39 protein-coding genes are annotated in these 42,592 nt (G+C 57.9%); 16 read left to right on the forward strand and 23 right to left on the reverse strand.

Annotated elements, in window-relative coordinates; all coding sequences use genetic code 11:
* The coding region (locus VNZ60_RS10190; protein ID WP_325658724.1) for a hypothetical protein at nucleotides 1-221 on the forward strand (221 nt) is incomplete at its 5' end.
* Between the two features lie 2 nt (nucleotides 222-223).
* Here the strand turns inward: VNZ60_RS10190 and VNZ60_RS10195 are convergent.
* Both VNZ60_RS10195 and VNZ60_RS10200 read right to left on the reverse strand, forming a co-directional pair.
* The gene (locus VNZ60_RS10195; RefSeq protein WP_325658726.1) at nucleotides 224-1,180 is read right to left on the reverse strand and encodes a Tim44 domain-containing protein; all 957 of its coding nucleotides are present in this window, start codon (nucleotides 1,178-1,180) and stop codon (nucleotides 224-226) included.
* 233 nt (nucleotides 1,181-1,413) lie between these two features.
* Nucleotides 1,414-1,674, reverse strand: coding sequence for a hypothetical protein (locus VNZ60_RS10200; protein ID WP_325658727.1), 261 nt, complete (start codon nucleotides 1,672-1,674; stop codon nucleotides 1,414-1,416).
* 267 nt (nucleotides 1,675-1,941) lie between these two features.
* Here VNZ60_RS10200 and VNZ60_RS10205 point away from each other — a divergent pair, with 267 nt between their 5' ends.
* The 4 genes from VNZ60_RS10205 to VNZ60_RS10220 are packed head-to-tail and all read left to right on the forward strand — an operon-like array spanning nucleotide 1,942 to nucleotide 6,639.
* Nucleotides 1,942-2,676: a response regulator transcription factor gene (locus VNZ60_RS10205; RefSeq protein WP_325658728.1), complete on the forward strand. Its 735-nt coding sequence runs from the start codon at nucleotides 1,942-1,944 to the stop codon at nucleotides 2,674-2,676.
* Nucleotides 2,677-2,684: 8 nt separating this feature from the next.
* Nucleotides 2,685-4,292: a sensor histidine kinase gene (locus VNZ60_RS10210; protein WP_325658730.1), complete on the forward strand. Its 1,608-nt coding sequence runs from the start codon at nucleotides 2,685-2,687 to the stop codon at nucleotides 4,290-4,292.
* 47 nt (nucleotides 4,293-4,339) lie between these two features.
* A complete protein-coding gene (locus VNZ60_RS10215) occupies nucleotides 4,340-4,606 on the forward strand; it encodes a DUF4212 domain-containing protein (protein WP_325658732.1) in 267 nt (88 codons plus the stop codon).
* On the forward strand, nucleotides 4,603-6,639 hold the full coding sequence (locus tag VNZ60_RS10220) for a sodium:solute symporter family protein (protein ID WP_325658734.1): 2,037 nt from the start codon (nucleotides 4,603-4,605) through the stop codon (nucleotides 6,637-6,639). Before VNZ60_RS10215 ends, VNZ60_RS10220 begins: the two co-directional genes overlap by 4 nt.
* Here the strand turns inward: VNZ60_RS10220 and VNZ60_RS10225 are convergent.
* Nucleotides 6,636-7,412, reverse strand: a complete 777-nt coding sequence (locus VNZ60_RS10225) for an SDR family NAD(P)-dependent oxidoreductase (RefSeq protein WP_325658736.1) — start codon at nucleotides 7,410-7,412, stop codon at nucleotides 6,636-6,638. The two genes, VNZ60_RS10220 and VNZ60_RS10225, sit on opposite strands and share 4 nt — an antisense overlap.
* A gap of 155 nt (nucleotides 7,413-7,567) precedes the next feature.
* Here VNZ60_RS10225 and VNZ60_RS10230 point away from each other — a divergent pair, with 155 nt between their 5' ends.
* Nucleotides 7,568-7,969 carry a hypothetical protein gene (locus tag VNZ60_RS10230; protein ID WP_325658738.1) on the forward strand — a complete coding sequence of 134 codons (402 nt, stop codon included), beginning with the start codon at nucleotides 7,568-7,570 and terminating at the stop codon, nucleotides 7,967-7,969.
* Nucleotides 7,970-8,290: 321 nt separating this feature from the next.
* On the opposite strand, the gene VNZ60_RS10235 is transcribed toward VNZ60_RS10230, so the two are convergent.
* The 4 genes from VNZ60_RS10235 to VNZ60_RS10250 form a co-directional block, all read right to left on the reverse strand.
* Nucleotides 8,291-9,226 (reverse strand): transglutaminase family protein, encoded by a 936-nt coding sequence (locus VNZ60_RS10235; protein ID WP_325658740.1) that lies wholly within the window; start codon nucleotides 9,224-9,226, stop codon nucleotides 8,291-8,293.
* Nucleotides 9,223-11,781 (reverse strand): circularly permuted type 2 ATP-grasp protein, encoded by a 2,559-nt coding sequence (locus VNZ60_RS10240; RefSeq protein WP_325658742.1) that lies wholly within the window; start codon nucleotides 11,779-11,781, stop codon nucleotides 9,223-9,225. The genes VNZ60_RS10235 and VNZ60_RS10240 overlap by 4 nt, the downstream gene beginning before the upstream one ends.
* 122 nt (nucleotides 11,782-11,903) lie before the next feature.
* Entirely contained in the window at nucleotides 11,904-15,266 is a 3,363-nt protein-coding gene (locus VNZ60_RS10245) for a transglutaminase family protein (protein ID WP_325658744.1), read from the reverse strand.
* Nucleotides 15,267-15,333: 67 nt separating this feature from the next.
* On the reverse strand, nucleotides 15,334-16,566 hold the full coding sequence (locus tag VNZ60_RS10250; protein ID WP_325658746.1) for a polyhydroxyalkanoate depolymerase: 1,233 nt from the start codon (nucleotides 16,564-16,566) through the stop codon (nucleotides 15,334-15,336).
* A gap of 142 nt (nucleotides 16,567-16,708) precedes the next feature.
* Between VNZ60_RS10250 and VNZ60_RS10255 the strand changes: the two genes are divergently transcribed.
* The 6 genes from VNZ60_RS10255 (at nucleotide 16,709) to VNZ60_RS10280 (ending at nucleotide 22,367) form a co-directional block, all read left to right on the forward strand.
* Nucleotides 16,709-17,362 carry a glutathione S-transferase gene (locus VNZ60_RS10255; RefSeq protein ID WP_325658747.1) on the forward strand — a complete coding sequence of 218 codons (654 nt, stop codon included), beginning with the start codon at nucleotides 16,709-16,711 and terminating at the stop codon, nucleotides 17,360-17,362.
* Nucleotides 17,363-17,396: 34 nt separating this feature from the next.
* Nucleotides 17,397-17,834 (forward strand): cupin domain-containing protein, encoded by a 438-nt coding sequence (locus VNZ60_RS10260; protein ID WP_325658748.1) that lies wholly within the window; start codon nucleotides 17,397-17,399, stop codon nucleotides 17,832-17,834.
* A gap of 293 nt (nucleotides 17,835-18,127) precedes the next feature.
* The gene (locus VNZ60_RS10265; RefSeq protein WP_325658750.1) at nucleotides 18,128-19,543 is read left to right on the forward strand and encodes a circularly permuted type 2 ATP-grasp protein; all 1,416 of its coding nucleotides are present in this window, start codon (nucleotides 18,128-18,130) and stop codon (nucleotides 19,541-19,543) included.
* Between the two features lies 1 nt (nucleotide 19,544).
* Nucleotides 19,545-20,555: an alpha-E domain-containing protein gene (locus VNZ60_RS10270; protein WP_325658752.1), complete on the forward strand. Its 1,011-nt coding sequence runs from the start codon at nucleotides 19,545-19,547 to the stop codon at nucleotides 20,553-20,555.
* An 8-nt stretch (nucleotides 20,556-20,563) separates the two neighbouring features.
* A complete protein-coding gene (locus tag VNZ60_RS10275) occupies nucleotides 20,564-21,376 on the forward strand; it encodes a transglutaminase family protein (RefSeq protein WP_325658754.1) in 813 nt (270 codons plus the stop codon).
* Nucleotides 21,377-21,491: 115 nt separating this feature from the next.
* The gene (locus VNZ60_RS10280; RefSeq protein ID WP_325658756.1) at nucleotides 21,492-22,367 is read left to right on the forward strand and encodes a proteasome-type protease; all 876 of its coding nucleotides are present in this window, start codon (nucleotides 21,492-21,494) and stop codon (nucleotides 22,365-22,367) included.
* 96 nt (nucleotides 22,368-22,463) lie between these two features.
* On the opposite strand, the gene panB is transcribed toward VNZ60_RS10280, so the two are convergent.
* The 7 genes from panB to VNZ60_RS10315 form a co-directional block, all read right to left on the reverse strand.
* Entirely contained in the window at nucleotides 22,464-23,330 is an 867-nt protein-coding gene (panB, locus tag VNZ60_RS10285; RefSeq protein ID WP_414648810.1) for a 3-methyl-2-oxobutanoate hydroxymethyltransferase, read from the reverse strand.
* A 2-nt stretch (nucleotides 23,331-23,332) separates the two neighbouring features.
* Nucleotides 23,333-23,980: a deoxynucleoside kinase gene (locus tag VNZ60_RS10290; RefSeq protein ID WP_325658760.1), complete on the reverse strand. Its 648-nt coding sequence runs from the start codon at nucleotides 23,978-23,980 to the stop codon at nucleotides 23,333-23,335.
* Between the two features lie 142 nt (nucleotides 23,981-24,122).
* A complete protein-coding gene (gene folK / locus VNZ60_RS10295; protein ID WP_325658762.1) occupies nucleotides 24,123-24,623 on the reverse strand; it encodes a 2-amino-4-hydroxy-6-hydroxymethyldihydropteridine diphosphokinase in 501 nt (166 codons plus the stop codon).
* Nucleotides 24,620-25,999: a polynucleotide adenylyltransferase PcnB gene (gene pcnB / locus VNZ60_RS10300; protein WP_325658764.1), complete on the reverse strand. Its 1,380-nt coding sequence runs from the start codon at nucleotides 25,997-25,999 to the stop codon at nucleotides 24,620-24,622. Before pcnB ends, folK begins: the two co-directional genes overlap by 4 nt.
* Nucleotides 25,996-26,670, reverse strand: a complete 675-nt coding sequence (locus VNZ60_RS10305; protein ID WP_325658766.1) for a histidinol-phosphatase — start codon at nucleotides 26,668-26,670, stop codon at nucleotides 25,996-25,998. Before VNZ60_RS10305 ends, pcnB begins: the two co-directional genes overlap by 4 nt.
* On the reverse strand, nucleotides 26,667-27,368 hold the full coding sequence (gene hda, locus VNZ60_RS10310; protein ID WP_325658768.1) for a DnaA regulatory inactivator Hda: 702 nt from the start codon (nucleotides 27,366-27,368) through the stop codon (nucleotides 26,667-26,669). The genes VNZ60_RS10305 and hda overlap by 4 nt, the downstream gene beginning before the upstream one ends.
* A gap of 55 nt (nucleotides 27,369-27,423) precedes the next feature.
* Nucleotides 27,424-28,506 carry an AI-2E family transporter gene (locus VNZ60_RS10315; RefSeq protein WP_325658770.1) on the reverse strand — a complete coding sequence of 361 codons (1,083 nt, stop codon included), beginning with the start codon at nucleotides 28,504-28,506 and terminating at the stop codon, nucleotides 27,424-27,426.
* 252 nt (nucleotides 28,507-28,758) lie between these two features.
* On the opposite strand from VNZ60_RS10315, the gene purM reads away from it, so the two are divergent.
* Complete coding sequence (purM, locus tag VNZ60_RS10320) at nucleotides 28,759-29,811, forward strand: phosphoribosylformylglycinamidine cyclo-ligase (protein WP_325658772.1); 1,053 nt, start codon at nucleotides 28,759-28,761, stop codon at nucleotides 29,809-29,811.
* A gap of 107 nt (nucleotides 29,812-29,918) precedes the next feature.
* On the opposite strand, the gene can is transcribed toward purM, so the two are convergent.
* The 8 genes from can to VNZ60_RS10360 form a co-directional block, all read right to left on the reverse strand.
* Nucleotides 29,919-30,587 carry a carbonate dehydratase gene (can, locus tag VNZ60_RS10325; protein ID WP_325658774.1) on the reverse strand — a complete coding sequence of 223 codons (669 nt, stop codon included), beginning with the start codon at nucleotides 30,585-30,587 and terminating at the stop codon, nucleotides 29,919-29,921.
* A gap of 134 nt (nucleotides 30,588-30,721) precedes the next feature.
* The gene (locus VNZ60_RS10330; RefSeq protein ID WP_325658776.1) at nucleotides 30,722-31,321 is read right to left on the reverse strand and encodes a chalcone isomerase family protein; all 600 of its coding nucleotides are present in this window, start codon (nucleotides 31,319-31,321) and stop codon (nucleotides 30,722-30,724) included.
* A gap of 220 nt (nucleotides 31,322-31,541) precedes the next feature.
* The gene (gene dnaJ, locus VNZ60_RS10335; RefSeq protein ID WP_325658778.1) at nucleotides 31,542-32,666 is read right to left on the reverse strand and encodes a molecular chaperone DnaJ; all 1,125 of its coding nucleotides are present in this window, start codon (nucleotides 32,664-32,666) and stop codon (nucleotides 31,542-31,544) included.
* A 116-nt stretch (nucleotides 32,667-32,782) separates the two neighbouring features.
* On the reverse strand, nucleotides 32,783-34,717 hold the full coding sequence (dnaK, locus tag VNZ60_RS10340) for a molecular chaperone DnaK (RefSeq protein WP_325658780.1): 1,935 nt from the start codon (nucleotides 34,715-34,717) through the stop codon (nucleotides 32,783-32,785).
* A 106-nt stretch (nucleotides 34,718-34,823) separates the two neighbouring features.
* Complete coding sequence (gene grpE / locus VNZ60_RS10345; RefSeq protein ID WP_325658782.1) at nucleotides 34,824-35,363, reverse strand: nucleotide exchange factor GrpE; 540 nt, start codon at nucleotides 35,361-35,363, stop codon at nucleotides 34,824-34,826.
* 526 nt (nucleotides 35,364-35,889) lie between these two features.
* Nucleotides 35,890-36,996, reverse strand: a complete 1,107-nt coding sequence (gene hemH, locus VNZ60_RS10350; RefSeq protein WP_325658784.1) for a ferrochelatase — start codon at nucleotides 36,994-36,996, stop codon at nucleotides 35,890-35,892.
* Nucleotides 36,997-37,021: 25 nt separating this feature from the next.
* Nucleotides 37,022-38,692: a DNA repair protein RecN gene (gene recN, locus VNZ60_RS10355; RefSeq protein ID WP_325658786.1), complete on the reverse strand. Its 1,671-nt coding sequence runs from the start codon at nucleotides 38,690-38,692 to the stop codon at nucleotides 37,022-37,024.
* A 137-nt stretch (nucleotides 38,693-38,829) separates the two neighbouring features.
* The gene (locus VNZ60_RS10360; protein ID WP_325658787.1) at nucleotides 38,830-39,759 is read right to left on the reverse strand and encodes an NAD kinase; all 930 of its coding nucleotides are present in this window, start codon (nucleotides 39,757-39,759) and stop codon (nucleotides 38,830-38,832) included.
* A 46-nt stretch (nucleotides 39,760-39,805) separates the two neighbouring features.
* Here VNZ60_RS10360 and VNZ60_RS10365 point away from each other — a divergent pair, with 46 nt between their 5' ends.
* From VNZ60_RS10365 to VNZ60_RS10375, 3 genes are all read left to right on the forward strand, one after another.
* Nucleotides 39,806-40,552 (forward strand): HAD family hydrolase, encoded by a 747-nt coding sequence (locus tag VNZ60_RS10365; protein ID WP_325658789.1) that lies wholly within the window; start codon nucleotides 39,806-39,808, stop codon nucleotides 40,550-40,552.
* 69 nt (nucleotides 40,553-40,621) lie between these two features.
* Nucleotides 40,622-41,644: a heat-inducible transcriptional repressor HrcA gene (gene hrcA, locus VNZ60_RS10370; protein ID WP_325658791.1), complete on the forward strand. Its 1,023-nt coding sequence runs from the start codon at nucleotides 40,622-40,624 to the stop codon at nucleotides 41,642-41,644.
* A gap of 16 nt (nucleotides 41,645-41,660) precedes the next feature.
* The gene (locus VNZ60_RS10375) at nucleotides 41,661-42,023 is read left to right on the forward strand and encodes a TfoX/Sxy family protein (RefSeq protein ID WP_325658793.1); all 363 of its coding nucleotides are present in this window, start codon (nucleotides 41,661-41,663) and stop codon (nucleotides 42,021-42,023) included.
* Nucleotides 42,024-42,063: 40 nt separating this feature from the next.
* Here VNZ60_RS10375 and fur read toward each other — a convergent pair whose 3' ends face one another.
* Nucleotides 42,064-42,489: a ferric iron uptake transcriptional regulator gene (gene fur, locus VNZ60_RS10380; protein ID WP_325658794.1), complete on the reverse strand. Its 426-nt coding sequence runs from the start codon at nucleotides 42,487-42,489 to the stop codon at nucleotides 42,064-42,066.
* Nucleotides 42,490-42,592: the final 103 nt, after the last annotated feature.

Raw genomic sequence — 42,592 nt, forward strand, 5'->3', positions numbered from 1 at the left:
ACAAGATCGGGACGGCGTCTTCGATTTATTCTTCTCGCACCAGCGCATCGGTCAGATTGACTTGCATAACCACGAAAGTAAGGCTTAAATATGTTACCCATGTCCCGGCACAGGTGTTACCCATGTGTCCGGTCTATACAGTATCTAAAGGAAAAGCCGCCGGCGATTTCTCACCGGCGGCTTTTGCGTTACAACTTAAGCGGCAACTACCCGAAAGCTAGTTTCAGCCGTTTTGCTCGACTTGTTCTATCCCTGCCAGTATCCAGCCGCCCTGCCCTGCGGTCGGCTTGGACAAATTCCAGACCTCGGCGAACGGTGCTGCAACAGCAGCGCCGTCTTCCTTGATCATGCCGGTGAACTTGACGCTGGCCAGGTATTCGGTATCGACGGTGTCGATTCCGAGCAATTCGGCGTCGAGCGTGACGACGTCGGTATGGTTCTCCGAGGCGCCGCGCTCCTGCAATTGCATGCGCAACTCGGCAAACATTTCCGGCGTGGTGAATTCACGGATATCGTTGCTGTCGGCCTTGTCCCATGCGGCTTGCAGACGCAGGAAATAGGTCTTGGAATGACGCAGGAAACCGACGCTATCGAAATCCGCAGGGACGCCCCAGGCAGCAACGCCAGCGGCTCCGGCACCCATCGCTGCGGCTGCAGGTGCGCTATCAAACGCTGCACGTTGCATAGGCTGCATAGGCTGTTCAATGCGAGAAGCAATTTCCGGCGTAAAGCTGGAAGGCGCCGCAGCAGCATACGCCGGCCGCATGCCATTATTGCCGGCCGCGCCATTACCCATTTTACGGCGCACCAGCTTGTAGATGAACATGGCGGCAATCGCGAACAAGGCGATCATCAATATATTGCTGATCATGCCCGCCATTGCACCGCCCAAGCCCATGCTCGACAGCAATGCGCCCAGCCCCAATCCTAACAAGGCGCCGCCCAGCATGCCTTTCCACATGCTAGGTTTGGCGGCTGCGGCAGCGGCCGGTGCTGCTGCGGCGGCAGCCGGCTTAGCTGCATTACTGGCTTGATTCTGCGCCGGCGCCGCCTGGCGGTTCATGCTTTGCGATTTCTTGCCGAAGGAACCGCCGCCGCCCATACGCTTGGCTTCAACGGTCGACATGCCGGCTGACAAGGTCATTGCGACGACGATCAGCGCCACGAATAATTTCTTCATACTTTCTCCTGAGATTTGATGCCATCACGGCCATAGGTACCGCTAGTTTTGAAACTGATATTTATAACTTCGCAGCCATGCCATGAGGTTGAACCGGCCCGGAATTAAAGCCAGGCGCCAGACGCGCATCAGCCTGCCGGTCAACATAATGGATGGTTGGAATCGCCGGACGTTTGCCCGGCAGATAGGGAGGCGCCCGCCGCCTGCTGCAATAGCAAGCGACGCAGAGGCGCTTAGGCTCGGGGTGGAGGCCCGACCGGAGGTAAAAACGGCGGTTGGCGCGCTTTATCGTTGCTCAGCGCAGGTGTGGAAGCGATTGCCGCAGCGGCAAAGACGAAGGGAAAGGCAGGTACCGTCTCGTCGCCGAGATCGACATGCATCTCGACATCGTCGACCGCGCTGTCTTGTGAAGTACAGTCGGCGTCAGCCTTGCAGGCCGGTGCATTTTGCTGAATCTCTGGCTGGACCTCGTTCTGAGCCAGGCATGTCAGCATCGCCACCTCATTTGCTTGAGAATCTGCTAGAGATGCGGCCATCCCTGCAAAGACTTGCATAGGCAGCAAAAACATCAGCAAAAGAATCAGTAAGCGTCGCATCAAAGTGGGAGAGCGGATCCAGGCCGGAATAGGTGGCGATGATTATACCAAACAGAAAGAAGCTGCAATTTAACTATCAACCTTGCTGCGAGGAATGAAACGCCATAGACTACAAGGAGTAGCTTCCATCCACCGTATACGGAAACATCAGGAAACACCCCCATCATGCGCATTCTGCTTGCCGAAGACGACAGTGTTCTAGCCGACGGACTGACGCGTTCGCTGCGCCAGTCGGGTTATGCCACCGACTGCGTAATGAACGGGATGGAAGCCGATTCAGCCTTGTCGACCCAGGATTTCGATTTGCTGATCCTCGATCTGGGCCTGCCTAAAATGACCGGACTGGAAGTGCTGCGTCGTCTGCGCGCCCGTAATTCACGGCTGCCGGTGCTGATCCTGACCGCCGCCGATTCGCTTGAACAGCGAGTGAAAGGGCTTGACCTGGGCGCTGACGATTACATGGCCAAACCGTTCGAGTTGTCCGAACTGGAAGCGCGGGTACGGGCACTGACCCGGCGCGGCGCCGGCGGCGGCCCGACCGTCATCAAGCACGGCCCGCTGAGTTACGACCAGGTTGGACGGATCGCCTATATCAATGAACAGATGCTCGATCTGTCGGCGCGCGAACTCGGTTTGCTGGAAGTATTGCTGCAACGCACCGGGCGCCTGGTTTCCAAGGAACAACTGGTCGATCATCTGTGCGAATGGGGCGAAGAAGTCAGCAATAACGCCATCGAAGTGTATGTACATCGCCTGCGCAAGAAGATAGAAATCGGCGGCGTACGGATTGCGACGGTGCGCGGCCTCGGTTATTGCCTGGAAAAAATCAACGAACCGCAAACCGGTTCCGCAATCTCCGCTGCGCCGCTGCCCCCTGTCGATTCTTCCAACCAGCGTTAACGCTTGCCATGCGCGACGTTCAATCCCTGGCTGCGCAGCCAAGCTCGTCGGCCTCGGTTGCTCACCCAACTGTTCACCCCGCCACGCCCCCGGCCGCAGCACAAGCCGAAGAACGGGTGCAGCGTTCGCTGTTCGGCGAGATCCTGGACTGGATGCTGGTGCCGCTGTTGCTGCTGTGGCCGATCAGTATCGCGATTACCTATGTGGTGGCGAAATCGATCGCCAACCAGCCTTTCGACCAGGCGCTGGACGATAGCGTTACGGTCTTGTCGCAACAGGTCAGCGAAGTCAATGGCAAGGTGGTGACGCGCCTGACCGACCCGTCGCGCGATTTCCTGCGCGCCGACGATGTCGACAATGTCTATTACCTGATCACCGGGCCGCATGGCGAATATATCGACGGCGACCATGACATGCATCTGCCACCGGTGGAAGATGAAACTTCGCATCCCGGCAAGGTCATGTTTTGGGACAGTTCCGTGCACGGCAGCGATGTGCGGATTGCTTACACCTATGTCGATCTGCGCAGCGCGGCCGAGGCCAATCTGACCGGAGCCGAACAACTGAGGCAGCCGCGGCCGCCGGCCAGGCTGGCGCTGGTGCAGGTCGGCGAAACGCTGGAAAAACGCGCCCGGCTGGCCAACGAAATCATCAAGGGCGTGATCCTGCCACAGTTCCTGATCCTGCCGATCGCGCTGGCGCTGATCTGGTTTGCGCTATCGCGCGGCCTCTCGCCGTTATCTGAATTGCAGCAACGGATCCGGGCCCGCCGCCCGGATGACCTGAGCCCTATCGATTCGGGCCAGGTGCCGGAAGAAATCTCGCCGCTGGTGCGCTCGCTCAACGATATGCTGTCGCGCCTTTCGTTATCGATCCAGACCCAGAAGCGTTTCATTGCCGACGCCGCCCACCAGATGAAAACGCCGCTGGCCGGCATGCGCATGCAATCCGAACTGGCGTTGCGGCAAACCAGCCAGCAGGATATTCACCGTTCGCTGGAACAACTGGCAAAGAGCTCGGAATCGGCAACCCGGCTGGTGAATCAATTGCTGTCGCTGGCGCGGGCGGAAAACCAATCGCAGGAAAGCGCGCCGTTTGTCGAGGTCGATTTATCGGAATTTGCCCGTACCGTGGTGCAGGACTGGGTCCAGGCCTCATTCAGCCAGCGCATCGATTTCGGTTTCGAACAAGCCGAGCAGGCCTTGCCGGTGCTGTGCAATCCGCTCATGCTGCGCGAGCTGTTGGGCAACCTGATCGACAATGCCTTGCACTACACCCCGGTCGAGGGCCGGGTCACGGTGCGGGTACGCGCTGAACCGGCGGCAGGCCTGGCGCCAGAATTAGCGATACTTGAGGTCGAAGACACCGGCCCTGGCATTCCGCCGGCGGAGCGCGACCATGTGTTCCAGCGCTTCTACCGCATCCTCGACAGCGGCCGCGGCGGCAGCGGCCTGGGGCTGGCGATCGTGCGCGAGATCGCCCAGCAGCATGATGCCGAAGTGACGATTTCCTACAACCCGCGCAGCAGCGATCCGGAACTGCCGGGCAGCTTGTTGCGCGTCTGTTTTCGTTTGCAGAGAAAGCCGGATATAGATTCCAGTCCGGATTCCCATTAAACAGATTTCCATTAACAGCCACAGCCCACCACCGGACCAGCATGCCCATGTTCAAAACCCGCCCACGCCATCCCGCCAGTCATTGGCAAAGCAGCAGACGACTGACGCTGGGCTTGTTGCTGATCTGGTTTGCGCTGACCTTCGGCGTGATCTTCTTTGCGCGTGAGTTATCCAGCATCAGCTGGTTCGGTTGGCCGCTATCGTTTTATATGGCGGCGCAAGGACTGGCGCTGCTGTATCTGCTGATCGTCGCGGTATATACCTGGCAAATGAAAAAAATAGATCAACGCCAGTCAGACCGCGAGCAGCAATGAACGACAAATCTTTCTTCTGGCGCCTGGTCCGTTATTACAGCTGGTACACCGGCGGTTTCATCCTGCTGCTGCTGGTGCTGGCGATCCTCGAAAAAGAAGGTTTGCCGCGTACCTGGATCGGCTATCTGTTCATGTTTGCCACTATCGTCCTGTATGCCGGCATCGGCATCGTGAGCCGCACTTCCGATGTCTCCGAATACTATGTCGCCGGACGCCGAGTCCCAGGCCTGTTCAACGGCATGGCAACCGCCGCCGACTGGATTTCCGCCGCCACTTTCATCAGCCTGGCCGGCGGCCTCTTCCTGCAAGGTTTCGATGGCCTGGCCTACGTCATCGGCTGGACCGGCGGCTACTGCCTGGTGGCTTTGCTGATCGCACCGTATCTGCGCAAGTTCGGCCAATACACGATCCCGGATTTCCTGGCGGCGCGTTACCGCGGCCACACCACCAGCAATCCGATACGGATACTGGCGGTGGCGGCTACGGTGGTGATTTCCTTCATTTATGTGGTGGCGCAAATCTACGGCGTCGGCCTGATTACCTCGCGCTTTACCGGCGTCGATTTTTCAGTCGGCATTTTTCTCGGTCTGGCCAGCATCCTGGTCTGCTCTTTCCTGGGCGGCATGCGGGCGATTACCTGGACTCAGGTGGCCCAATACATCATTATCCTGTTCGCCTACCTGATTCCGGCGGTCTGGCTGTCGGCGCAACATACGCACAATCCGGTGGCGCCGATGTCCTACGGATCGGTGCTGTCGCAAATCACCGAGATCGAAAAGAAACTCAATGCCGACCCGAAAGAAATTCAGGTGCGGGCGATCTTCAAGGCCAATGCAGATGATTACGACGCACGCCTGCGCAATTTGCCGAAATCGTGGGAACAGGGGCGGGTTGAAGCGCAACAGCATCTGGAGCAGCTGAAGCGCAACAACAGCTCGCTGATCGAAATCCGCGCCGCCAATCGGGCCTTGAACAGCTATCCCAAAACACCGGAAGAAGCCGAGCGCAAATGGCAGCAGGACAAAGCCAGCAACCTGGCGCGCGCCGAGCCGCCGGTACCGCAGGCGACGCCGTTTCCCGGCGCCACCGCAGAGGCATCCGATATCAAACGAAATAATTTCCTGGCCCTGGTGTTTTGCCTGATGCTGGGCACCGCTTCCCTGCCGCATATCCTGCTGCGTTACTACACCACGCCGTCGGTGCAGGAAACCCGCAAATCGGTATTCTGGACACTGTTTTTCATTCTACTGATTTACCTCACCGTGCCGGCGCTGGCGGCTCTGGTGAAATACACCATCTACACCTCGCTGGTCGGCTCCGACTACGCGCATCTGCCGGAATGGGTTTCGTACTGGGCCAATATCGACAAGAGCCATCCGCTGGTCAGCATTGTCGATCTCAACCATGACGGCATTGTGCAACTCTCGGAAATCAACCTGGACGGCGACATGATCATGCTGGCGACGCCGGAGATTGCCGGCCTGCCCTATTACATTTCCGGGCTGGTGGCGGCAGGCGGGCTGGCGGCGGCGCTATCGACCGCGGATGGTTTGCTGCTGACGATTTCCAACGCCCTGTCGCACGATGTGTATTACAAGATGATCGACCCGCACGCCTCCACCGCCAAGCGCGTCACGGTGTCCAAATTGCTGTTGCTGGTGGTGGCGCTGCTGGCGGCGTACACCGCCTCCTTGAAACCGGGCGATATCCTGTCGATGGTGGGCGCAGCGTTTTCGCTGGCGGCCTCGACCTTGTTTCCGGTGCTGGCGCTGGGCGTGTTCTGGAAACGCGGCAACCAGCAGGGCGCGATCGCGGCGATCGTGGTCGGCTTCGGCACCTGCATCTATTACATGCTTCATACGTATCCGGCGCTGGGTGGTTCGGTTGGCGGAGAATGGTTTCATATCGCACCGATGGCTGCCGGCATCTTTGGCGTGCCGGCCGGTTTGCTAGCGCTGATCGTGGTCAGCCTGCTGACGCCGGCGCCGGATCCGCGCGCGGTGGCGTTGATGCATCAGATTCGGGAGCCTTAACGGAATCCAGCGTCAATCACTAACTCGCTGCCACTGACAAAGCGGCTCGCGTCCGACACCAGATACAAGATCGCCGCTGCGACATCGGTGGCCGAGCCGCGCCCCACCCGCAGCTCCACTTCGGCTCGATCGGCTAAGGCCTGACTCAGATCGCCCTGTTTACGCAGCATCGCCGCCAGTGCCGGCGGCCGGATCACGCTGGGCTGGATGCAATGCACCCGAATATTCTGCGAGGCATAGCGGCTGGCGTTGATCTGCGCCATGCGTAACGCCGCTTTCGAGGCGTGGTCGGCCGCTTCCTGGCACTCGCCCGGCATGCCGCACAACGACAGCACATTGACGATAGCACCGCCGCCACGGCGCGCCATCGCCGGCAGCACATGCTTGCTGCATACAATGCTGCCGTTGACGTTGAGCTGCATCGCCCTGCCCCATTGCCGCAACGCTGCGCCCTCGGCGTAGGGGTTATCGGCATCGACGCCGGCGCTGTTTACCAGGATATCGATGCGGCCGAAATGGGTCTCGACTGCAGTCATCGCCTTGCGCACTGCGTTGCTATCGCTGACATCGAGTTTCCAGAATTTCGCCTTGCCCTGCCCGCCGCCGAGCAGCCCGGTGATGGCCCGGCCCTCGCCCTCGCGCTCATCCAGAATCGCCAGACGCGCCCCGGCGGCGGACAGCGCGCAGGCAATGTGCAAAGCCATGCCGCGTGCTGCGCCGGTGATGAGAGCTACCTTGTTTTTGAGGGGGAAGTATGTCGAAAGTTGATTCATTGTGCTTTCCTTGTGATCTACGGTTGCAATCAATGCGTATGATTTGTCGCCACCTTTGACGGTGGCCGCAATGTTTCAATATTTGCATCATTAGTATATTCAAATATACATATATGTAAAGTTTAATACCCATGTGCTCGTATAGATTGCTATCCATGGAAAACATAGGCGACCGGATCAAAGTGATCCTTATCGAATTAGATGGCCCGGAACGAGGCAAGCAAACCAAGCTGGCGAAAATTGCTGGTTGTACGAAAGCCTTGATCGGTCAATTGATGAGGAATCCAGGTCAGGAGCTGGGATACCCATATGCCAAGAACATAGAGAAGCATCTCGGCTATCGGGTTGACTGGATACTAAATGGGACGTTACCAAAATTTGTCAGGGAACAAGAACTTGCTCCGCAAGAGACGAACGACTTGGACGAGTTGGTAGAACTGACGCTCCTATACAGACAGGCCACTGGCGCAGCGAGAATTCGATTGATGGAATTCGCCCGTAGCCTAGAAAAAGTACCGCCAGATTTAAGAAAGAATATTACGATTGACAAGTCGTAAGCGCTCCCGTGCCCAGCGGGATGTTTGATAAAGGTCTGAGTCATCTGGGGTCGGAGTCAACTTTCGCAGTGCTTTATCGCGAAACTTGACTCTGACCCCACATGACGGATTCGGAGAACGATAGAACGCACCACGCGGTTTTGTTCTTTTTTAACGGTGAGACATGTACTCCGTGGCCCGCTAAGTGGGGTCAGAGTGAAGTTTCTGCAAAAGGCGCGCAGAAAGTTCACTCTGACCCCAGTTAGCTCTGACCCCAGTTAGCTGCGTCTGTTAAGCGCTACCGGGCAAGGGCATTGTCATGTTTTGTGAAACTCTTACGCCTCAAACCGCAAACCCAAACCCCGGTGCTTCATGCGCCGGCAATACCGTCACCGCGACATCCATGGTTTGCTCGCCGCCGCCGATCAGTACGCCGCGCAAGGGTGAGACGTCGAGAAAATCGCGGCCCCAGCCGAGCGTGATGTGGCTGGTGTCGGGGAAGATGCCGTTGGTCGGATCGGCGTCGATCCAGCTGCTGGCTTGGCCATTGAATCCCGGGCAATACACCGATACCCAGGCGTGCGAAGCGTCGGCGCCGATCAGGCGCGGTTGTCCGGGCGGCGGTTCGGTCAGCAGATAACCGCTGACATAGCGCGCTGCCAAACCCAATGAGCGCAGACAGGACAGCATGAAGTGCGCAAAATCCTGGCATACGCCGCGGCGGGTAGCGAACACCTCGGTGACCGGGGTGGAGACGGTGGTGGCCAGCGGGTCGAAGGTGAACTCTTGAAAGATCCGCGTCATCAAGGCTTCTATCCCGGCCAGCAAAGGCAGGCCGGGCGTAAACGATTCTGCGGCGTAGGTCAGCAGCTCGCGCTTGATCCGCACATGGGCCGATTCAAATAGATAACGCGTGGCTTCCAGGTCGTCCGGCAGCAGGAACTGACCGGCCTGATACGAGAGCGCGGTGCGTGCCTGTTCCCAGGACGGCGTGACTGACGGCAATTGACGCGGCGTCAGCGTCACCCAGGATTCCGCCAGGGCGCGCAGATCGGTATGGTCGCTTTCCAGCGAAAACGATTGCATCGGATTGCCGAAACTATCCAGCAGCATGCGCAGATTTTGCGGTTCGGGCGTGATGCTGATGCCGTGCGATGTGCAGGTTTGCCATGGCAGCGAACGCGGCGTCAGGCGCAGCATCTGATGCGACAGGCGCACCGCTTGTGAATACGCGTAATGGGTGTCGTGGCGGATGTGATAGGTATATTCGCTCATCATGACACTCCCTGGCTGACCGGCGCGTTCAGGGGCGTAAAGAAATGCCGCGCCAGTTCATCGGACAAGGAGAAAGCGCCGGCGATGGCGTCGCGCATCAGTTGCACCAGGCGCGCGTGGGCGTCGGCGACAAACAAGGAGTCATGGCTCAGGTCCTGCAATTCGAATTCGCGCAACACGGCCGACAGATGCGCCGGCGTATCCATGCTGAGGGTGCCGAGCTGTTCTGCAATATCGCTTAAATAGCGCTCCAGCATATGGAACTGGAAGGCGATGCCGTGCGGATTGCTGACATCGAACACCAGCAGATGCAATACCGGCAGCCATTCCGGCGCACGCCGATAGCGCACGCGGTAGGTGACCACGCTGTTGGCCGATTCCAGCAACCACGGCAACGTCCGGTTCTGACGCTCCGGCGGCAGCCGCAGGAACTGGCCGAACAAGGCCGCCAGATGGGTCATGCGTTCTATGTGCCGACCCAGCATCAGGAAATGCCAGCCTTCGTCGCGCGTCATATCGTCCAGCGCGTGGCCGGCCAGGCCGACGCAAGCCTGGATCACGTTGTTAAGCATATGCAGCGCGGCGGCTGGCGTCAGGCCGGCATGGCCGCTAACGTCGGCCACCAGGCCGGGCATGCGGTTGAGCGCTTGCCAGTTGTCCAGCGAAAGATGTTCGCGCACCTGGTAACCGCAATGATGCAAATGCCGCAGATTGCCGGCGATGCCGACGCTGGCGGCAGGATCGGCGATGGCGGCAATCAATCCCTGCTGCATGGCGCTGACGGTTGGCCGCCCTGCCGCCGACGCGCTCGGCAAAGCAATCCCGAGGCCGCGGCAGATTTCGCAGAGCTGGTAGAAAGTCTCGCGCGCTTCGCCCTGCAGATCGGTGCTGCGTTGCAGGGTGGCCCGCAGCAGATGCGCCAGATTGTCGCAACGCTCGGCGTAACGGCCCATCCAGAACAGGTTTTCGCCGGCGTGCGAGGAAATGTCGACCGTGCTGCGGATCATGTTGAGCGCACCATCCAAAGCGCTCTGGCGGCCGTCGATCTCCTCCAGCGGCGCGCTCATCGGTGTCGCCACATCGCACACGTCTGGGCGCACCGGGCTCAAGACCCAGACATCCTTGCTGGCGCCACCTTGCTGCATCGATACCACATCCTTGCGCTGGCGCGGTGCGACCCGCGTCAGGCCGCCCGGCATCACGTGATAGCTGCCGTCGGCGGCGGCGACCACGAATACCCGCAAGCTGACCGCGCGGCTCATCAGACGATACTCACCGCTGCGCGACAATACCGGCGCCTGCGACAAGCGCACCCATTCCTGCGCCACATAGGCATGCGGCTGTGCCAGCAGGCTTTCGACCAGGCGCTGGCGCGATTGCGCATTCAGGCTGTGGCCGTAGACCGGCTGCATCCGCATCGATGGGAACGCCGGCATGATCACCAGTTGCTCCAGATTGGCCAAGGTGTAATCGAGCGCCGGTTTTTCGCCGCACCACCACGAGGCTACCGCCGGCAGCGCCAGCGGCTGGCCGAGCAAACGCTGGCAGATGGCCGGCAGGAAACCGTGCAAGGCGCCCGATTCCAGCACGCCGCTGCCGAGCGAATTGGCGATCAGCACATTGCCGAGGCGCGCCGCCTGCACCAGGCCGGGAATGCCGAGGGCGGAATCGGAGCGCAATTCGAGCGGATCGCAATAATCGTCATCCAGCCGCCGCAGGATCGCATGGACGCGCCGCAAACCGCTCAGCGTTTTCAGGTACACCATGTCGCCGCGCACCATCAGGTCAGCCCCTTCGACCAGCGGGAAACCCAGGGTATGCGCCAGGAAAGCGTGCTCGGAATAGGTTTCGTTATATGGGCCCGGCGTCAGCAGCACCACTAGCGGCGTTTCGCCGCCGGCCGGCGCCAGCGCGCTCAGGCTGTCATGCAGCGTGTGGAAAAATTTCAGCAGCGACTGGACATGCATGTCGCGCACCGTATCCGGCATCGCACGCGACATGATCTGCCGGTTCTGCAAGGCGTAGCCCGCGCCTGACGGTCCTTGGGTACGATCCGACATGACCCACCAATGACCGTCCGGCGAACGCGCCAGATCAATCGCATACAAATGCAGATGTATCCCGGCCGGCGGCTCAATGCCGCGGCAAGGCCACAGGTAGCCGTGCTGGCCGAATACCAGCGCCGGCGGCAGCAAGCCTTCGGACAGCAGCGTTTGCGGGCCGTACAGATCGGCCAGCACCGCATTGAGCAGGCGCGCACGTTGGATGACTGCGGCGGATAAAGTTTGCCATTCATCGGCGGAGATGATCTGTGGCAACAGATCCAGTTCCCAGGGCCGGTTGGCGCCTTGCGGATCGGCGTAGACATTGTAGGTAACGCCGTCGGCGGCAATCGCCTCGCGCACTTCGCGCGCACGGCGCCGCAGAATCTCTGGTGACAAGCCTTCGAGTTGATCGATCAGGGTGCGCCAATGCGGCCGCAGACGGCCGCCGGGTTCCAGCATTTCGTCGTAACGATCCGCCTCTGCGGGGTAACTCTCGAGTAAGCGCTGGTACATAGTAACTGGCTTGCGTCACTTGAAATGGGTGAATGCGGGCTCGGCCGTCAGGGCGAGGAAAACCGCAGCGCAAACTAAAAAGTTGCGCTGCGGCTCTTCCAGGCCGTGACTGCCGAGCGTGCTTAGAAGTGACGTAAGTCTAACGTAAATGGGAACTCGATGGACGCTATCGGCGTAGTTACCTGCATCGGCCCCGGGGTGTGATTGAGACGGAAATAGCGCGCCAGACGCCGGCTTTCCGCTTCGAATGCATTGACCGGGAAGGTCTCGTAGCTGCGCCCGCCCGGATGCACCACATGGTATTGGCAACCGCCCAGGCTGCGGCCGTTCCAGGTGTCGACCAGATCGAAGGTGAGGGGCGAATCGATGCCGATGGTTGGATGCAGGGCCGACGGCGGCTGCCAGGCCCGGTAGCGCACGCCGCTGACAAATTCGCCGACGCGGCCGGTCGGCTGCAAGGGCACCGGCACGCCGTTGCAGGTCAGCACATAACGGTCTGGCGCCATGCCGCTGACTTTCACCTGCAAACGTTCGAGCGAGGAATCGACGTAACGGGCGTTGCCGCCGGAACGGCTTTCCTCGCCCAGCACATGCCAGGGTTCCAGCGCGGTGCGCAGTTCGAGCGCGATGCCATTCACGGCAAAGTCGCCGATTTTCGGGAAGCGGAACTCGAAATGCGGCGCGAACCATTCCGGCTTGAGGCCGTAGCCGGCTTGCTGCATATCGTCCATCACATCGCAAAAATCCTGCCAGATGAAATGCGGCAGCAGGAAACGGTCATGCAGCTCGGTGCCCCAGCGTACCAGGCGCGGCGGCTTGTACGGCGTCTTCCAGAAACGCGCCACCAGCGCCCGCAGCAGCAACTGCTGGGTCAGGCTCATGCGCGCATGCGGCGGCATTTCGAAGGCGCGCAATTCCAGCAGGCCGAGGCGGCCGGTGCTGCTATCGGGCGAATACAGCTTGTCGATACAGAACTCGGCGCGATGCGTGTTGCCGGTAACGTCGATCAGCAGATTGCGCAGCAGCCGGTCGACCAGCCACGGTGCGCAGCCGTCGGCGGCGAGTTGCTTGTCCATCTCGGTAAACGCCAGTTCCAGTTCGACCACGGCGTCGTTGCGCGCTTCGTCGACCCGCGGCGCTTGCGAAGTGGGGCCGATGAACATGCCGGAAAACAGATAGGACAAGGCCGGATGGTTGTGCCAATAACTGATCAGGCTGCGCAACAGGTCGGGCCGCCGCAGGAACGGAGAATCGCTGGTGGTGGCGCCGCCAAGCACCAGATGGTTGCCGCCGCCGGTGCCGGAATGATGGCCGTCGAGCATGAATTTCTCGGTGGTCAGACGGGTCTCGCGGGCGACATCGTATAAGAAGGTGGTGTTGGCCACCAGCTCGCTCCAGCTATGCATGGGCTGGATATTTACTTCGATCACGCCGGGATCGGGGGTGACGCTGAACTTGCCCAGGCGCGGATCGCTGGGCGGCTCATAGCCTTCCATCAGCAGCGGCTGCTTCAGACTCTGGGCCGTGGCTTCGATCGCCGTCACCAATTCCAGATAATCCTCCAGCCGCGCCAGCGGCGGCATGAACAGGTACAGCACGCCCTGCCGCACTTCTGCGCACAAGGCGGTGCGGGCAATCTGATCGGCCGATTCGAGTGGCACCGGCGCTGTCTGTGCTTCGCTGTTGAAGGCCGAACTGTATGAGGTCGAGTTGTACTTCACGGCATCCGCCGCGGTTGCCTTGCCGACGGCAGAAGCGGCAGCCGGGGTTGCCAGTTTCTGACGGATTTGCTGCGTTACCGGCAGCGGCTGGAATTGCTGGGTTGGATCCTGCTGATGCACGTACGGGTAATCGGTCTTCTTGACCCACGGCTGCGAATCCAGCGGCAAACGGTAACCTAAAGGCGAATCGCCGGGCAGCAGATAACAGTATTCGCCGCGCAAATACCAGCTGCCGCTTTGCCAGCCGCGTTCATCTGCGGTGCGCGCCAGCGGCAATACGTAGCCGGCAACTTTGCGCAGGCCTTGCGAAAACACCCTGGCCAATCTGGCCCGCTCCTGCTTGTCATCCAGCCGCGCATCGGATGGATCGACGTTGATCGCCAGGCGCCGTTCGCGCCACAGGTAATAGTAGATGTCTTCATAGGCGGCGAACACGTGCTGGCGATCCAGCGTCAGGCGCGCGGCGACTCCTTGCAGAAAACGTTCGGCGATAGTGTCATCGCTGGCTTGTTTCTGGGTTTCGTCGGCGATCAATGCCGGCGTGCTCCAGATCGGTTCGCCATCGCGGCGCCAATAGCAGTTCAGCGACCAGCGCGGCAATTGTTCGCCCGGATACCATTTGCCCTGGCCGAAATGCGGTAAGCCTTGTGCCGCATATTGCTGGCGCAGCCGGTGGTAGAGCTCGGCCGCCAGCGGTTTCTTGGTGGGGCCCATGGCGGCGGTGTTCCATTCCTCGCCGTCGGGATGGTCGAGCGCCACGAAAGTCGGTTCGCCGCCCATCGTCAAGCGGACGTCGAGCGTATCCAGGTCGTCGTCGATGGCGTGGCCCAGCTCTTCAATTTCTTCCCATTGCTGCTCGCTATACGGCTTGGTGACGCGCGGCGATTCCCAGATCCGGCTCACGCTCATGGCGTGTTCGAAACTGACTTCGCATGGCTCGACCATGCCGCTGACCGGCGCTGCCGAGGACGGCTCCGGCGTGCATGACAACGGGATATGCCCTTCCCCGGCAAACAAGCCGGAGGTGGGATCGAGGCCGATCCAGCCGGCGCCGGGCAGATACACCTCGCACCAGGCGTGCAGGTCGGTAAAATCGGCTTGTGGACCGGAGGGGCCGTCCAGCGATTTCTGATCGGCCGTGAGCTGGATCAGGTAGCCCGACACAAAACGCGCCGCCAGCCCCAGATAGCGCAGTATCTGCACCAGCAGCCAGGAGGAATCGCGGCAGGAACCGGAGCCCAGGCTTAAAGTCTGCTCCGGCGTCTGCACGCCCGGCTCCATGCGGATGGTATAGCTGATCATCTGCGCCAGTTGCTGATTCAGGCTGACCAGGAAATCCTCGCTGCGGATCCGTTCACGCGGCACCTGATCCAGGAATTTTTGCAGCAGGGGCGTCAGCGGCAGTTTCTTGCGATACGGCTCAAGTTCGTTCTGCAATTCCGGCGCGTAGGAAAACGGTACCTTCTCGGCATACGGCTCAAGAAAAAAATCGAAGGGATTGAGCACCGACATTTCAGCCACCAGATCGACCTCGATCCGGAATTCGCTGGTCTTTTCCGGAAACACCAGCCGCGCCAGGTAGTTGGCCTGCGGGTCTTGCTGCCAGTTGATGAAATGCGGTTCCGGCAGTATCCGCAGCGAATAACTCAGGATGCGGGTGCGGCAATGCGGCGCCGGCCGCAGGCGGATGATTTGAGGCCCCAGGCTGATCGGACGCTCGTAACGATAGGTGGTGAGATGATTGAGTGCTACGTGAATTGACATAAATATCCTCTGCGACAATCAATAATCGTTCAGCTTATGAACTTCTGCAGCTGCCACAAACAAAAAGCTACTGATACTGATGATGGCTATGGATGAAATCGCGCAAACGCGGATAAATTTCATTGTCCCAGCGACGGCCGTTGAACACGCCGTAATGACCAACCCCGGTTTGCACATGATGCGTCTTCATATACGGCCGTATGCCGCTGCACATGTCCTGGGCGGCCACGGTCTGGCCTACCGCGCAGATGTCATCCTTCTCCCCCTCTACGGTAAACAATGCGGTACGGCGGATCGCCGCCGGTTCTATGGTACGCCCTAAGGCCTGCAATTCCCCTAGCGGCAGCGCATGATCCTGAAACACGCTCTGTACGGTTTCCAGATAAAACTCCGCAGCCAGATCCGACATGGCGAAATACTCGGCGTAAAAAGTCTTGATGACATTGGCTTTTTCGTCGTCGCCGTCGACCAGATAGTTGTACAGGTTTTGAAAGGCTTTGAGGTGGCGTTCCAGGTTCATGCTCATGAAGGCATTCAGTTGCAGAAAGCCGGGGTAGACCAGGCGTTGACTGCCGACGAAACGACCGGGAACGGTGCTCACCAGATTGCTTTCGAACCATTCTATCGGTTTGCTTTTCGCTAACTGATTGACTGCAGTCGGATTGATGCGGGTATCGATCGGGCCGGCCATCAGGGTCATGCTGGAGGGTTGCGCCGGATGCCGTTCGGCAGCCATCACCGAGACTGCCGCCAGCGCCGCCACGGTCGGCTGGCAGACAGCTAGCAGATGCGTGCCGGGGCCGATCTTTTCGATGAAGCGGATCAGGTGGGCGACATATTCGTCAAAGCCGAAACGGCCATCGCCGAGGGCCACGTCGCGGGCGTTGTGCCAGTCGGTGATATAGACGTCGTGATCGCGCAAGAGCGTGCTGACAGTGCCGCGCAGCAAGGTGGCAAAGTGCCCCGACATCGGCGCTATCACCAACACGCGCGGTTGCTCCGCCTTGGTTTCCTTGCGGAAACGCAGCAAAGTACAAAACGGCGTCTGGTCGGCCACCTCTTCATGCACCGAAACCGTGCAGCCATTTTCCGCCGCGCTGCTTATCCCGAATGCAGGGCGTTGGTGCGTCAACCGGGTGCACGAAAACACTTCGCAGGCCGCAGCCATTTTGCGCAGCATCAGGCTATCGGGCCAGCCCGGCCAGCGATAGTTCAACAACGGTGCAGCAGTGCCCGCAAATAGGCGCATCGGATCGCTGAGATCCGCATAGCCCTGATATGCCTGGTAAATTTTCGTCATGGTACTACCCTGTTATTGGAGTGCAGGCAAACATCGCAGGTGCAATATCCATGCCCATATCTCTGGCACGACCCTTGCTCAGTAGTCATCAAACGGTTTGCCAATCAAAAACACTTTCGATCCAATACGGAAGAATATTGCCATGCCTAAGACCACTTTGAGCATTACCAGTAAAAACTATTCGTCATGGTCGTTGCGCGGCTGGCTGCTGACCAGGTTTTCCGGCCTCGAATTCCAGGAAAACATGATCTCGCCGGAGGATCCGGACGCCCGCGCCGAAATCCTGCTGCTGTCGTCGTCGATCCTGGTGCCTTGCCTGTATCACGGCAATATCGTGGTCTGGGATACCCTGGCCATCGGTGAATATCTGCACGAGATCCGGCCCAAGGCCGGGTTGCTGCCGGCGGATCGCGCCGCGCGTGCGCACTGCCGCTCGATCTGCGGTGAAATGCATTCCGGCTTCAGCGCCCTGCGCTCGGCGCTGCCGATGAACATCAAGGCGCGCTTTCCTGATTTCAAGGTGTGGTCGCGGGCCGAGGCTGACATCAAACGCATCACCACCATCTGGAAACAATGCCTGGCGACTTATGGCGGACCATACCTGTTTGGCGAGCGTTCAATGGCCGACGCCATGTATGCGCCGGTGGCGACCCGTTTCCTGACTTACGATGTGAAACTGGATTCGGTCTGCAGCGCTTATTGCAAGCGCATCATAGCGATGCCGGAAATGCAGGAATGGATCGACGCCGCCAAGCTGGAGCCGGACGATATCAATGAACTGGATGTGGAGTTTTAAGAAGCCGCGCACCTAAAGTGAAAGGATAGCTGCGATGGATACAGATACCAGCACGACCAATTTGTTCTCCCATGTCCGTGAGGGCGACACAGAATTCCAATCGGGCGGTCTGCGCGATTTTTTCCTGTATCGCGATCTCGGCATCGCCGCCGCCACCGGCGGCAAGGTGGTGGCGCATCTGGTGAAGGCCAATATGGCGCCGGAAGTCGGCACCGGCTGGCATCGGCATGAAGCCGATTTCCATATCGTCTACATGCTCAAGGGTTGGGCCCGCTTCATGTACGAAGATAAGGAAACACTGGTTAAGGCCGGCGACTGCGTGCATCAGCGCCCCGGTATTGTGCATTTTTTATTCGACTACTCGGAAGACATGGAGTATCTTGAAATCGTTAGCCCGGCGGCATTTACTTCGATCGACATGCCCGGCCCGTGCGCCGTGCCGGCGCCGACACCGTGGGTTCAGGCGGATTGAGCGAGATTTGATTTACACCTTTTTGCAATCAAAACATCACGGAGGCCAGCACCCAAATTACGCAAAATTTGCTAAGAGCGGACGTAGCATTGCCGAAAATAAAGCCTATTCAAAAAACAAGACCGCATGTTAGTCTTTGAATTAGTTGATGCTTAATAAACAATAATTTCAGCAATATTTTAAGCAGCAATCCAGGCAAAAAACCCGGCAACAAACAGCTCCAAAGCTCGCTACGGGCACGCTTCTTGATAGCTACTTGATAGTTTCCGATCAAACCACAGCAAAGCAAGATTATGGCAAATTTTTTCGATGAAATGTACTCCGATGGCAAGTCGTCGGTGCGTCCGCACTATGATGAATTTGCTTCCTGGCTAGCGGCCCAGTCCGCCGAAACCATCGCTCGCAAACGCGCCGAAGCCGACCTGATTTTCCGCCGAGTCGGGATTACCTTCGCCGTGTATGGCAACGACGCCGGCACTGAACGCCTGATCCCCTTCGACATCATTCCGCGCATCATCCATGCGCAAGAGTGGGCGCAACTGGAAGCCGGGCTGATCCAGCGCGTCAAGGCGCTCAACATGTTCATCCACGATATCTATCACGACCAGAATATCGTCAAGGCAGGCGTGATACCAGCCGAACAGATTTTCCGCAACGCCCAGTACCGCCCCGAAATGCAGGGCATCTCGGTGGCTTCGGATATCTATGCGCACATTGCCGGGGTCGATATCGTGCGTGCCGGCCAGGGCGAGTTTTACGTGCTGGAAGATAATCTGCGGGTGCCTTCCGGCGTCTCTTACATGCTGGAAAACCGCAAGATGATGATGCGGCTGTTCCCCGAGCTGTTCTTGCGCCACAAGATTGCGCCTGTCGATCACTACCCCGACATGCTGCTGGATAATCTGCGTTCGGTGGCGCCGGTCGGCGTGACCGATCCGACGGTGGTGGTGATGACACCGGGGATGTACAACTCAGCCTACTTCGAACACGCTTTCCTGGCCCAGCAGATGGGTGTGGAACTGGTCGAAGGCCAGGATCTTTTTGTTAGCGATAACGCGGTCTACATGCGCACCACGCGCGGCCCCAAGCGGGTCGACGTGATCTACCGCCGGATCGACGACGACTATCTCGATCCGCTCGCCTTCCGTCCTGATTCGTCGCTCGGCGTGCCGGGTCTGCTGTCGGTGTATCGGGCAGGTAACGTCACGCTGGCCAACGCCATCGGCACCGGCGTCGCCGATGACAAATCGGTCTATCCGTTTGTGCCGGACATGGTGCAGTTCTATTTATCGGAAAAGCCGATCCTCAACAATGTCCCGACTTTCCAGTGCCGCAAGAAAGAGGATTTGCAATACACCCTCGACAATCTCAAGGATCTGGTGGTCAAGGAAGTGCATGGCGCCGGCGGTTACGGCATGCTGGTCGGACCGGCCTCGACCAAGCAGGAAATCGAAGATTTCCGCCAGCGGGTGATCGCCAAGCCGGATGGTTATATTTCCCAGCCGACCCTGGCTTTATCCGCTTGCCCGACCTATGTCGAATCCGGCATCGCGCCGCGTCATCTGGATCTGAGGCCGTTTGTACTATCCGGCAAAAATGTCTCCCTGGTGCGCGGCGGCCTGACCCGCGTCGCCCTCAAGGAAGGCTCGCTGGTAGTCAACTCGTCGCAAGGCGGCGGCACTAAAGATACTTGGATTCTGGAGAAATAACATGCTCAGTCGCACCGCCGATCATTTATTCTGGATGGCCCGTTACACCGAGCGGGCAGAAAATACCGCCCGCATGCTGGACGTGCACGTACAAACCGGGCTGCTGCCGCAATCGGTCGAAGATGTCGAAAAAGGCTGGCGCGCCGTCCTCGGCATTTCTGAACTGACCCATGCCTACGACAAGAAATACAGCGTGGTGACGCAAAAAGACGTGATTGATTTCATGGTGCGCGATCCCAGCAATTCTTCTTCGATTGCCTCCTGCCTGAAACAGGCGCGTGAGAATGCACGCGCAGTACGCGGCGCGCTGACCACCGAAGCCTGGGAAATCCAGAACGCCACCTGGATCAAGATGCAGGGTTACCTGCAGACCGATGCGCTGGAGCAAAATCCGAGCGAATTTTTCGAGTGGGTCAAACATCGCTCGCATCTGTCGCGCGGCGTCACCATCGGCACCATGCTTAAGGACGAAGCATTTCACTTTATCCGCCTCGGCACCTTCCTGGAACGCGCTGACAATACGGCGCGCATCATCGATGTCAAATTCCACGGCGCCAAGGAAGGCGCTTACAAGAAAGGCTCGCAAAACGGCCAGCAGCAAAGTCAAAGCCAAAGCCATAAAGAGCAGGACGACATCGCCAATCCGCAAATCGATTTCTACTACTGGGCGGCGATTCTGCGTTCCGTCTCCGGTTTTGAAATTTACCGCAAGGTGTATCGCGATGTGATCACTCCTGCCCGCGTGGCTGACTTGCTGATCTTGCGGCCGGACATGCCGCGCTCGCTGCTGTCTTGCATGGAACAGGTGGTCGGCAATCTGAAGCATGTGCATAACGACACATCTTCCGACACCGAACGTTTCGCGGGGAAATTGCATGCCGACCTGAAATTCAGCAATCTCGATGAAATTCTCGACGCCGGCCTGCATGACTACCTGACCCGTTTCTTTGAGCGCATCTTCGAACTCGGCAATCGCATCAGCCGCGATTTCCTGGTGCCCCTCAATACCTGATACCTGACATGCTACTGACCATCCGGCATGAAACGGTTTACCACTACACCGCAGCGCTGACTTACACGATTCAGCAGCTGCGGCTGTGGCCCCGTGCCGAAGCTCAGCAACGCACGCTGGCATGGCAAATCAGCAGTTCCGGCAGCCGTCATCCGTTCACCGATGCGTTCGGCAATCTCAGCCATATGCTGACCATCACAAAACCCCACCATGAGGTGCGCATCATCGCCGAAGGCACGGTAGCGGTGACGCCGTTGCAACAGGGCCGGCTGCCGCAAGCGGGGGAATTCTCGCCTCTGGTATTTACGGTGCCGACCCAATTGACGCAAGCTACCGCCGCCGTCATGGATTTCGCGCACCGGAATCTGCAGGCAGGCGCAGGCAGCAGGCAATTGCTGGAGCTGGCGCAAGCAATTTGCGCCGCGGTCGCCTATCAAAGCGGCTCGACGGCGGTCACCAGCAGTGCCGACGATGCGTTGCTGCTGGGCCAGGGCGTCTGCCAGGATCATGCGCATCTGTTCCTGGCTTGCTGTCACATCACCGGTATCCCGGCGCGTTATGTATCGGGCTATATCGACCCCGGCAATACCAGCCACGCCGAAAGCCACGCCTGGGTCGACGTCTGGGTGCAGGAAGGTGATTTCACCGGCTGGCTCAGCATTGATGTGACCCATGCATGTTTTGCCAGCGACAATTATTGCCGATTAGCAATTGGGCGCGATTACGATTCGGCGGCGCCGGTGCGTGGTGTGCGTCGCGGCGGCGGTGAAGAAACCCTGACCGTGCAAGTCAATGTTTCCGCTTTACCATCGGAGCAATAAGCGATTCACATTAATTCACAAAAACTTGTCGCGTCAGCAATACAAACAGCCAATCTGAGCGGGAAACCGGCTTAGCTTCCTGTAAAATCGCCATTTTGCATTTTTCTTCGACACCATGACTTACTGCGTCGCCCTACGCCTGAACTCCGGCCTGGTCTTTCTTTCTGATTCACGCACCAATGCGGGAGTCGACCATGTCGCCACTGCGCGCAAGATGAGCGTGTTCGAAAATCCCGGTGAACGCCTGATGGTGTTCATGACCGCTGGCAACCTGTCGATTTCGCAATCCATCAAACAAGTCATCGGCGAACACATGAATGCCGCCGGCAAGACCATCTGGACTGTCGCCTCGATGTACGAAGCGGCGCAGATAGTCGGCGAAGCAGTACGCATCGTGTATGACCGTGACGCCCAGAAATTGGAAAAATTCGGCATCGATTTTAATGTCGGCATCATTTTCGGCGGCCAGATCAAGGGTGAAGAATGCCGTCTGTTCCAGGTGTATGCGGCCGGCAATTTCATCGAATCGCTGAATGAAAATACCTATTTCCAGATCGGCGAAGCGAAATACGGCAAGCCGATACTTGACCGCGTGATCACGCCCGCATCGACCCTGGACGAGGCGGCAAAATGCGCGCTGATTTCCATGGACTCCACCATGCGCTCCAACATCTCGGTAGGTTTGCCGCTGGACTTGTTGCTATATGGAGTGGACACGCTGGCGGTCACGCGCTTCGTGACGATTGACGAGAAAAACCAGTACTTCCAGATGATTCACGAAAACTGGGGCAAACAACTCAAAGCTGTGTTCAACGGCATCGCCGATCCAGTCTGGAACGCCAACCCGGAAACCGCCTCGAACGTCGTACAGGCGAAGGGTTCTGTCAACGAACCGATGGTATTGGCGCCGCCTGTGGTCAATCGTGGCGGCAGTCAGCCGGCGCCGTTGCAAACCCTGGCGCAAGGGGCTGATAGCAATAAGCAGCACTAAAAAAACAGAAGCCGGAAGTACCGGCATTCACATTCACGGCGACGCCTTACTCCTTGAGCAAGGCGTCGCCGTTTTAGATTACGGCCTCAGGCCATCTTAGAAACAATGCTCCGGCGCTGGAAACGATTTGTCCTTCACCGCGCTGACATACGCCAGCACAGCCGCATCGATACTGGTCTGGCCCTGCATGAAATCTTTCACGAAACGTGCTTTGTGGCCGGGAAAAACGCCCATCAGATCATGCATCACCAGCACCTGGCCGGAGCAATCCGGGCCGGCGCCGATGCCAATGGTCGGGATAGTCAGCATCTCGCTGACTTCCTTGCCCAACGCTGCTGGAATCGCTTCCAGCACCAGCAGGCTGGCGCCCGCTTCTTGCAGCGCCAGAGCGTCGGCCTTCAACTGTTCGGCTGCCGCGGTCGACTTGCCCTGCACCTTGTAGCCGCCCATCTGATGCACCGATTGCGGCGTCAGGCCGAGATGGCCGCAGACCGGAATCGCGCGTTCGGTGAGGAAACGCACGGTAGGCGCCAGCCAGGCGCCGCCTTCGATCTTGACCATTTGCGCGCCAGCCTGGATCACCGGCACCGCGTTGGCGAATGCGCTTTCTGGCGTGGCGTAAGTGCCGAACGGCAGGTCGGCCAGCACCAGTGCGGTACGATTGCCACGCACCACGCTGGCGGTGTGGTACACGATGTCTTGGATGGTTACCGGCAAGGTCGATGTGTGGCCTTGGCACACCATGCCCAGCGAATCGCCGATCAGCAAGGTTTCAACCCCGCAGCGGTCCATCAAGGCGGCAAAGCTGGCGTCGTAACAAGTCAGCATGGTGATTTTTTCACCTTTTTCGCGCAAGGCCTGCAAGGCCGGGATGGTGATCGGTTTGCTGCGCTTGCTTGCATGTGCCGCCGAGTCACGGCCCGAATCACTGCCCGGGTCACTACCCTGTATATATCCTGCCATTGTCATTCTCCACGATTGAAAAATTCACGCTTGCCGCGCATGCCGTCTATGCGCGCCAAGAGTAAGCTGAAATCGGCGTCGTTGCCGGCCAGATCCAGATGTTCGTTATTGACGATCAGCAGCGGTGCATCGTCGTAGTGATAGAAAAAGCGGCTGTAGCTTTCGCACAAGCGCCACAGGTACTCCGGCGAGATCGCCGCTTCCATCTCGATGCCACGCTTTTTGATGCGTTCGACCAAGGTCTCCGGCTCGGCTTGCAGATAAATCACCAGATCCGGCGTCGCTGCCTGCGGCCGCAGATGATCGTACATTTGCTGATACAACTTGAGTTCCTCGTCGGCCAAGGTCAGGCGGGCAAAGATCGGATCCTTGGCCAGCATGAAATCGGCGACCAGATGGCCGGGGCCGTCGAACAAGTCATTCTGTGCCGAGTCGCGCAACTGGTTGATGCGCTGGAACAGGAAGAACATTTGTGTCGACAACGCGTAGCGCGGAGCGTCACGGTAAAACTTTTCCAGGAAGGGGTTGGCTTGCGGTTGCTCCAGCAAGACTTTACACCCCAGATGCATGGCGATCTTGTTCACCAGCGTAGTCTTGCCGACCCCGATCGGGCCTTCTACGACGATATATTTATAGCTGTCTAGATTCATGTTTTAGAGTGAAGCGCTGCACGCGTGAAGAGAACAGTGTGCCAGAAGCTGAGGCATCCGGCAGACGGCCGTCATTAAACAAATTTTGATGCGCAGATTTTGATGCGCAGATTTTGATGCGCAAATTTTGATGCACAGGTTCTTATACTTTACGGATGGTTTGGTCGGCGACTTGCGGAGCAAACTGATGTGCCGGGCCGTACTGGGGAATGACGATGAAGGGATCGAGCTGCAATAGCGGAATCAGGACGAAAGCGCGTTGCGTCATGCGTGGGTGCGGTACCGTCAGCAGCGCGTCCTGGAACGTCGCCTGGCCATATAACAACAGGTCCAGATCCAGCGTGCGCGGCGCATTCGGATAAGGACGCTGGCGGCCGAAATCCTGTTCGATCTGCTGTAAGCCCTGCAGCAAGGCATGCGCGCTCAAGCGGGTTTTGACGCGCGCCACGGCGTTGATGTAATCGTCGCCGCCGGCGTCCAGCGGCGCTGTGCAAAACAGGCTCGATTGTGCATCCAGGCTGGTGTCGGGCAACTTGCCTAGTTGCAGAATGGCGCGCTGGACCTGGGCTTGGGCGTCACCCAGATTGGCGCCGATGCCGATGTAAGCGGTGACCGCTTCGGCAGCAGGAGAGATTGCCGTCATTGACCACCCTGGTCGTCGTTGCTGTGACTGCCTGGATTGACCGTCTTGGCGCCGCTGCGCGAACCGCGTCGACGCGGGCGTTTTTTAGGCGGCGCGGCTTCGGCCGTTGCTTTCGGTTTTTGCGCTATCAGCACTTCACGCTCAGCGCCGTCGCCTTCCATGAAAGCCGTCCACCACTCGCCGATTTCGCTGTCGATCTCGCCCGAGGCGCAACGCAGCAACAGGAAATCGTAACCGGCGCGCAGGCGCAAATGCTCCAGCAGCTTGTAAGGCGTCTTGCCGGTGCGGCGCTCAAAACGTGGCTGCATGGCCCAGATATCGCGCATGTCGGAGGCGATCTTGCGTTGCAGCGCCAGCTTGTCGGTTTGCGCGTCCAGCACATCGTCGGCAGCCAGATGCAGTGCAGGTATGGGGAATTCGCCGGCCGCTTTGTAGGCGCTCCATTTTTCCAGTACCTGATGCCACAGCAATGAGGCAAACAGGAAGCCGGGAGAAACCGGCTTGCCTTGCTGCACGCGAACATCGGTATTGGCCAGCGCCAGCGTCACGAACTTTTCGCCCAGCGGTTGTTCCAGCACTACGTCCAGCAACGGCAGCAAGCCGTGATGCAGGCCTTCCTGGCGCAATTGCTGCAGGCAGGCCAGCGCATGGCCGCTCATCAGCAACTTCAGCATTTCGTCGAACACCCGCGCGGCGGGCACGTTGTCGATCAGCGCCGCCATTACCGGTATCGGCGCGCGGGTGGCCGGATCGATGGTGAACTTGAGCTTGGCGGCGAAACGCACGATGCGCAGCATGCGCACCGGGTCTTCCCGGTAACGCGCTTCCGGTTCGCCGATGATGCGCAAGGTCTTGGCGCGGATATCGTCGATGCCGCCGTGGTAATCGAGCACGCTCTCGGTGGCCGGATCGTAGTACATCGCGTTGATCGTGAAATCGCGCCGTACCGCATCTTCATGCTGTTCGCCGAAAGTGTTGTCGCGCAATACACGGCCATGCTCGTCTTTCGGCGAACCGTCCGAGGAAGCGCCGCGGAAAGTGGTGACTTCGATCAGCTCCTGGCCAAACATCACATGCACGATCTGGAAGCGCTTGCCGATGATGAAGGCGCGCCGGAACAAACGCTTGACCTGCTCCGGCGTGGCGTTGGTGGCGACGTCGAAATCCTTGGGCTTCACGCCCAGCAACAGATCGCGCACCGCACCGCCAACGATGAAGGCTTTGAAACCGTTATCCTGCAGTGTTTTGGTGACACGCACCGCATTGGGAGACACCAGTTGCGGATTGATGCCGTGCTGTTTCGGGCCGAGTATCAACGGTTGGGTGGGATCTTTTTTCTTTTTCCCAAGGATGGAGCGAATCAGCTTCTTGATCATTGCGCGTCGAATAAATTCAGGATGGGCCAGCCTTGCGCAATTGCGTGCTCTTTCAAGCGAGCGTTGGGATTGGTGGCGATGGGGTCGGTGACCAGCGCCATCAGCGGCAGGTCGTTGTGCGAATCGCTATAGAAATAACTGCGCGGGAAGCTGGCCAGCGTCATGTCCATGGTCGCCAGCCAGGCGTGGGTATGGGTGACTTTGCCGGGGCCGTAGGTCGGGGCGCTCCCCAGCTTGCCGGTAATCTCGCCGTCGCCGGTGGTTTCCGGGTCCGAGGCGATCAGGAAATCGACGCCCAGGGCCTTGGCAATCGGCTCCGTTACAAAGCTGTTGGTGGCGGTCACGATTGCCACCAGGTCGCCTGCATCCTGGTGCTTTTGCAACAGGGCGCGCGCCGCCGGGGTAATTTGCGGCTGGATCACTTCCGCCATGAACTGCGCGTGCCAAGCATCGAGCTGCTTGCGCGGAAATTTTGCCAAGGTGCCGAAGGCGAATTCCAGGTATTTGACCGGATCGAGCGTGCCGGCCTGATATTGGGCAAACCACTCGGCGTTGCTCTTTTCAAAGGCGTCGGGATCAACCGCGCCGATGCGTGCCAGGAATTGGCCCCATTCATAGTCTGAGTCGACAGGCAGGAGCGTATGGTCAAGGTCGAATAAGGCCAGGTTCATAGTGATGGTTTATCTTCGGATTCGAGTTGCAACAGGCTGCGTAACAGGGGCAGCGTTATGGGTCGCTGGGTCTCCAGCGAATAGCGGTCCAGCTCGTCCAGCATGGCCGATAAAGACCGCATATCACGCCGGAAATGCGTAATCAGGTAGGGTAACACGCCGCTCGACAGATGCAGGCCGCGCGCTAGCGCCGCATGCGTCAGTGCCGCGATTTTTTCTTCATCGCTCAAACCGTGCAATTGATAAATCAGGCCCCAGCCGAGGCGGGTCCGCAAGTCTTCGCGTACGCTCAGCTCGGACGGCGGCAACTCGCCGCTGGTGACCAGCCAGCCGCCATGCTCGCGAATCTGGTTGAACAGATTGAAGGCTTCGATCTGGTCGCCGGCCGACAATTTGTCGCAATCGTCGATCAAATAGCCGGACACATCCGGCGAGAAATTAAAGACATCGCCGTTATATTGGCTGCCACGGATCAGGCGCGCGCCAGTGCTGCTGGCCAGGGCGTGCAGCACATGGCTTTTGCCGGCGCCGGCGTCGCCCCACAGGTAGACAAAACGATCGCCCGGCGCGGTGAGGGATGTCGCCGACGGCGCGACCAGACGCTGCAAGAACTGTAAAGCTTCTTGATTCTGCCCGACCACAAAAGTGTCCAGGGTCTGCGGTTCTTCCGCAGTTATGTCCAGCGTTAACTGCCTCATACTCGTTTCTTCTAAGGAGGCTCGCTACGGTCTACCGAGCCTGCTTTTAATTTAATTAGTGTTGATAAAAACTGCTGTTGAGGTAATGTGCTCGCACGTGTTTGACCACTACCGACATGATCGCCGAACACGGCAGCGCCAGCAGTATGCCAACGAAGCCGAATAACTGGCCAAAAGCCATCAACGCAAAAATCACTACCAGCGGATGCAGGCCGATGCGTTCGCCTACCAGCCGCGGCGTCAGGATAAAACTTTCCAGTACCTGGCCAATGCCATACACGATGGCGACCGCAATCAGGCCATGCCAGCCGCTGAATTGCAGCATCGCCGCGATCAGCGCCAGCACCAGTCCAAGGCCGAAGCCGACGTACGGAATGAATACCAGCAAACCAGTAATAATGCCGACCGGCAACGCCACATCAAAGCCCGCAATCGCCAGCCCGGTCGAATAATAAATCGCCAGAACCAACATTACCAGCAATTGACCGCGCAAATACTGCGCCAGCAGGCTATCGACCTCTTGTGTCATGTTGCCGGTCTTGCCTTGCCAGCGGCGCGGCACCAGCCGGCTCGCGCGCTCGACGATCGAATGCCAGTCCTGCAGCAGGTAAAACAGCACTACCGGCACCAGCAGTATGGTGGCAATCCAGCCCAGCACTGCGGTGCCGCCGACCTTGACCGAGGCCAGCACCGAGCCCCAGATCTCATCGCCGCTGGTAGACAATTGCTTGGTCAGCATTTCCTTGATGCCGGTCCCGTCCAGCCGCACATTGATGCCGAAATCCTGCAAATGCGGGCCGATTACGCTATCCAGCTTGTTGAGGAAATTCGGAATCTGGTCTTGCAACAAAGGAAATTCTTTGCGCAACACCGGTATCACGATCAAGATCACCGCCAGGATGGCAAACACCAGCAGCAGTATCACGATCAGCACCGCCAGCGCGCGCGGGAAAGGAAACTTGCCGATGCGCCGGCGCGACAGCCAATCCACCCCCGGATTAAGTGCATAGGCGAGAATGGCGGAAGCGATGAAAGGCGTCAGAATCGGCCCCAAGGCAACCAGTAAAGCCACCAGCAGCAGCCCAATTCCCAGCCACAATGCAGTTTGTTTTTGTTCGTCGCTAAAAGAAAATGGCATGGAATCGAAAGTTTGATGGATCGGTTTGATAAAATACCGCTTTTACCGCGCAATAACCTGGCCGAAACCAAGCAATTGATAAGCTAAAAAACAAGACAAAGCCCGTGGAAAAGCCTTATTTTCCGCTGACTATCTCTTGTTTGGCTGTTTTTGGCCGGTTATTTGACCTGATAGACAACGCTGAAACGGCGATGAATATCGGATGCGTGGCCGAATTCCCTCTATTTTACCGCCTCTGCCGCCAATCACATCATGACTTCCACTTCAAACGTTTCCAACGTGCCCCTCTCTTATCGCGATGCGGGTGTCGACATCGACGCCGGCGACGCCCTGGTCGAGGCAATCAAGCCTTTTGCCAAGCGCACCATGCGTGAAGGCGTGATGGGCGGTATCGGCGGTTTCGGCGCCTTGTTCGAAATCAGCAAGAAATTCAAGGAGCCGGTGCTGGTCTCCGGCACCGACGGCGTCGGCACCAAGCTGAAGCTGGCTTTCCACCTGAAACGCCACGATACGGTTGGCATCGATCTGGTGGCGATGAGCGTCAACGACATCCTGGTGCAAGGCGCCGAGCCTTTGTTCTTCCTGGATTACTTCGCTTGCGGCAAACTCGATGTGCCTAGCGCCACCGATGTCATCAAAGGCATCGCCAAAGGTTGCGAGCTGGCGGGCTGCGCCCTGATCGGCGGCGAAACGGCTGAAATGCCAAGCATGTATCCCGATGGCGAATACGATCTGGCCGGCTTCGCCGTCGGCGCGGTTGAAAAATCCAAGCTGATCGACGGCACCAAGATCGTGCCGGGCGACGTGGTGCTGGGCCTGGCGTCGTCGGGCGCGCACTCCAACGGCTATTCGCTGGTGCGCAAGATCATCGAAGTCGCCCAACCTGATCTCGATGCGGATTTCCACGGCCGCAAGCTGGCCGACGTGCTGATGGAGCCGACCCGGATTTACGTCAAGCCGTTGCTGGCGCTGATGGAGGCTATGGAAGTCAAGGGCATGGTGCATATCACCGGCGGCGGCCTGGTGGAAAACATTCCACGCGTGCTGCAAGACAATCTGACTGCGGTATTGCATAGCGATAGCTGGACCATGCCGCCGCTGTTCACCTGGCTGCAACAGCACGGCCAGGTTGCCGACGCAGAAATGCATCGGGTCTTCAACTGCGGCATCGGCATGACTGTCATCGTCGCCAAGGAAAACGCCGACGCCGCCATCGCACAGTTGCAAGCGGCAGGGGAAACCGTCAGCCGGATTGGTGAAATCCGCGCACGCGCCGAAGGTGAGGCGCAAACGATCGTGCTGTAACTGCGGGTAACTGCAGCGCAGCTTAAAAAAAAGACGACCGATTTACCGGTCGTCTTTTTTGTCTTGTCTTATTTAATGATTGTGGCGCTACACAATCTCAAGCAGTTTTAATCCTCATAGCGCTTCAAACTGGCCGCCATCCCCTTGTCCAGGTCGGACATGCAGCTGACGGTCACCTCCAGATCCCGCAACAAGCCGTCCCGCACGCTGTACACCCAGCTATGAATGGTCAGCGGTTGACCGCGATCCCAGGCGTCCTGGACGATGGTGGTACGGCAAATATTGGCGACCTGCTCCATCGAATTGAGCTCACACAAACGATCGTGGCGCACGCTCTCCGACAAGGCTTCCCCCAGATAGCGTTCATGCTTCTGATGCACGTCCTCGACATAGCGCAGCCAGTTGTCGGCCAGCCCGACACGGCGCTTGGTGAGCGCCGCATGGACGCCGGAGCAACCATAATGGCCGACCACGAAAACATGCTTTACCTTCAGTACATCTACCGCAAACTGCAATACCGACAAACAATTCAGGTCGCTATGGGCAACCACGTTGGCGATATTACGGTGAACAAATAACTCACCCGGCAGCAAGCCCAGCAACTCATTTGCCGGCACCCTGCTGTCGGAACACCCGATCCAGAAATACTCCGGCGCCTGTTGCGACGCCAGGGTCTTGAAAAAATCCGGATCGCGGGCGGTGATTGCCGCCGCCCACTCCCGGTTTCTTTGGAAAAGGTCTTCTCGGGTCAGGGATTGCTTGTTGTTTGCTGTCATTGTTTTCCATTAAATAAAGTTCCGTCTGCATGTTATTTTTACATTACATGCACGACATCCTAGGCCTCATTTTATAGAAACTTGGCAAATCTCATCTGCTTTTATCCGATAGTCGCCATTCCTTCTTGCCTTACCTATCCCTGCTGGCCTAACAGGGAGAGCTTCAATTTGCTGTCGGCAGGTTTCTCGCCGAGCCAGATTTTCAGCAAAGCGTTATAGAAAACCTGATCTGGCAGGGTCTCCGACACCGGTTTGCCGTTAAAGTGGATCTGCGTGCCGACGCCTGGAATCCAGTCGGTGGTCAGCACGTCACCCTTTTTCAGCTCCGGGATCGAGGCAAACAACTCGCCGAATTTCAGCAACTGATTAACGATTTTCGATTTATCAGCTTTATCCACATTGTTTTGGATGCCGGTCATGAAAGCCCGGCTGAAATCTTCGCTGCTGACATCGCGCAGCATGACCAGTTCGATACGCCGCGGTCCGGTAGCAGCCATCACGTCCGGCACCGTGGTTTTCTTCTCGGTCAGATATAAGGCGGCGGTATAGACCTTGAAAATGACTTTATAGCGAATCCCGGCGCCGTTCAGCTTCAAGTCCTGATTGCCGACCTTTGCTGTTTCTTCGACCTTGACACCAGCCACATCCAGCGCAAATGCGCTCTGCGCCAATATCAGCGCAGAGAATACGCAGGCGCAAGCCCCTGCACGCTTCAAACGAGCAACTACTTTCATGTCTCCTCCTATGGTTTGTATATGGAGTTTGTATTGATCGCAAATAAAAGAACGATCGTTTTATTATTACCATATACAGAATAGAGAGCTGGACAAAATTATGCAATAAAGAAATTGTTAATGATGGCTGGGAAGTCTACCGCCCCTTATGCTGCCGGCCATAAAAAAGCCGCCAACCTTGCACGGTTGGCGGCTTTTGTGAGGCTCGGAGCAGGCTTGCTTACTCGAAAAACTCTTTCACCTTGTCTTTCCAGGACTTGCTCTGCGGGCTGTGTTTGGCGCCGCCTTCGCTGGTCAGTTGCTCGAACTCTTGCAGCAATTCCTTTTGCCTGTCGCTCAGCTTGACCGGGGTTTCCACCACGACGTGGCAGAACAGGTCGCCGGCATAACCCGAGCGCACGCCCTTGATGCCTTTGCTGCGCAGACGGAAAGTCTTGCCGGACTGAGTGCCATCGGGAATCGTGAACGAAGCTTTGCCGTTCAAGGTCGGCACTTCGATTTCGCCGCCCAAAGCGGCTTTGGCAAACGAGATCGGCATTTCGCAATGGAGATCGTCGCCTTCACGCTGGAATACCGCGTGCGGCTTGATGTGGATTTCCACATACAGATCGCCGGTCGGGCCGCCGTTCATGCCTGGCTCGCCGTTGCCGGAAGAACGAATCCGCATGCCGTCGTCGATGCCGGACGGGATCTTCACTTCGAGTGTCTTGTTGCGCTTGATACGGCCGGCGCCGCTGCAAGACGGGCAAGGTTCAGGAATGATCTTGCCGCTGCCGTGGCATTTCGGACAAGTCTGCTGGATGCTGAAAAAGCCTTGCTGCATCCTGACCTGGCCGTGGCCGCCGCAGGTCGGGCAGGTGATCGGTTCGGTGCCGGGCTTGGCGCCGCTGCCGTGGCAGGGCTCGCACTCATCCCAGGACGGTACGCGGATGGTGGTATCGAAACCGTGCGCGGCTTGTTCCAGCGTGATTTCGAGGTTATAGCGCAAATCGGCGCCGCGATACACTTGCGGCCCGCCGCGACCGCCGCGGCCACCGCCTCCACCGCCGAAAATATCGCCGAAGATATCGCCAAACGCGTCGGCAAAACCGCCGCCGCCACCGCCGCCGCCCATATTCGGGTCGACGCCGGCATGGCCATAGCGATCATAGGCTTCGCGTTTTTGCGGATCAGCCAGCATTTCGTAGGCTTCTTTCGCCTCTTTGAATTTTTCTTCCGCACCTTTGCTATCCGGATTGCGGTCCGGATGATGCTTCATTGCGAGCTTGCGATACGCCTTCTTGATTTCTTCATCAGAGGCGTTTTTCGCAACACCCAATATTTCATAAAAATCACGCTTCGCCATCTTTTTGCACCCTGTTGTTTAAGCGAAAACGCCGAACAGAGCTGCAATAGCATCTGCCCGGCGCGTCTTCGTACCAGCTTGCCAATTAAATTGGCAGACCAGCACTGACGAAGACCTTACTTATCCTTCACTTCCTTGAAGTCAGCATCAACCACGTCGTCTTCTTTCGCCTTGGCTTCGGCACCGGCCGCACCCGCTTCAGCGCCGCCTGCAGCAGCTTGCTGGGCCTGCATGTCGGCGTACATCTTTTCGCCGAGCTTTTGCGCTGCAGTGGTCAGGGCTGCTGTCTTGTTGTCGATGGCGGCCTTGTCGCTACCCTTCAACACTTCTTCCAGTTCCTTGATCGCTGCTTCGATGCTGGCCTTCTCGCCGGCTTCCAGCTTGTCGCCGTATTCCGTCAGGGACTTCTTGGTCGAATGCACCAGTGCATCGCCTTGGTTATGCGCTTCGGCGACTTCTTTCAGGCGCTTGTCTTCTTCGGCATTTGCCTCGGCGTCGCGCACCATCTTTTGGATCTCTTCTTCGGTCAGACCGGAGTTAGCCTTGATGGTGATCTTGTTTTCCTTGCCGGTAGCCTTGTCCTTGGCGCCGACGTGCAGGATACCGTTGGCGTCGATGTCGAAGGTGACTTCGATCTGCGGTGTACCACGCGATGCTGGTGGAATACCTTCCAGATTGAATTCGCCCAGGCCCTTGTTACCGGCCGCCATCTCGCGCTCACCTTGGAAAACCTTGATGGTCACGGCCGGCTGGTTGTCGTCGGCAGTCGAGAACACCTGACTGAATTTGGTCGGGATGGTGGTGTTCTTCTGAATCATCTTGGTCATCACGCCGCCCATGGTTTCGATACCCAGCGACAACGGTGTCACGTCCAGCAGCAGCAAGTCCTTGCGGTCGCCCGACAAGACCGAACCCTGGATTGCGGCGCCGACTGCAACCGCTTCATCAGGGTTGACGTCCTTGCGCGGATCCTTGCCGAAGAATTCCTTTACCTTTTCCTGCACCTTAGGCATACGGGTCATGCCGCCGACCAGGATGATGTCGTCGATGTCGGAAACCTTGACGCCGGCGTCCTTGATCGCAATGCGGCAAGGCTCGATGGTCTTGGCAATCAGCTCTTCCACCAGCGATTCCAGCTTGGCGCGGGTCATCTTCAGGTTCAAGTGGATAGGTGCGCCGTTCGCCATGGCGATGTACGGTTCGTTGATTTCGGTCTGTTGCGAGGACGACAGTTCGATCTTGGCGCGCTCGGCCGATGCCTTGATACGTTGCAGCGCAATCGCATCCTTGCCCAGGTCGATACCGTTGATCTTCTTGAATTCGTCCAGGATGTAATCGATGATGCGCTGGTCGAAGTCTTCGCCGCCGAGGAAAGTGTCGCCATTGGTGGACAGCACTTCAAATTGCTTTTCGCCATCGACATCAGCGATTTCGATGATGGACACGTCGAAAGTACCGCCGCCCAAGTCATATACCGCAATCTTGCGATCGCCTTTTTCTGCCTTGTCCAGGCCGAATGCCAGCGCTGCCGCAGTCGGCTCGTTGATGATGCGCTTGACGTCCAGACCGGCGATGCGGCCGGCATCCTTGGTCGCCTGGCGCTGTGCATCGTTAAAGTAAGCCGGCACCGTGATCACGGCTTCGGTGACTTCTTCGCCGAGGTAGTCTTCAGCGGTCTTCTTCATCTTGCGCAGCACTTCCGCAGAAATTTGCGGTGGCGCCAGCTTCTGGTCGCGCACGCCAACCCATGCATCGCCGTTGTCGGCTTTGATGATTTGGTAAGGCATCAGCGCGATGTCTTTTTGCACTTCTTTTTCGTCGAATTTACGACCGATCAGACGCTTGGTTGCGTACAGCGTATTGGTCGGGTTGGTGACTGCCTGGCGCTTGGCAGGCGCGCCAACCAGGATTTCGCCGTCTTCTTGATAGGCGATGATGGAAGGCGTAGTACGCGCGCCTTCCGAGTTTTCGATCACTTTAGGTTGACCGCCTTCGATAACCGAAACGCAGGAATTGGTGGTACCCAAGTCAATGCCGATAATTTTACCCATGGTGTATGCCCTTTATTTTGAATATATGGTTAATGTTTTGATGGTCTGAATATAGGGAGAAAAGCAGCGCTTTCAAGCGCCAGCTTGTTCATTCTTGACGTTTTTTTTATTTTCCTTGCGCCACGACCACCAGTGCAGGCCGCAACAGGCGGTCGGCAATGGTGTATCCCTTTTGCAGCACTGTCACCACGGTATTGGTTTCTTGCTCTGCCGGCACGGTTGAAATTGCCTGATGTTTCATCGGATCAAGCTTGTCGCCGACTTGCGGCGAAATTTCCAGCAAGCGATTTCTCTCAAAGGCGGAAGACAGCTGTTTCAGCGTCATTTCCACGCCTTCCTTGAGCGACTCCACCGATGGCGTTTCAATTTTCAACGCCATTTCAAGATTGTCCTTGACCGGCACCAGCGCCTCGGCAAATCCTTCGATCGCAAACTTGTGAGCACGGGCAATATCTTCCTGAGCGCGGCGACGAACGTTTTCTGCTTCAGCCTTGGCACGCAAGAAAGCATCTTGCATTTCCGCGATCTTGGCTTGCGCCTCCGACAACTGCACTTCCAGCGTGGTTTCAGGGATTACCGTTGCATCTTCGGCAACCGAGTTCTTTTCCACTTGCGCCTGCTCGTTCTGATTTTCCATGTGTTCCATTCAAAAACCTCCAACAATCAATAACTTAGTAAGTATGGGAAGCTAAATGAGGCTATGTCCCTACTTTTTCAAGGGTTAAAATTCGTGCCCTGATTTGGCTCTCATGGGCTTGGACTAACAGCTAAAAGACGACAACCGGCGGCAACCGCATCAAAACCCGGCAACAAATTGAAACAATATTTACCAACCATGGGTTTGCTGCAACGCCACATTGGAACTATGCTGAAGGTGTAGATTCAACAAGAAACAGCGCTTTTGGAGAATTATTTTTCCCGCAACAAACAACAAGGGGAATACCGTGAAACTATCGTTAATTTCCGCATTTCTGGTCGTTTATATTTTGCTTGCAGCAAGCTGGATCAGCTATTCGCAACTGGTCGCCTTGTATTGACTATGGCTAGCTGCCCCGCCATTTGCAAAACAAGCAATAGTCTTCCATACGCACCCAACACTGGGCGCTCATTATAGTTGCGCCTAGCCGGAGCGGCGCAAAAACACCCAAAATTTCTGTATCAGACCGGCTGCTTTATTGGCTTGCACCCAGGCGCACGGCTTGTTGCCGTGAGGCTTCGGCCTGCTGTTTCAATTCATGCCGTTCGCTCTCCGTCAGATGGGTAGGCCAGCCGATCAAATGTTCCTCTATCAAAGTAGCCATGGCGGAGATCCAGGCCGGCGACTGGTTCAGGCAAGCAATGAAATGGAACTCCTTGCCGCCCGCCTTCAGGAAATCCTGTTTCGCCTCAATCGCAATTTCCTCCAATGTCTCCAGGCAATCGCTGGTGAAACCCGGGCACATCACATCGACGCGGTTGACGCCCTGCTTTGCCAGTTTCTGCAAAGTCGGCGCGGTATATGGCTGTAGCCATTCTGCCTTGCCGAAGCGCGACTGGAAAGTCAGCTGATATTGCTCAGGCCCCAGTCCCAGCTGCTGCGCCAGCAAGCGCGCGGTTTTTTGACATTCGCAATGATAGGGATCGCCTAGCGACAAAGTCCGCTTCGGCACGCCGTGAAAACTCATGATCAGCTTGTCCGGTGTGCCATGCATTGCCCAGTAAGCCAGCACTGACTCTTTCAACGCCTGGATATATGCTTCGTGATCGTGATAATGCTTGATGAAACGTAATTCAGGAACATTGCGCACTTGCGCACAATGGGCAAATACCGCGTCATAGATCGACGCTGTGGTGGTCGCCGAATATTGCGGATAGGCGGGCAAGATCAGGATCCGCTCGCAACCGTCTGCTTTCAGTTGCTCCAGCACTTCCGCGATCGCCGGCGTGCCGTAGCGCATCGCATAAGCCACTTGCAGCTGATGTCCGCGCTGCCCCAGATAACCGCGCAGCAAAATCGCCTGCTTGCTGGTATGGACTTTCAGCGGCGAACCTTCATTGCTCCAGATAGAAGCGTATTTATGTGCCGATTTGCCGGAACGGAACGGCAGAATCACGCAATGCAAAATCCACCACCAGATCGCCCGTGGGATTTCCACCACCCGCGGATCGGACAGGAATTGCTTCAGGTAACTCCGCACCGCCTTGGTGGTCGGTGCATCCGGGGTACCCAGATTGACCAGCAGCACCGCGGTCTTGCCGGTCTTGCCATGCGTGAACGGGGGTTCTTTACGAAATGCCATGCAGGGATGTCCAGAAAAAAGGGGCTTAGAGTGCCAGCAATTCACGCGCATGCTTGCGCGTGGTTGCGGTGATTTCCAAACCGCCAAGCATGCGGGCGATTTCCTCAATCCGGTTCTTGGCGTCGAGACCGTCGATCGCCGATACCGTTTTGTTGCCCTGGCTTTGCTTGCTGACTTGGAAATGCTGATTGGCCTGGCTGGCAACCTGGGGTAAATGGGTTACGCACAGCACTTGCCGATCCTGGCCCAGGCGCTTCAACAGGCGTCCAACCACCTCCGCCACGCCGCCGCCGATACCGCTATCGACTTCATCGAAAATCAAGGTCGGGGTCGCGGTTGAACTGGAGGTAATCACCGAAATCGCCAGCGCTATCCGCGCCAGCTCGCCACCGGAAGCAACCTTGGCCAAGGGCCGCGGCGCCACGCCGGCATGACCGGCGACCAGGAACTCTACTTGCTCGACGCCGTAGCTGGCCGCTTCGCAGGGATTCAATGCAACCGCAAAGCGGCCGCCGCTCATGCTCAAATCCTGCATCGCTGCGGTGACTGCGGTACCCAGCGCCTGAGCCGCCTTGGCTCGGGCTTTCGAGAGTTTTTGCGCCAGCGTCAGATAGGTGGTTTTCAGCTTCTCTTCTTGCGCCCGCATGGCGTCGAGATCGCTGGCGTCCGCCAGTTGCCGCAGCTGCAGCGACAAGCTCTCCAGTTCTTGCGGCAGTTCGTCCGGCGCCAGGCGGAATTTACGGCCGGCCGAATGAATCGCCTCCATCCGGTCTTCAACCTGATGCAAGCGCGCCGGATCAAGCTCGACCCGGCTCAGATAATCATTCAAGGCGTAGACCGCTTCCTGCAACTGGATGCGCGCCGGCTCCAGCGCTTCCAGCACCGGCTTGAGGCTGCTGTCGACATCGACCAGCTTGCCGATTTTCTGGTTCAGCGCTGACAATTGCGACAACATAGGCGGCGTGTCGTTTGTGTCGTTTTCTGAAATCACATTGAGCGCTTCTTGCGCCCCTTCGATCAGGCTAGCGGCATGCGACAGCCGGCTGTGCTCATTGGTGATCTCATCCCATTCGCCGGGCTTGACCGCCAGCTTTTCCAGCTCGCCCACCTGCCACTCCAGCCGTTCGCGCTCCAGCAGCACATTCTTGGCGTTGGTTTCAAATTCTTCGCGTTGACGCGCCAGTGAACGCCAGCTTTTGAAGGCGCCGGCGACCGCCAGCAAGTCATCCTGCAAACCGGCTTGCCCATCCAGCAACAGCCGTTGGGCGTCGCTCTTCAACAAAGACTGGTGCGCATGCTGGCCGTGGATATCGACCAGCATTTCGCCCAGTTCGCGCAGTTGCGCCGCGGTTGCCGCCACACCGTTGATAAACGCCTTGGAGCGGCCGGCGTTGTCGATCACACGGCGCATCAGGATCACGCCTTCCTCGCTGGAGAACTCATTCCGATCCAACCAATCGTTGACCTCGCCGTCAGCATCGCCGGTCAGCGCAAATTCTGCCGTCACGTCTGCCTTGGCGGCGCCTTCGCGCACCACGCTGGCGTCGCCGCGGCCGCCCAGCGCCAAGGCCAGGGCGTCGATCAGGATAGATTTGCCGGCGCCGGTTTCGCCGGTGAATACGGTAAAGCCAGCGGCGAACTCAAGCTCGATGGCATCGACAATGACAAAATCGCGAATGGAAAGTGTGCGCAGCATGGGAGTCTGAGATGGCTCAAAAATAGGTGTAGAAATAAAGACAAAGAAATAAGGATAAATTCAGCGCAGACCAGGCCCCGCTCAAGCAGTAGCAAAGTCGCAAAAAAATACGTTAGCAGCTTACATAAATAAGCAACTTACTTGAGCTGCCCTTCCGCCGACGGATATTCGTTCCAGTGTAACTTTTGTCGCAAGGTATCGTAATAACTCCAGCCGGCCGGGTGCAAAAAGGTGATGGTGTGTTCGGAACGCCGGATCAGGATGCGGTCGCCATGCTGCAGGCTGGCCAGCGATTGCATGTCGAAATTGGCGCTCATGTCGCGCCCATTCACGATTTCAATCACGATTTCACTGCTGTCTGGAATCACGATAGGCCGGTTCGACAGCGCATGCGGCGCAATCGGCACCAGCACAATGCCGCCCAGCGACGGATGCAGCAAGGGGCCGCCAGCGGACAAGGCATACGCGGTAGAGCCGGTCGGCGTCGCCACGATCAGGCCATCGGAACGCTGGTTATACATGAAGCGGCCGTCGACTTCGACCATCAGTTCTGCCATACCGGAAGCCGCGCCACGCGACACCACCACATCGTTGAACGCCAGTGCGCTGAAAATCTGCTGGCCGTCGCGCATGACGGCTCCCTGCAACAGGCTGCGGCGCTCCGACTCGACGTTCCCATCCAGCATTTCGCCCAGCACCGGCAGCATCCGCTCCAGTGAAATATCGGTAATGAATCCGAGCCGGCCCTGGTTGATGCCGATCAAGGGCACGTCATAGGGCGCCAGCTGGCGGGCAATGCCAAGCATGGTGCCGTCGCCGCCGACAATAATCGCGGCGTCCGCCTGTTCGCCGATCTGGGCCGGCGTCATGGCAGCAATGCCTGCCATCGCGACATTTTGCGCGGTCTCGGCTTCGAACACGACGTTATGGCCGCGATCTTGCAGAAAATCGACGATTTCAGTCAGCGACTCGGAAATACCGGCGGCAAAATATTTGCCGACGATAGCAATCGTTTTCGGCAAGGATGCTGACGAACCGGGCTGAGAAGGTAATTTTATAGGCGACATGCTGGCGATTAGACCATAATTTAGGCTTGCAATGAAGGATACGCACATGGCTCCGACGAATAATTCAACTATCCCCCCCGCCTCCCGCCTTGGCAAACCGGCTGCCGTGAAAGCGGTGCTGTTCGACCTCGACGATACGCTGTGGCCGATTGAGCCCGTGATCGCCCGCGCCGAACAATTGCTGTTCGACTGGTTGCGCGATCACGCCCCAGCCGTCACCCGCCAATTCACGATTGAAAGCCTGCGCCAGCAGCGCCTGGATCTGGTGGCGAGCAACCCCGTCTTCAAGTTCGACCTCTGGCAGCTGCGCCACGCGGCGCTGACCAACGCCTTCAAGAGCGTCGGCGAAGACACCGCCAAAGTGGATGCAGCGATGGCGTTGTTTTCCGAGGCGCGTCACGCGGTGACGCCGTTCGACGATGTGCAGCCGGTCCTGGCCCGGTTGCGCCAGCGTCTGCTGCTGGGTACGGTCTCGAACGGTTTTGCCGATCTTGGCAAAATCGGCCTGGCCCAGCATTTCCAGGTATCGATAGCAGCGCATAGCTTCGGTAGCGCCAAGCCCGATCCGGCGATTTTCCATGCGGCCTGCTCAGCGCTGAATGTGGCGCCTGAAGAAACCGTGTATGCGGGCGACGATCCCATGCTGGACGTGCTCGGCGCTCAACAGGCGGGTTTGCAGGCGGTCTGGATCAATCGTTTTGAGCGGGTGCTTCCCGCCGGCGTCAGCGCACAAGCCAGCTGCAGCAGCCTGCATGAGCTGGAAAGGTGGCTGGAACAAACTGCGATTGGCTGACAAAAACAGTGTATAAGTGCTTTATAAGCCGCTGGCACGCAAGCCCGGCGCTCGCTAAAATAGACCCATATGCAACTAGATAATCGCGCTCAAACCCTGCTCAAAGCCCTGGTCGAACGGTACATCGCCGACGGCCAACCGGTTGGCTCGCGTGCCTTGTCCAAGATTTCCGGCCTGGAACTGTCGCCGGCGACGATCCGCAACATCATGGCCGACCTGGAAGAAATGGGTTTTGTTGCCAGCCCTCACACTTCCGCCGGCCGGGTGCCGACGCCGCGCGGCTACCGCATGTTCGTCGATACCCTGCTGACCATGGAGCCGATTGACGAAACAGCGCTGGAATCCAAGATGCAGGCGCGTCTGCAGCCAAATTCACAACAAAAAATCATCGCCAACGCGGCCCAGGTGTTGTCATCTTTATCGCATTTTGCGGGCGTGGTGCTGTCACCTCGGCGCGAATCGATCTTCCAGCAAATCGAATTCCTGCGGCTTTCGGAAAAACGCATCCTGCTGGTGATCGTCAGCCCTAACGGCGATGTCCAGAACCGCTTGCTGCTGACCGATATCGATTACAGCCCTGCCAAGCTGGTGCAAGCCGCCAATTACATCAACCAACATTACGGCGGCCTCAGCCTGGACGACGTCCGCCTGCGCCTGCAAGGCGAATTGCGCAAGCTGCGTGACGACATGAGCTGGCTGATGCAAGCAGCGGTCGAAGCCGGCAGCGACGCCATGACCGACAATAGCGACGAAGTAGTGATTTCGGGCGAGCGCAATCTGCTCAGCGTGACCGATTTGTCGTCCAACATGGATTCCTTGCGCAAGCTGTTCGACATGTTCGAACAAAAAACCAGTTTGATGCAATTGCTCGATATCTCCGGCAAAGCGACCGGGGTCCAGATTTTCATCGGTGGCGAATCGCAACTAGTGCCGATGGATGAGATGAGCGTGGTGACCGCACCCTATGAAGTCAATGGCAAGATCGTCGGCACGCTGGGCGTGATCGGGCCTACGCGGATGGCGTATGAGCGCGTAATTCCGATAGTGAATATCACTGCCAAATTGCTATCGAACGCATTGAGCCACAACTAGCGCGTTCGGCACCTGCATGTCCCCAAACGACCCGATCATCGACTATATCCGCGAGTTGCTGGCGCCGCTTGGCGCGATCAGCGCACGCAGGATGTTTGGCGGTTATGGCGTCTACCACGATGGAGTGATGATCGGCCTGGTTGCCGACGGCGCTCTGTTTCTCAAGACCGACGAGGAAACCCGGCAGCAGTTTGCGGCCGCCGATTGCCGGCCTTTTGTTGTCGAGCACAAAGGGAGGACGATTGAGATGAGCTACTGGTCTGCGCCTGAGGACGCCATGGATTCAGCCGCTGCAATGACGCCATGGGCGCGGCTTGCTTATGCGGCAGCACTGCGGAAAGCCAATTCAAAGCCAACGCCAAAGGCGCGGAAACGCTAAATAGCGGTGCTGAATAACGGCGCTGAATAACGGCGCTGCATCAGCCCTTCTTTTTACGGCACTCCCGGCAATGCCCATACAGTGCCAGCGCATGGTCGGCGATTTCAAAGCCGTGATCCTTGGCAACGATTTTTTGACGTTTTTCAATTTCTTCGTCGTAAAACTCTTCGACCAGACCACAATCCAGGCAAACCAGATGGTCGTGATGCGAACCTTCGTTGAGTTCAAACACGGCCTTGCCGGTTTCAAAATGGTTGCGCTGCAACAGCCCGGCCTGCTCAAATTGGGTCAGTACCCGGTACACGGTTGCCAGACCGACATCGAGATTGTCGTTCAGCAGAATTTTATAGACGTCTTCAGCGCTCAGGTGGCGCACCTCGCTATTCTGGAAAATTTCCAGGATTTTCAGGCGTGGCAAGGTGGCTTTGAGGCCGCTGGCTTTCAGTTCGGATGGATTGTTCGGCATGTTTTGGTCACAAATGGATGATCTGCTTTATCATATAGCGTTTTAGCACAGTTGCTCAATCAATTGAGATCCTTATGCGAATGTTGCTCTCCCCTGCCCGTAC

The sequence above is a fragment of the Collimonas sp. genome, from assembly GCF_035566375.1.
GTDB lineage: Bacteria > Pseudomonadota > Gammaproteobacteria > Burkholderiales > Burkholderiaceae_D > Collimonas.

Coding starts and splice junctions, on each gene's coding strand:
- VNZ60_RS10195 (WP_325658726.1), bottom strand. CDS start 1,180: ATGAAGAAATTATTCGTGGCGCTGATCGTCGTCGCAATGACCTTGTCA.
- VNZ60_RS10200 (WP_325658727.1), bottom strand. CDS start 1,674: ATGCTGACATGCCTGGCTCAGAACGAGGTCCAGCCAGAGATTCAGCAA.
- VNZ60_RS10205 (WP_325658728.1), top strand. CDS start 1,942: ATGCGCATTCTGCTTGCCGAAGACGACAGTGTTCTAGCCGACGGACTG.
- VNZ60_RS10210 (WP_325658730.1), top strand. CDS start 2,685: ATGCGCGACGTTCAATCCCTGGCTGCGCAGCCAAGCTCGTCGGCCTCG.
- VNZ60_RS10215 (WP_325658732.1), top strand. CDS start 4,340: ATGTTCAAAACCCGCCCACGCCATCCCGCCAGTCATTGGCAAAGCAGC.
- VNZ60_RS10220 (WP_325658734.1), top strand. CDS start 4,603: ATGAACGACAAATCTTTCTTCTGGCGCCTGGTCCGTTATTACAGCTGG.
- VNZ60_RS10225 (WP_325658736.1), bottom strand. CDS start 7,412: ATGAATCAACTTTCGACATACTTCCCCCTCAAAAACAAGGTAGCTCTC.
- VNZ60_RS10230 (WP_325658738.1), top strand. CDS start 7,568: ATGGAAAACATAGGCGACCGGATCAAAGTGATCCTTATCGAATTAGAT.
- VNZ60_RS10235 (WP_325658740.1), bottom strand. CDS start 9,226: ATGATGAGCGAATATACCTATCACATCCGCCACGACACCCATTACGCG.
- VNZ60_RS10240 (WP_325658742.1), bottom strand. CDS start 11,781: ATGTACCAGCGCTTACTCGAGAGTTACCCCGCAGAGGCGGATCGTTAC.
- VNZ60_RS10245 (WP_325658744.1), bottom strand. CDS start 15,266: ATGTCAATTCACGTAGCACTCAATCATCTCACCACCTATCGTTACGAG.
- VNZ60_RS10250 (WP_325658746.1), bottom strand. CDS start 16,566: ATGACGAAAATTTACCAGGCATATCAGGGCTATGCGGATCTCAGCGAT.
- VNZ60_RS10255 (WP_325658747.1), top strand. CDS start 16,709: ATGCCTAAGACCACTTTGAGCATTACCAGTAAAAACTATTCGTCATGG.
- VNZ60_RS10260 (WP_325658748.1), top strand. CDS start 17,397: ATGGATACAGATACCAGCACGACCAATTTGTTCTCCCATGTCCGTGAG.
- VNZ60_RS10265 (WP_325658750.1), top strand. CDS start 18,128: ATGGCAAATTTTTTCGATGAAATGTACTCCGATGGCAAGTCGTCGGTG.
- VNZ60_RS10270 (WP_325658752.1), top strand. CDS start 19,545: ATGCTCAGTCGCACCGCCGATCATTTATTCTGGATGGCCCGTTACACC.
- VNZ60_RS10275 (WP_325658754.1), top strand. CDS start 20,564: ATGCTACTGACCATCCGGCATGAAACGGTTTACCACTACACCGCAGCG.
- VNZ60_RS10280 (WP_325658756.1), top strand. CDS start 21,492: ATGACTTACTGCGTCGCCCTACGCCTGAACTCCGGCCTGGTCTTTCTT.
- panB (WP_414648810.1), bottom strand. CDS start 23,330: ATGGCAGGATATATACAGGGTAGTGACCCGGGCAGTGATTCGGGCCGT.
- VNZ60_RS10290 (WP_325658760.1), bottom strand. CDS start 23,980: ATGAATCTAGACAGCTATAAATATATCGTCGTAGAAGGCCCGATCGGG.
- folK (WP_325658762.1), bottom strand. CDS start 24,623: ATGACGGCAATCTCTCCTGCTGCCGAAGCGGTCACCGCTTACATCGGC.
- pcnB (WP_325658764.1), bottom strand. CDS start 25,999: ATGATCAAGAAGCTGATTCGCTCCATCCTTGGGAAAAAGAAAAAAGAT.
- VNZ60_RS10305 (WP_325658766.1), bottom strand. CDS start 26,670: ATGAACCTGGCCTTATTCGACCTTGACCATACGCTCCTGCCTGTCGAC.
- hda (WP_325658768.1), bottom strand. CDS start 27,368: ATGAGGCAGTTAACGCTGGACATAACTGCGGAAGAACCGCAGACCCTG.
- VNZ60_RS10315 (WP_325658770.1), bottom strand. CDS start 28,506: ATGCCATTTTCTTTTAGCGACGAACAAAAACAAACTGCATTGTGGCTG.
- purM (WP_325658772.1), top strand. CDS start 28,759: ATGACTTCCACTTCAAACGTTTCCAACGTGCCCCTCTCTTATCGCGAT.
- can (WP_325658774.1), bottom strand. CDS start 30,587: ATGACAGCAAACAACAAGCAATCCCTGACCCGAGAAGACCTTTTCCAA.
- VNZ60_RS10330 (WP_325658776.1), bottom strand. CDS start 31,321: ATGAAAGTAGTTGCTCGTTTGAAGCGTGCAGGGGCTTGCGCCTGCGTA.
- dnaJ (WP_325658778.1), bottom strand. CDS start 32,666: ATGGCGAAGCGTGATTTTTATGAAATATTGGGTGTTGCGAAAAACGCC.
- dnaK (WP_325658780.1), bottom strand. CDS start 34,717: ATGGGTAAAATTATCGGCATTGACTTGGGTACCACCAATTCCTGCGTT.
- grpE (WP_325658782.1), bottom strand. CDS start 35,363: ATGGAACACATGGAAAATCAGAACGAGCAGGCGCAAGTGGAAAAGAAC.
- hemH (WP_325658784.1), bottom strand. CDS start 36,996: ATGGCATTTCGTAAAGAACCCCCGTTCACGCATGGCAAGACCGGCAAG.
- recN (WP_325658786.1), bottom strand. CDS start 38,692: ATGCTGCGCACACTTTCCATTCGCGATTTTGTCATTGTCGATGCCATC.
- VNZ60_RS10360 (WP_325658787.1), bottom strand. CDS start 39,759: ATGTCGCCTATAAAATTACCTTCTCAGCCCGGTTCGTCAGCATCCTTG.
- VNZ60_RS10365 (WP_325658789.1), top strand. CDS start 39,806: ATGGCTCCGACGAATAATTCAACTATCCCCCCCGCCTCCCGCCTTGGC.
- hrcA (WP_325658791.1), top strand. CDS start 40,622: ATGCAACTAGATAATCGCGCTCAAACCCTGCTCAAAGCCCTGGTCGAA.
- VNZ60_RS10375 (WP_325658793.1), top strand. CDS start 41,661: ATGTCCCCAAACGACCCGATCATCGACTATATCCGCGAGTTGCTGGCG.
- fur (WP_325658794.1), bottom strand. CDS start 42,489: ATGCCGAACAATCCATCCGAACTGAAAGCCAGCGGCCTCAAAGCCACC.